At 72.1% G+C, this 56,628-nt stretch carries 50 protein-coding genes, 1 tRNA gene, 1 rRNA gene and 1 other RNA gene (1 of these 53 only partly in view); 26 read left to right on the top strand and 27 right to left on the bottom strand.

Annotated features, from left to right (window positions below; genetic code table 11):
• Both AC4BGE_RS16510 and AC4BGE_RS16505 read left to right on the top strand, forming a co-directional pair.
• Positions 1 to 149 carry the 3' end of an ABC transporter ATP-binding protein gene (locus AC4BGE_RS16510; protein ID WP_489966296.1) on the top strand. 493 nt of this gene lie to the left of the window's left edge, so only the last 149 of its 642 coding nucleotides appear in the window; its start codon lies off the left edge, out of view; it ends in the stop codon at positions 147 to 149.
• On the top strand, positions 146 to 1,273 hold the full coding sequence (locus AC4BGE_RS16505) for an FtsX-like permease family protein (RefSeq protein WP_489966297.1): 1,128 nt from the start codon (positions 146 to 148) through the stop codon (positions 1,271 to 1,273). The genes AC4BGE_RS16510 and AC4BGE_RS16505 overlap by 4 nt, the downstream gene beginning before the upstream one ends.
• A 74-nt stretch (positions 1,274 to 1,347) precedes the next feature.
• Here AC4BGE_RS16505 and AC4BGE_RS16500 read toward each other — a convergent pair whose 3' ends face one another.
• On the bottom strand, positions 1,348 to 3,777 hold the full coding sequence (locus tag AC4BGE_RS16500) for a phosphoketolase family protein (RefSeq protein ID WP_490575966.1): 2,430 nt from the start codon (positions 3,775 to 3,777) through the stop codon (positions 1,348 to 1,350).
• 42 nt (positions 3,778 to 3,819) lie between these two features.
• On the opposite strand from AC4BGE_RS16500, the gene AC4BGE_RS16495 reads away from it, so the two are divergent.
• Complete coding sequence (locus AC4BGE_RS16495; protein WP_490575965.1) at positions 3,820 to 6,690, top strand: cation-translocating P-type ATPase; 2,871 nt, start codon at positions 3,820 to 3,822, stop codon at positions 6,688 to 6,690.
• On the opposite strand, the gene AC4BGE_RS16490 is transcribed toward AC4BGE_RS16495, so the two are convergent.
• The 4 genes from AC4BGE_RS16490 to AC4BGE_RS16475 all read right to left on the bottom strand — a co-directional run bounded on the left by AC4BGE_RS16490 (position 6,677) and on the right by AC4BGE_RS16475 (position 9,451).
• Complete coding sequence (locus AC4BGE_RS16490) at positions 6,677 to 6,871, bottom strand: hypothetical protein (RefSeq protein WP_490572337.1); 195 nt, start codon at positions 6,869 to 6,871, stop codon at positions 6,677 to 6,679. The genes AC4BGE_RS16495 and AC4BGE_RS16490 overlap by 14 nt on opposite strands.
• A gap of 213 nt (positions 6,872 to 7,084) precedes the next feature.
• Complete coding sequence (locus tag AC4BGE_RS16485) at positions 7,085 to 7,555, bottom strand: Hsp20/alpha crystallin family protein (protein ID WP_490575964.1); 471 nt, start codon at positions 7,553 to 7,555, stop codon at positions 7,085 to 7,087.
• Positions 7,552 to 8,085, bottom strand: a complete 534-nt coding sequence (locus tag AC4BGE_RS16480) for a DUF1269 domain-containing protein (RefSeq protein ID WP_490575963.1) — start codon at positions 8,083 to 8,085, stop codon at positions 7,552 to 7,554. The genes AC4BGE_RS16485 and AC4BGE_RS16480 overlap by 4 nt, the downstream gene beginning before the upstream one ends.
• 10 nt (positions 8,086 to 8,095) lie before the next feature.
• On the bottom strand, positions 8,096 to 9,451 hold the full coding sequence (locus AC4BGE_RS16475; protein WP_490572334.1) for an amidohydrolase: 1,356 nt from the start codon (positions 9,449 to 9,451) through the stop codon (positions 8,096 to 8,098).
• Between the two features lie 309 nt (positions 9,452 to 9,760).
• On the opposite strand from AC4BGE_RS16475, the gene AC4BGE_RS16470 reads away from it, so the two are divergent.
• Both AC4BGE_RS16470 and AC4BGE_RS16465 read left to right on the top strand, forming a co-directional pair.
• Positions 9,761 to 10,441 (top strand): response regulator, encoded by a 681-nt coding sequence (locus tag AC4BGE_RS16470; protein WP_490572333.1) that lies wholly within the window; start codon positions 9,761 to 9,763, stop codon positions 10,439 to 10,441.
• Between the two features lie 96 nt (positions 10,442 to 10,537).
• Positions 10,538 to 12,274 carry a sensor histidine kinase gene (locus tag AC4BGE_RS16465; protein WP_490575962.1) on the top strand — a complete coding sequence of 579 codons (1,737 nt, stop codon included), beginning with the start codon at positions 10,538 to 10,540 and terminating at the stop codon, positions 12,272 to 12,274.
• A 15-nt stretch (positions 12,275 to 12,289) separates the two neighbouring features.
• On the opposite strand, the gene AC4BGE_RS16460 is transcribed toward AC4BGE_RS16465, so the two are convergent.
• Both AC4BGE_RS16460 and AC4BGE_RS16455 read right to left on the bottom strand, forming a co-directional pair.
• Entirely contained in the window at positions 12,290 to 13,204 is a 915-nt protein-coding gene (locus tag AC4BGE_RS16460; protein WP_490572331.1) for a universal stress protein, read from the bottom strand.
• A gap of 44 nt (positions 13,205 to 13,248) precedes the next feature.
• Complete coding sequence (locus tag AC4BGE_RS16455) at positions 13,249 to 14,778, bottom strand: YfcC family protein (protein ID WP_490575961.1); 1,530 nt, start codon at positions 14,776 to 14,778, stop codon at positions 13,249 to 13,251.
• Positions 14,779 to 14,942: 164 nt separating this feature from the next.
• On the opposite strand from AC4BGE_RS16455, the gene AC4BGE_RS16450 reads away from it, so the two are divergent.
• Genes AC4BGE_RS16450 through AC4BGE_RS16435 form a run of 4 tightly spaced genes read left to right on the top strand, consistent with a single transcriptional unit; the run spans position 14,943 to position 18,380 of the window.
• Positions 14,943 to 16,166, top strand: coding sequence for an arginine deiminase (locus tag AC4BGE_RS16450; protein WP_490572329.1), 1,224 nt, complete (start codon positions 14,943 to 14,945; stop codon positions 16,164 to 16,166).
• 3 nt (positions 16,167 to 16,169) lie between these two features.
• The gene (argF, locus tag AC4BGE_RS16445; RefSeq protein ID WP_490572328.1) at positions 16,170 to 17,171 is read left to right on the top strand and encodes an ornithine carbamoyltransferase; all 1,002 of its coding nucleotides are present in this window, start codon (positions 16,170 to 16,172) and stop codon (positions 17,169 to 17,171) included.
• A gap of 1 nt (position 17,172) precedes the next feature.
• On the top strand, positions 17,173 to 18,147 hold the full coding sequence (gene arcC, locus AC4BGE_RS16440) for a carbamate kinase (protein WP_490575960.1): 975 nt from the start codon (positions 17,173 to 17,175) through the stop codon (positions 18,145 to 18,147).
• Positions 18,144 to 18,380 carry a hypothetical protein gene (locus tag AC4BGE_RS16435; protein WP_490575959.1) on the top strand — a complete coding sequence of 79 codons (237 nt, stop codon included), beginning with the start codon at positions 18,144 to 18,146 and terminating at the stop codon, positions 18,378 to 18,380. The genes arcC and AC4BGE_RS16435 overlap by 4 nt, the downstream gene beginning before the upstream one ends.
• Before the next feature lie 18 nt (positions 18,381 to 18,398).
• Here AC4BGE_RS16435 and AC4BGE_RS16430 read toward each other — a convergent pair whose 3' ends face one another.
• Positions 18,399 to 19,616 (bottom strand): lipase family protein, encoded by a 1,218-nt coding sequence (locus tag AC4BGE_RS16430; protein ID WP_490575958.1) that lies wholly within the window; start codon positions 19,614 to 19,616, stop codon positions 18,399 to 18,401.
• Positions 19,617 to 19,799: 183 nt separating this feature from the next.
• Here AC4BGE_RS16430 and AC4BGE_RS16425 point away from each other — a divergent pair, with 183 nt between their 5' ends.
• Together AC4BGE_RS16425 and AC4BGE_RS16420 are read left to right on the top strand one after the other, a co-directional pair.
• Complete coding sequence (locus AC4BGE_RS16425) at positions 19,800 to 21,008, top strand: TerC family protein (protein WP_490575957.1); 1,209 nt, start codon at positions 19,800 to 19,802, stop codon at positions 21,006 to 21,008.
• Between the two features lie 142 nt (positions 21,009 to 21,150).
• Positions 21,151 to 21,549: a DoxX family protein gene (locus tag AC4BGE_RS16420; protein ID WP_490576019.1), complete on the top strand. Its 399-nt coding sequence runs from the start codon at positions 21,151 to 21,153 to the stop codon at positions 21,547 to 21,549.
• Here AC4BGE_RS16420 and AC4BGE_RS16415 read toward each other — a convergent pair.
• The 4 genes from AC4BGE_RS16415 to AC4BGE_RS16400 all read right to left on the bottom strand — a co-directional run bounded on the left by AC4BGE_RS16415 (position 21,546) and on the right by AC4BGE_RS16400 (position 28,741).
• Positions 21,546 to 24,518, bottom strand: coding sequence for a bifunctional [glutamine synthetase] adenylyltransferase/[glutamine synthetase]-adenylyl-L-tyrosine phosphorylase (locus AC4BGE_RS16415; RefSeq protein WP_490575956.1), 2,973 nt, complete (start codon positions 24,516 to 24,518; stop codon positions 21,546 to 21,548). The two genes, AC4BGE_RS16420 and AC4BGE_RS16415, sit on opposite strands and share 4 nt — an antisense overlap.
• Positions 24,508 to 25,221, bottom strand: a complete 714-nt coding sequence (locus tag AC4BGE_RS16410) for a hypothetical protein (RefSeq protein ID WP_490572322.1) — start codon at positions 25,219 to 25,221, stop codon at positions 24,508 to 24,510. The genes AC4BGE_RS16415 and AC4BGE_RS16410 overlap by 11 nt, the downstream gene beginning before the upstream one ends.
• An 82-nt stretch (positions 25,222 to 25,303) precedes the next feature.
• Positions 25,304 to 26,641 (bottom strand): type I glutamate--ammonia ligase, encoded by a 1,338-nt coding sequence (glnA, locus tag AC4BGE_RS16405; protein ID WP_490572321.1) that lies wholly within the window; start codon positions 26,639 to 26,641, stop codon positions 25,304 to 25,306.
• Between the two features lie 60 nt (positions 26,642 to 26,701).
• Positions 26,702 to 28,741, bottom strand: coding sequence for an NAD(+) synthase (locus AC4BGE_RS16400; protein ID WP_490575955.1), 2,040 nt, complete (start codon positions 28,739 to 28,741; stop codon positions 26,702 to 26,704).
• Positions 28,742 to 28,872: 131 nt separating this feature from the next.
• Here AC4BGE_RS16400 and panB point away from each other — a divergent pair, with 131 nt between their 5' ends.
• Positions 28,873 to 29,742 carry a 3-methyl-2-oxobutanoate hydroxymethyltransferase gene (gene panB, locus AC4BGE_RS16395; protein WP_490575954.1) on the top strand — a complete coding sequence of 290 codons (870 nt, stop codon included), beginning with the start codon at positions 28,873 to 28,875 and terminating at the stop codon, positions 29,740 to 29,742.
• Positions 29,743 to 29,791: 49 nt separating this feature from the next.
• On the top strand, positions 29,792 to 31,042 hold the full coding sequence (locus tag AC4BGE_RS16390; RefSeq protein WP_490575953.1) for a PQQ-dependent sugar dehydrogenase: 1,251 nt from the start codon (positions 29,792 to 29,794) through the stop codon (positions 31,040 to 31,042).
• 20 nt (positions 31,043 to 31,062) lie between these two features.
• Here AC4BGE_RS16390 and AC4BGE_RS16385 read toward each other — a convergent pair whose 3' ends face one another.
• The gene (locus AC4BGE_RS16385) at positions 31,063 to 31,290 is read right to left on the bottom strand and encodes a hypothetical protein (protein WP_490572317.1); all 228 of its coding nucleotides are present in this window, start codon (positions 31,288 to 31,290) and stop codon (positions 31,063 to 31,065) included.
• A 115-nt stretch (positions 31,291 to 31,405) separates the two neighbouring features.
• Here AC4BGE_RS16385 and map point away from each other — a divergent pair, with 115 nt between their 5' ends.
• Positions 31,406 to 32,254: a type I methionyl aminopeptidase gene (gene map, locus AC4BGE_RS16380; protein WP_490572316.1), complete on the top strand. Its 849-nt coding sequence runs from the start codon at positions 31,406 to 31,408 to the stop codon at positions 32,252 to 32,254.
• Between the two features lie 40 nt (positions 32,255 to 32,294).
• Here the strand turns inward: map and AC4BGE_RS16375 are convergent, their stop codons facing one another.
• Entirely contained in the window at positions 32,295 to 33,389 is a 1,095-nt protein-coding gene (locus tag AC4BGE_RS16375; RefSeq protein WP_490575952.1) for a hypothetical protein, read from the bottom strand.
• A 24-nt stretch (positions 33,390 to 33,413) separates the two neighbouring features.
• On the bottom strand, positions 33,414 to 33,827 hold the full coding sequence (locus tag AC4BGE_RS16370; RefSeq protein WP_490575951.1) for a tetratricopeptide repeat protein: 414 nt from the start codon (positions 33,825 to 33,827) through the stop codon (positions 33,414 to 33,416).
• 53 nt (positions 33,828 to 33,880) lie between these two features.
• On the opposite strand from AC4BGE_RS16370, the gene rnpB reads away from it, so the two are divergent.
• The 4 genes from rnpB (at position 33,881) to AC4BGE_RS16350 (ending at position 36,256) form a co-directional block, all read left to right on the top strand.
• Positions 33,881 to 34,272, top strand: an RNA gene (gene rnpB, locus AC4BGE_RS16365) — RNase P RNA component class A.
• 179 nt (positions 34,273 to 34,451) lie between these two features.
• A complete protein-coding gene (locus tag AC4BGE_RS16360; protein ID WP_490575950.1) occupies positions 34,452 to 34,880 on the top strand; it encodes a PPOX class F420-dependent oxidoreductase in 429 nt (142 codons plus the stop codon).
• A gap of 95 nt (positions 34,881 to 34,975) precedes the next feature.
• On the top strand, positions 34,976 to 35,731 hold the full coding sequence (locus tag AC4BGE_RS16355) for an MFS transporter (RefSeq protein WP_490575949.1): 756 nt from the start codon (positions 34,976 to 34,978) through the stop codon (positions 35,729 to 35,731).
• Between the two features lie 36 nt (positions 35,732 to 35,767).
• Entirely contained in the window at positions 35,768 to 36,256 is a 489-nt protein-coding gene (locus AC4BGE_RS16350) for a hypothetical protein (RefSeq protein WP_490575948.1), read from the top strand.
• Here the strand turns inward: AC4BGE_RS16350 and AC4BGE_RS16345 are convergent.
• Positions 36,171 to 37,310, bottom strand: coding sequence for a DUF4082 domain-containing protein (locus tag AC4BGE_RS16345; protein ID WP_490575947.1), 1,140 nt, complete (start codon positions 37,308 to 37,310; stop codon positions 36,171 to 36,173). The genes AC4BGE_RS16350 and AC4BGE_RS16345 overlap by 86 nt on opposite strands.
• A 265-nt stretch (positions 37,311 to 37,575) precedes the next feature.
• Entirely contained in the window at positions 37,576 to 38,253 is a 678-nt protein-coding gene (locus AC4BGE_RS16340; RefSeq protein ID WP_490575946.1) for a hypothetical protein, read from the bottom strand.
• A 125-nt stretch (positions 38,254 to 38,378) separates the two neighbouring features.
• On the opposite strand from AC4BGE_RS16340, the gene yaaA reads away from it, so the two are divergent.
• Positions 38,379 to 39,158, top strand: coding sequence for a peroxide stress protein YaaA (gene yaaA / locus AC4BGE_RS16335; protein WP_490575945.1), 780 nt, complete (start codon positions 38,379 to 38,381; stop codon positions 39,156 to 39,158).
• Here the strand turns inward: yaaA and AC4BGE_RS16330 are convergent.
• The 6 genes from AC4BGE_RS16330 to AC4BGE_RS16305 form a co-directional block, all read right to left on the bottom strand.
• Positions 39,155 to 39,886, bottom strand: a complete 732-nt coding sequence (locus tag AC4BGE_RS16330) for a zinc ribbon domain-containing protein (RefSeq protein ID WP_490572308.1) — start codon at positions 39,884 to 39,886, stop codon at positions 39,155 to 39,157. The two genes, yaaA and AC4BGE_RS16330, sit on opposite strands and share 4 nt — an antisense overlap.
• Positions 39,887 to 39,912: 26 nt before the next feature.
• Positions 39,913 to 41,064: a Nif3-like dinuclear metal center hexameric protein gene (locus tag AC4BGE_RS16325; protein ID WP_490572307.1), complete on the bottom strand. Its 1,152-nt coding sequence runs from the start codon at positions 41,062 to 41,064 to the stop codon at positions 39,913 to 39,915.
• A gap of 22 nt (positions 41,065 to 41,086) precedes the next feature.
• Positions 41,087 to 41,158, bottom strand: a tRNA-Val gene (locus AC4BGE_RS16320).
• Between the two features lie 144 nt (positions 41,159 to 41,302).
• Positions 41,303 to 41,773, bottom strand: coding sequence for a peroxiredoxin (locus AC4BGE_RS16315; RefSeq protein WP_490572306.1), 471 nt, complete (start codon positions 41,771 to 41,773; stop codon positions 41,303 to 41,305).
• Between the two features lie 75 nt (positions 41,774 to 41,848).
• Positions 41,849 to 43,429 carry an AMP-binding protein gene (locus tag AC4BGE_RS16310; RefSeq protein WP_490572305.1) on the bottom strand — a complete coding sequence of 527 codons (1,581 nt, stop codon included), beginning with the start codon at positions 43,427 to 43,429 and terminating at the stop codon, positions 41,849 to 41,851.
• Positions 43,430 to 43,478: 49 nt separating this feature from the next.
• Positions 43,479 to 43,916 carry a DUF3052 domain-containing protein gene (locus tag AC4BGE_RS16305; RefSeq protein WP_490572304.1) on the bottom strand — a complete coding sequence of 146 codons (438 nt, stop codon included), beginning with the start codon at positions 43,914 to 43,916 and terminating at the stop codon, positions 43,479 to 43,481.
• A gap of 146 nt (positions 43,917 to 44,062) precedes the next feature.
• Here AC4BGE_RS16305 and aceE point away from each other — a divergent pair, with 146 nt between their 5' ends.
• Positions 44,063 to 46,825: a pyruvate dehydrogenase (acetyl-transferring), homodimeric type gene (gene aceE, locus AC4BGE_RS16300; RefSeq protein WP_490575944.1), complete on the top strand. Its 2,763-nt coding sequence runs from the start codon at positions 44,063 to 44,065 to the stop codon at positions 46,823 to 46,825.
• 20 nt (positions 46,826 to 46,845) lie between these two features.
• Here the strand turns inward: aceE and AC4BGE_RS16295 are convergent, their stop codons facing one another.
• Positions 46,846 to 47,829 carry an alpha/beta fold hydrolase gene (locus AC4BGE_RS16295; protein WP_490572302.1) on the bottom strand — a complete coding sequence of 328 codons (984 nt, stop codon included), beginning with the start codon at positions 47,827 to 47,829 and terminating at the stop codon, positions 46,846 to 46,848.
• A 118-nt stretch (positions 47,830 to 47,947) separates the two neighbouring features.
• Here AC4BGE_RS16295 and AC4BGE_RS16290 point away from each other — a divergent pair, with 118 nt between their 5' ends.
• From AC4BGE_RS16290 to AC4BGE_RS16265, 6 genes are all read left to right on the top strand, one after another.
• Positions 47,948 to 49,168, top strand: coding sequence for a PucR family transcriptional regulator (locus AC4BGE_RS16290; RefSeq protein WP_490572301.1), 1,221 nt, complete (start codon positions 47,948 to 47,950; stop codon positions 49,166 to 49,168).
• Positions 49,169 to 49,247: 79 nt separating this feature from the next.
• Positions 49,248 to 50,432 (top strand): acyltransferase domain-containing protein, encoded by a 1,185-nt coding sequence (locus AC4BGE_RS16285; RefSeq protein ID WP_490575943.1) that lies wholly within the window; start codon positions 49,248 to 49,250, stop codon positions 50,430 to 50,432.
• Positions 50,429 to 51,451 carry a beta-ketoacyl-ACP synthase III gene (locus AC4BGE_RS16280; RefSeq protein WP_490575942.1) on the top strand — a complete coding sequence of 341 codons (1,023 nt, stop codon included), beginning with the start codon at positions 50,429 to 50,431 and terminating at the stop codon, positions 51,449 to 51,451. Before AC4BGE_RS16285 ends, AC4BGE_RS16280 begins: the two co-directional genes overlap by 4 nt.
• Positions 51,452 to 51,555: 104 nt before the next feature.
• On the top strand, positions 51,556 to 51,801 hold the full coding sequence (locus tag AC4BGE_RS16275; RefSeq protein WP_490572298.1) for an acyl carrier protein: 246 nt from the start codon (positions 51,556 to 51,558) through the stop codon (positions 51,799 to 51,801).
• 73 nt (positions 51,802 to 51,874) lie between these two features.
• Positions 51,875 to 53,122, top strand: coding sequence for a beta-ketoacyl-ACP synthase II (gene fabF / locus AC4BGE_RS16270; RefSeq protein WP_490575941.1), 1,248 nt, complete (start codon positions 51,875 to 51,877; stop codon positions 53,120 to 53,122).
• Complete coding sequence (locus AC4BGE_RS16265; RefSeq protein ID WP_490575940.1) at positions 53,119 to 54,576, top strand: acyl-CoA carboxylase subunit beta; 1,458 nt, start codon at positions 53,119 to 53,121, stop codon at positions 54,574 to 54,576. The genes fabF and AC4BGE_RS16265 overlap by 4 nt, the downstream gene beginning before the upstream one ends.
• A 33-nt stretch (positions 54,577 to 54,609) precedes the next feature.
• Here AC4BGE_RS16265 and AC4BGE_RS16260 read toward each other — a convergent pair whose 3' ends face one another.
• From AC4BGE_RS16260 to rrf, 3 genes are all read right to left on the bottom strand, one after another.
• The gene (locus AC4BGE_RS16260; protein ID WP_490575939.1) at positions 54,610 to 55,137 is read right to left on the bottom strand and encodes a DUF3145 domain-containing protein; all 528 of its coding nucleotides are present in this window, start codon (positions 55,135 to 55,137) and stop codon (positions 54,610 to 54,612) included.
• A gap of 167 nt (positions 55,138 to 55,304) precedes the next feature.
• A complete protein-coding gene (locus tag AC4BGE_RS16255; protein ID WP_490575938.1) occupies positions 55,305 to 56,294 on the bottom strand; it encodes a tetratricopeptide repeat protein in 990 nt (329 codons plus the stop codon).
• Between the two features lie 93 nt (positions 56,295 to 56,387).
• Positions 56,388 to 56,504, bottom strand: a 5S ribosomal RNA gene (gene rrf, locus AC4BGE_RS16250).
• Positions 56,505 to 56,628: the final 124 nt, after the last annotated feature.

The following is a 56,628-nucleotide window of genomic DNA, read 5'->3' as shown; positions in this document are numbered from 1 at the left end:
AGCCGACCGGCAACCTCGACGCGGACACCACCGTCGTCGTCTGGCAGGCCTTCATCGACGCTGCTGCGGAGGGCGCGACCGTCATCGTCGCCACGCACGATGATGCGCTCGCGGAACGCGCCGACGCACGACTGACGGTCGGCGCATGAGGGGAGCCGACGTGCCGCCTGGCCGGCCAGGCACCCGCGCGCTGCTCGGGGAGGGGTGGCAGATCTTCCGTGCCCAACCCCTGGTCTCGGTCGTCACCGCATTCATCACAGCCGCGGTCTGCCTCTCGGTCTTCGTCACCGCCGGCCGTGCCGCCGCTGCCGAGGCCGCCGTGGTCAGTCAAGTCGACGGAGCCGGCGCCCGCACGATCCGGTTCTCTGATCCGTCCGGGGAGGCGGGTCTGACCGCCATGGGTGTGCAGCACGTTGCCGAGCTTCCCGGCGTCGACTGGATGCTGGCCATCGGGGACACCGTCGACGTGCGCAACAGCGCCATGCCACAGGTCGGCCGACCCGTTCCCAGCGCAGCGCTCTTCAGCGAGCTTCCACCCTCGGTCCGGCTCACCGCGGGCCGCGCGCCTCGCCTCGAGGAGGCGATCGCGGGCACCGAGGCCATGATCGCCCTCGGTCTGGCCGATCGGACCGGCGGTGTGCGCGGCCCACTTTTCGACGGCCCCGTCGTCGGCACCTTCGACGCGGCTTCCCCGGTGACAGAGCTCCAGCAGAGCGTCCTGATCCGCACCGTCCCAAGCGACGACCGCCTGATGCGAGAGGTCTACGTCGTTGCTGAGACCGTCGCTGACGTACGCACCCTCGAACGGGCGATCCCCACCATGCTCCACATGACCGACCCCAGCCAGCTGCGCATCGACTCTCCCGCGGTGCTCGTCGACCTCCAGGAGGTGCTCCGCGGCGAGCTCGGCGACAGTGGCCGACAGCTCATGCTCCTTGCCTTGGCCAGCGGCCTGGTCCTCATCGCGGTCAGCCTCTACGGCGCGACCGCAGCGCGCAAACGCGACTTCGGCCGCCGCCGCGCGCTCGGAGCGACCCGGTCCGCTCTAGTCGTACTGGTGCTGCTCCCTACCGGGCTCGGCGCCCTCGCAGGCGTCACGCTGGGCACCGGGTTCGGGGTGGCCATGGTGAACGCCACCCAAGGCACCGTCCCAGGAATCCCGTTCATCCTCGGGGTCCCCACCCTGACGCTGCTCACCGCCCTCCTGGCCGCAGTCCCGCCTGCAACCATCGCCGCAGCACAAGACCCGGTACGCATCCTCCGAGTGCCATAGCCTCGGATCCACCGATCAGCTAGGTGGATCCGGGCTTAGGAGACACGCCCTAGCGCCGGAACGGGTCCACGCGCTCAGCCCTCCGGCGCGGTGCGCTCGGGATCCGGGGTGACGGCGTGGGGGCCGGACCCCGGCTGCCACTGCCAGTCCCGGATCTCGGGGAGGTCCTCGCCGTGGGTGCGGATGTGGATCCGGTGCTCGACCAGCTTGTTCGTCAGCAGCTCGCGAACCGGTCCGCCCACGGCCTGGAGGCGCGGGACCCGGTCGATCACGTCCATCGCCAGGTCGAAGCGGTCGACCTGGTTGAGGACGGTCATGTCGAACGGGGTGGTCGTGGTGCCCTCCTCCTTGTAGCCGCGGACGTGCAGGTTCGGGTGGTTGTGCCGCCGGTAGGTGAGGCGGTGGATGAGGGTGGGGTACCCGTGGTAGGCGAAGATGACCGGCTTGTCCCTGGTGAACAGGGAGTCGAAGGCGTTGTCGGAGAGGCCGTGGGCGTGCTCGCGCTCATCCTGGAGGCGCATCAGGTCCACCACGTTGACGAACCTGACGGCCAGGTCGGGGAAGAAGCCCCGCAGCAGCTGGACCGCGGCCAACGCCTCCATCGTCGGCACCTCGCCGGCACAGCCGAGCACCACGTCCGGCTCCTCCCCCGTGTGCGTGCCGGCCCACTCCCAGATGCCGATGCCCTTCGTGCAGTGCGCCACCGCCTCGTCCATCGTGAGGTACTGCAGGGCCGGCTGCTTGCCCGCGACGATCACGTTGACGTACTGGCGGGTCCGCAGGCAGTGGTCAGCCACCGAGAGCAGCGTGTTGGCGTCCGGCGGGAAGTAGACGCGGATCACGTCCGCCGTCTTGTTGACCACGTGGTCGACGAACCCCGGGTCCTGGTGGGAGAAGCCGTTGTGGTCCTGGCGCCACACGTGCGAGGTCAGCAGGTAGTTGAGCGAGGCGATGGGACGGCGCCAGGCGAGGTCGTTGGTCACCTTCAGCCACTTGGCGTGCTGGTTGAACATCGAGTCCACCACGTGGATGAACGCCTCGTAGCACGAGAACAACCCGTGGCGGCCGGTCAGCAGATATCCCTCGAGCCACCCTTCGCAGGTGTGCTCGGAGAGGATCTCCATCACCCGTCCGTCGACGGCGAGGGCGTCGTCGTCCGGCAGGAGCTCGGCGTTCCAGGTGCGGGACGTCACCTCGAGCACGTCCTGGAGCCGGTTGGAGTTGTTCTCGTCCGGGGAGAAGAGGCGGAAGCGGTCCATGTTGGCGGCCATCACGTCACGCAGGAACCCGCCCAGCACCTTCGTCGCCTCGACCGCGCCGGTGCCCGGCGCCGTTACCTCGACCCCGTGGTCCCGGAAGTCGGGCATCCTCAGGTCCCGGAGCAGCAGGCCGCCGTTCGCATGCCGGTTGGCGCTCATCCGCCGCTCCCCCGGCGGGTGCAGCTCGGCGATCTCGGGCACCGGAGCCCCGTCGTCGGTGAACAGCTCCTCGGGGCGGTAGCTGCGCAGCCACCGCTCGAGGACGGCACGGTGCGAGTCGTCCTCCCGGGCCCGCGCGAACGGCACCTGGTGGGAGCGCCACGACCCCTCGACCCGGTGACCGTCCACCTCCGCCGGCCCGGTCCACCCCTTCGGGGAGCGCAGCACGATCATCGGCCACGGCCGCCGGGGCACCGGAGCGCCCACAGCCGCCCGGGCCTCGTGCTGGATGTCGGCGATCTCGTCCAGGCACAGGTCCAAGGTGGCGGCGAAGGCCTGGTGCATCTCCTCGGGGTCGGAGCCGGCCACCACGTGGGGGGCGTGCCCGTAGCCGCGCAGCAGCGATTCGAGCTCGTCGTCGCTGATCCGGGCCAGCACGGTCGGGTTGGCGATCTTGTAGCCGTTGAGGTGCAGGATCGGCAGCACCGCTCCGTCGCGACGCGGGTCGACGAACTTGTTGGAGTGCCAGCTCGTGGCCAGCGGGCCCGTCTCGGCCTCGCCGTCCCCCACCACCGCCGCGACCACCAGGTCGGGGTTGTCGAAGGCGGCCCCGTAGGCGTGGGAGAGCGAGTACCCCAGCTCTCCACCCTCGTGGATGGAGCCGGGGGTCTCCGGCGCCACGTGGCTCGGTATCCCGCCGGGGAAGGAGAACTGGCGGAAGAGCCGGCGCATCCCGGCCAGGTCGAGGCCGACGTCGGGGTAGACGTCGCTGTAGGTCCCCTCCAGCCAGCCGGCGGCCACCAGACCCGGCCCGCCGTGCCCCGGGCCGATGACGTACATCATGTCCAGCTCGCGGGCGGTGATCGCCCGGTTGAGGTGCGCGTAGACGAAGTTGAGGCCGGGCGTGGTGCCCCAGTGCCCCAGCAGCCGCGACTTCACGTGCTCGGGCCGCAGCGGCTCGCGCAGCAGCGGGTTGTCCATCAGGTAGATCTGGCCGACCGAGAGATAGTTCGCGGCCCGCCACCAGGCGTCGATCCGCCGGAGCTCGGCGGGGCCGAGGGGCGGCCCACCGCCGGAGCCGCTCATGACCTCGGGTGTACCCATGCACTGCGACGCTAGCCTGGAGTCATGGCCGCGTCGAGAGCGCGGCGTCTCGGGAGGCCCACCATGGTGCTCGACCCATCCGCTCACGAGCTGCCGGACGACCCGTCCCTGCTCACGGCCGAGGCCGTGGCGCGCGCACTCGAGGTCGACCCCGCCCGCGGGCTCTCCGAGGAGGAGGCGAGCGCCCGGCTGGCCGCCGACGGCCCCAACGAGCTCCGCGCCAGCCGACGGGTCCCGGCCTGGCGACAGGTGCTGGCCCAGTTCCAGGACCCGCTGGTCTACCTGCTGCTCGCGGCCGTGGCGATCTCACTGGTCGCCTGGACCCTCGAGGGCGCCTCCGGCACCCCCGTCGACGCCCTGGTGATCACCGCCATCGTGGTGCTCAACGCCGTCCTCGGCTACAGCCAGGAGTCCCGCGCCGAGGAGGCGGTCGCCGCCCTGGGCAGCATGACCGCCGCCACCTCCACCGTGCTGCGCGACGGCCTGCTGCGCACCCTCCCGTCCGCGGAGCTGGTGAGGGGCGACGTGCTCGTCCTCGACGAGGGTGCCGCGGTAGGGGCCGATGCCCGCCTGCTGAGCGCGAGCTCGCTCCGCATCCAGGAAGCCTCCCTGACCGGTGAGAGCGAGGCCGTCACGAAGGACCCGACGCCGCTGGAGCACCAGGCCCCCCTCGGCGACCGGCTCGACATGGTCTACAAGGGCACCGCCGTGTCGCAGGGCACCGGCCGCGCGATCGTCACCGGGGTCGGCATGGACACCGAGATCGGGGCCATCGCGGACCTGCTCGACGCCACCGTCGAGGAGCCCACTCCCCTGCAGCGCGAGGTGGCCGACATCAGCCGGATGCTGGGCAGGGGGGTCGTGGTCATCGCGATCGTCGTGATGCTCACCATCATCGTGGTCGACGGCATCACCGACCCCGACGACCTGGTGGAGGTGCTGCTCCTCGGCGTCTCCCTCGCCGTCGCGGCGGTGCCGGAGGGACTCCCGGCCATCCTGTCGGTCGTGCTGGCCATCGGCGTGCAGCGGATGGCCAAGCGCAACGCCGTGGTCAAGAGCCTCAGCTCGGTGGAGGCGCTCGGCTCGGCCTCGGTCATCTGCACCGACAAGACCGGCACCCTGACCCGCAACGAGATGACGATCGGCCGCGTCGTCACCGCGGCGGGCCGGGCGGAGGTCAGCGGGGTCGGCTACCGGCCCCAGGGCGAGGTGCGCAGCGACGGCGGACCGCTGACCGGCGCGCAGCTGCACGAGGTGCGACTCGTGCTCGGCGCGGGCTCGTTGGCCAACGATGCCCAGCTCGGTGAGCGCGACGGTGCGTGGGAGGTCGTGGGCGACCCCACCGAGGCCGCCTTCCTGGTCGCGAGCCGCAAGCTCGAGGGGACCACCGAGTGGACGAGCCGTTTCGCGCGCCGGGCGGAGATCCCGTTCACCTCCGACCGCAAGATGATGTCCACCCTGGACCAGGACACGCGCGACGGCACCCGGGTGGTCTTCAGCAAGGGCGCTCCCGACGTGCTGCTGGCCCGCTGCACCCGGCAGCAGGTGGGGCGCGAGACGGTGGCGCTCACCGAGCAGGACCGCACCATGCGTCTGGCCGAGATCGAGGAGCTCTCCGCCGACGCCTACCGCACCCTGGGTGTCGCGTGTCGTCGCGTGGACGAGCCGCCTTCGACGCGGCCCGAGGACGACGCCGGGATGGACGAGTCCTTCGAGCAGGACCTCGTCTGGCTCGGCGTCGTCGGCATCATCGACCCCCCGCGTGCGGAGGTGGCGCCGGCCATCGACGAGGCACACCGGGCCGGCATCCGCGTCATCATGATCACCGGCGACCACCCGACCACCGCCCTGCGCATCGCCCAGGACCTCGGCATCGTCGGGCCGGGAGATCGCGCCGCCACCGGCGCGGAGCTGGACACCCTGGACGAGGCGGGGCTGCGCGAGCTCACCCGCGAGGTCTCCGTCTATGCCCGGGTGTCCCCCCAGCACAAGCTGTTGCTGGTCGACGCGCTGCAGGCCGACGGGCAGATCGTCTCCATGACCGGCGACGGGGTCAACGACGCGCCGGCGCTCAAGTCGGCCGACATCGGCGTCGCGATGGGCATCACCGGGACGGAGGTCACCAAGGAGGCCGCGCGGATGATCCTGGCCGACGACAACTTCACCACGATCGTCGCCGCCGTCCGGCAGGGGCGGGTCATCTTCGACAACATCAAGAAGTTCCTGCGCTACCTGCTCTCCTCCAACATGGGCGAGGTCCTCACCGTCTTCCTCGGTGTCGTGGCGGCCGGGGCGATCGGCCTCGACGACGCCGCCCAGGGGTCGGCGATCGTGCTGCCGCTGCTCGCGACCCAGATCCTGTGGATCAACCTGGTCACCGACTCCACCCCCGCCCTGGCGATGGGCATCGACCCGGAGATCGACGACGTGATGGCGCGGCCACCGCGTCGGATGACGGACCGGGCGATCGACGCCCGCATGTGGCGCGGCATCTTCACGATCGGGCTGGTGATGGCCCTGGTGACCCTGCTCGCGATCGACCTGTTCCTGCCGGGCGGTCTGGTGGAGGGGGACGACACCCTCGAGGTCGCTCGCACGGCCGGATTCACCACCTTGGTGCTGGCCCAGCTGTTCAACTCCCTCAACGCCCGCTCGGAGACGTCGAGCGCCTTCCGGGGCCTCTTCACCAACGGGTGGCTGTGGGGCGCGATCGGGCTCGGGGTGGTGCTCCAGGTCGCGGTCGTGGAGGTTCCGTTCCTCCAGGTGGCCTTCGGCACCGAGTCCCTGGACCTGGCTCACTGGGCGGCGTGCGTGGCCCTCGCCTCGGTCGTGCTCTGGTACGACGAGGTCCGCAAGGTGCTGCTGCGGATGAGCGACGACCTCACGAACCGCTGAGGAACGACGCGAGGAGCCACTGGACGCTGCGCGAGAGCGCCAGGCCGATGGCACTGCCTCCCACCACCCCGACCAGCACGAGCACCAGCAACGTCAGGCTCATCCCGAGCCGGGGCTTGCGCTCGAGGAAGCCCATGTCGACGGACGGGCGGGGGACCGACGGACGCTGGTTCGTGCTCATGTCCCGACGATGCGCCGGGCCGCCCACCACCGGGCAGTGCTTGTCGGCACCCACTCCCGAGACCAAGGACTCCCCCGCCCCGGCCGCCCGGCCCCTCCCCCACGGCCCGGGGCACGGCACGGGCACGGCACGGGCACGGACACGGACACGGCAGAGCCGTGGCGTCCTCCTCGGGTGGAGGACGCCACGGACGGACGCCGGTCGCTGGTCCGGCTAGCCCTGCTTGTCCTGGTTCTCCCGGTTCTCCTGGTTCTCCTGCCTGTCCCGCTCGCCCGACCCGCCCGCCCCGGAGCGGACACTCACCGGGATGCTCTTGGCGCTCGACGCCGTGCCGTCCGGCATGGAGACGGTCAGCACCCCGTCGGCGTACTCGGCCGAGATGTCCTCGGCGCGCGTCCCGGGCGGGAGCGGGATCACTCGCGAGAAGGTGCCGTAGCGGATCTCGGTCCGGTGCCGCTCGCGGGTCTCGGAACGGCGTTCGCCCCGCAGGTGGAGCAGCCCGCCGTCGACGGTCAGCTCGATGTCTCGCTGCGGGTCGACGCCGGGGATGTCCGCCCGGACGAACCGACGGTCCCCCTCGACCCACTCCTCCAGCCGCACCTGCGGGTCGACCCCGTGCGGTCCCAGCCAGCTCATCAGCTCACCCAGCAGGGGCTGGGTCTCCCGCCGGCTCTGGATGCTCACGACGTCGCCTCGTGTCGCGGCTGGTCGGCGTCGGCGTCGCCGTCGTCGAGGATCTCCCGGAGCTTGGCCTCCTGGTCCGCCGACAGGTTCGTCTCGATGAGCTCGCCCCGGATCCCCTGCTCGCGCAGGGAGGAGTGCACCCGGTCGACCACTGCGCTGGCGCTGAGGACGAAGAGGGCCGACGTCCCCGGGGTCACCTTCTCGCGCACCGACCGGATGAAGTCGTCGTCGATGCCGACGTCGGCCATCGAGCTGAACAACGCCCCGGCCGCGGCACCGACCACGAGGCCGATGAGGGGGATGAAGAAGATCAGCCCGAACAGCAGTCCCCAGAACATGCCGCCGACCAGACCGGTGACGACCAGGTCGTTGGCCTGACGGGTCTTGGGCTTCTTCTTCCCCTCCGGCCAGGAGACCGTGGCCGCGTCGAGCACCTTGATGAGCTCCTTCTTCTGCAGCTCGGCCAGCGCCTTCTCCGCCTTCTCGGCCCCGTCGGGACTGTCGAACTTCCACACTGTCAGTGTCGCCACGCCTGCTCCTTCATCGTCGCGGTCCGGAAAGCCGGCCCACGGTTGTGCTCGCCACCGGGTGGTGGTGATCCTGGTTGCCCGCGTCGGGCCGTCCCGGTCCGGAGACCCGCTGCCCACCCGCTGCGGCGCGGGTGCGCAGCCAGGACCTCGCAGCGGTCACGAGTGCCTGCACCCCCATCGGCAGGGCCACCTCGATCGCCGGCGCGTACCTGGGAGAGTGGTTGCTCGGCACCTTGAGCAGGGCCGGGTCGTCGAGACCGCCCGTGGTGAAGAGCGAGGGATCGCTGCCCCCGAGCAACCAGAAGGAGAGCGGGGCGCCGGCGTTGGTGGCGAGGATCCCGACGTCCTCGCTGCCGGCGCCGGCGCCCGGATCGAGGATGTGCTCCTCGCCGACCCAGGCGGCGAGGCCACGCAGCGTCCTGTCCAGGGCACGCGCGTCGTTGACCACCGGGAAGCCCTCGGTCCGGATGACCTCGGGCGGCTGGGGAGCTCCGGCGGTCGCGGCCACGCCCCGGACGATCCGCTCGACGCTGTCGAGGATCCGGCTGCGCACCGCCTCGTCGTAGCTGCGGATGTTGAGCAGCAGCTCGGCCTCGCCCGGGATGACGTTGGCGGTGCTTCCGGCGTGGACCGCGCCGACCGTCAGCACCGCCACGTCGGTGCTGGGGATCTCCCGGGAGATGATCGTCTGCAGCCGCAGCACGGTCTCGGCCGCCATCACCACGGGGTCGATCGAGTTCTGGGGCATCGAGCCGTGCGCACCCTTGCCGACCAGCCGCACGCGCAACGAGTCCGATGCCGCGTAGGCGGGACCGGCGTGGGCGGCGATGGTCCCGGCCGGCAGCGGGGAGACGTGCTGGCCCAGCACCACGTCGGGCACGGGGAAGCGCCCGAAGAGCATGTCGTCGACCATGGCCTGGGCGCCGGCGCCGAGCTCCTCGGCCGGCTGGAAGACCAGCACAAGCGCGCCCGACCAGCTGTCCCGGTCCCGGGCCAGGATCTCGGCCGCGCCCAGCAGGCAAGTCGTGTGGAGGTCGTGGCCGCACGCATGGCTGACCGGCACCCGGACGCCCTGGGCGTCGACCGCGGTCTCGGTGCTCGCGTAGTCGAGTCCCGTCTCCTCCTTGACCGGCAGGCCGTCCATGTCGGCGCGGAGCAGGACCGTCGATCCCGGTCCGTTGGTCATCACCCCCACGACACCGGTGCGCCCGATCCCGGTGGTCACCTGGTAGCCCAGCGCCTCGAGCCGCTGCGAGACGACCCTCGCGGTGCGGTGCTCCTGGAAGCCGAGCTCGGGATGACGGTGGAGGTCGCGGTAGAGGTCGCGGAGCGCGGGGTCGAGCCGGAGGTTGTCGAGCACTGTCATCTGTCACGCCTCTCGGGTAAGCCAGCAGGGCGGGTGGTCCTGACCGAGTGCCGTCCCCCGACCGAGCGACGGCGCACCACCAGCGTGGGGCGGGCGCCGCGTCGCCGCGCAGGGCCAAACGACACCCCTCGGTGAGGACCTCTGGACACTTCCTCACCGCCACCGGCCGGGCCGCCCCCGGTCACGGCACGGGCGGGTGGCGGACCGCTCCTTGCCCTATTCCGGCGAAATCCGCAAGAGGCCAAGGGCCCGAGAGATCGCTGCCTCAGGTCTAGGTTGTGGTGGCGGGGCTGACCGTAGATTGGGCCCATGCATGAGCAGGGGACGGGCTCGGCCACCGGGCCGCAGCGCCCGGTCACGGTCTTCCTACTCGACGACCACGAGCTTGTCCGCCACGGGATCCGCAGCGTGCTGGAACGGGACGGGGACATCGTCGTCATCGGCGAGTCCGGGTCGGCCCAGCAGGCGGCGCACCTCATCCCCGCGCTCCGCCCCGACGTCGCGGTCCTCGACGTCCGGCTGCCGGACGGCACCGGTGTGGAGGTCTGCCGTCAGGTGCGCTCGGTGGACCCCCAGATCGCCGCCCTCATGCTCACCTCCTACGAGGAGGACGAGGCGCTCTTCGCCGCCATCATGGCCGGGGCCTCCGGCTACGTGCTCAAGCAGGTCAAGGCCGCGGACCTGGCCGACACGGTACGTCGCGTCGCGGCCGGTCAGTCGATGCTCGACCCGGCCCTCACCGCCCGTGTGCTGGCGCGACTGCGCGACGGGCCGCCGGTCAACCCGCTCACCCGGCACCTCACCCCCAAGGAGCGCCAGGTGCTCGCCCTGGTCGGGCAGGGCCTGACCAACCGGCAGATCGCCTCGCAGCTCCACCTGAGCGAGAAGACCACCAAGAACTACGTCTCCACCATGCTGGGCAAGCTCGGGGTCAGCTCGCGGACCCAGGCCGCCATCATCGCCACGCACGGTCACCCCGAGCCCCGCTGAGCGGGTTCATGGGCCCATCCCCCGGAATGGGGATGCTCCAACACAAATGGGGTACGTGAACCCGTCGGTCAAGACAGCGGCCGCGGAGGAGTGAGCATGCATGACATCTCGGGTGACCGCGAGGCACAGGCCTCGCCGCACGACGCCCAGGCCAGTTTCGACGAGCTGATGCTTCGAGCGGGCGCGTCGGCCGGCACGGTGGCGAACCAGGAGTGGCGGCTGCTGCTCGGCACACTGGCCAGTCTCTCCTCGGGGCTCCCCCTCGACGGGAAGCTTGCTCGGATCGTCCAGGTGGGGATGGACCTCACCGGCGCCCGCTACGGGACGCTCAAGCTCTTGGACCACGACCAGCGCCCGCCCGCGCCCCGGGGCTTCGTCACCACCCAGGAGGCCGGGCTGGCGGCGGAAGCCCCCGGGCTGCCGGCGGAGGCACTCGGGGTGCCCACCCAGCGGAAGCCGGCCGCCGACGACCCTGCCGTCCTGGCCGGCGACGGGCCCGGCGACGAGACGGACGGCACGCTGGCGTGGCGCCAGCTGCGCCAGCCGGGCGCGCAGCAGCCGACCACGCTGGCCCTCGAGGCCGGCATCCAGGTCGGCGACCAGGTGTTCGGCACCCTCCACCTGGGCGACAAGCGCTCCGGGGCGGGGTTCACCGAGCAGGACGAGCAGATCGCCTCGGCCCTGGCGGGTGCGGCCGGGGTCGCGATCGAGGGGTCCCGGCTGCGCGCGCAGGTCACCCAGCGCGAGCACTGGCTCTCGGCCGCCTCCGAGCTCTTCCACGGCGAGCCCGACGACGTCGCGCTCCAGCACGTCTGCGACTGGGCTCGGGACCTCTCCGGAGCCGATCTGGCATGGGTGGTCACCGGCTCCGACCCGGCGGACCTGAGGCTGCGTGTCGTCTCGGGGTTCGAGGCCACTGCCGAGGAGATGGCCGCCCTGGAGTTCACCACCTCCCTGGCCCGCGCCGTCGCGACCACCGGACGGGCGATGACGGTCAAGAGCATCGCGGACCACCGCCACGCGGTCGACGTCCCGGCTGCGCTCGGCCTGGCTCCCACGGGGCCGGGACTGGTCGTCCCCATCTCGAGCTCCGCGGGACTGGAGGCGGTCATCACCCTGGCCTGGAGGAGGGACGGCGTCCCCGACCGCCAGCGGCCCCGGACCGCCCTGGCCGCCACGCTCGCCGAACAGGCCCCCCTGGTCCTCAGCGAGGCGCGCCACGGACAGGCCGACCAGCGGCGTGCGGTACTGCAGGACCGCGACCGGATCGCCCGCGACCTGCACGACCTGGTCATCCAGAAGCTCTTCGCGCTGGGTCTGGAGATGCAGGGGATCTCGTGGCTCCGGGACCCCGACGAGATCTCACGCCGTCTCGCCCGCACCTCCGACGAGATCGACACCACGATCCGCGACATCCGACGCACCATCTTCCGGCTCGGACCGGTGGACGACGACCTGGATCCCCGGTCCGCCATCGTGGAGCTGGTCGACCGGGCGACCCGGACGATGAAGCTGAGGCCCACCCTGGAGTTCCGGGGCGCGATCAGGACCGTCCTGGACCAGGACCTCCTCTCCGACGTCCTCGCCGTCCTGAGCGAAGCCCTCTCGAACGCCGTCCGTCACTCGGGGGCGACCACGTGCTCGGTCCAGGTCAGCGTCGTGGAGGAGGTCGTGGTCGCGGTCATCGACGACGGCACCGGGATCCCTGAGTCGGCCGTCGAGAGCGGGCTCGCCAACGTCCGCCGGCGCGCCGAGCGACGCGGCGGGCGGCTCCGCGTCCGCTCGTCCCCCAGGCACGGGACGAGCCTGGTCTGGACCGTGCCCATCCCCTGACCGCGGCCGGACTCCTCAGGTCACCAGGCCGCCCGACCGCTCGAGCACCAGAGCGGGCTGGCCGGGGGGCCGCGAGGGCGGGAGCACCCGTACGGGGCACTCGGCGCCGCGCAGCACGGCTCGGGCCGTGCCGCCGAGGCTTCCTTGCTTGGGCCCGTGGGGCCGGCGCACCAGGATCAGCAGGTCCGCCACCCTGGACGCCGCCACGAGGGCACGCACCGGCTCGTCGTGGACCACCCGGAGCTCGACCTCGACACCGGGATAGCTGGTGCGCCACTCCTGGAGAAGCTGCTCGAGCACCGCGGACGAGCGGCGGGCCGGCTCCATGGGGCCCGCCTGCGAGACCACGAGGTCGTCGTACATGGCGGGCAGGCCCCACGAGTGCAGCACCACGACCCTGTCCCCGCGCGTGCCGGCCTCGGCGAAGGCGTCGGCGAAGAGCTCCGAGGCGTCGGCGCCCATCTTCAGTGCCACGACCACCTTGCCCCGCTTCGGCCGGGGCTGCCAGTCCGCGGGGACGCTCACCACCGGGCAGGGCGCGCGAGCCGCTGTCCCGGCTGCCGCGTTGCCCTTCAGGACGTGCCCCAGCTGCGGGCCCTCGCGGCCCACGTAGAGCGCGGCGGCGTCCTCACCGGCGGCGGCGAGCTGGGTCGCCACGCCGCCGCGACGCAGCTGGGTCTCCACCTCGAGGTCGGGGGCCAGGGCCGCGACGCTGGCCGCCGCGCTCGCCAGGAGGTCTGCTCCCCTGCTGACCAGCTCGCGGCCCACCAGCGCGTCGACCGGGACCAGGGGAAGGTGGTCCGGCACGACGTGCACCAGCCTCAGCGACGCGCCCAGCTCCCGCGCCTCGGCCACCGCGGCGCGCACGGCCCCGTGGATGGCCGGTGACCCGACGACGCCGACGAGCAGTGGCTGGAGAAGGGTGTTCACTCGCTCTCGTTCCTTCCACGGGTCGGTGAGGGCAAGTGGGGTGCTCAGAAGGACGCGGCCACGGCGATGATCACCGTGGAAAGGACCAGCAGGATCCCCAGCAGGGGAGCCACGAAGCGCACGTACTGGTCGTAGCGCACCTTGGCCAGCGCGAGGCCACCCATGACCACCGCCGACGTCGGGGTGATCAGGTTCACCACTCCGGACGCGGACTGGTAGGCCGTCACCACGATGGCGCGGCTGACGCCGGCGAAGTCGGCCAGCGGGGCCAGGATCGGCATGGCGAGGGCAGCGTGCCCCGACGACGACGGCACCAGGAACGCCAAGGGCAGGTTGATCAGGAACATCACGGCTCCGAAGAGCCCGGAGTTGGTGTCGCTCACCAGCTCCTCCATCGAGTGCAGGATGGTACCGGTGATCTCAGCGTTGTTCATGATCACGGTGACGCCGCGCGCCAGGACGATGATCAGGCCGACTCCGATGAAGTCGCCGGCGCCACTGACCAGGGTGTCGGTCAACCCTTTCTCCCCCAGACCGCCGATCAGGCCGACGACGAGGGACATGGCCAGGAACAGCGCCGCCAGCTCGGGGAAGTACCAGTCGAGCTGCCAGCTGTAGCTCTCCGCGTTCGGCCCGTCGATGACCTGGGCCCACGGCACGATCGCGAAGATCATGAAGACGAACGTGAGCCCCACCAGCGTCAGCACCAGCTTCTGCTTGCCGGTGAGCACCGGGGGCTCGCCGAGTCCGCTGGAGCGGATCTCCTCGTCGCCCGGGACCACACCGGTGTAGGAGACGGCCGGATCGGCCTTGACCCGGCGCGCGTAGCGCAGCACCCACCAGATGCCCACGGGCACCAGCAGCACGTACATCAGGAAACGCAGCCCGATGCCGTCGCCGATCGAGATCCCGGCTGCGTCCGAGGCCACGCCGGTCGCGAACGGGTTGACGGTCGAGGCGAGGACGCCGACGCCCGCGCCGACCATGATCACCCCGGTGGCGACCATCCGGTCGTAGCCGAGGGCCAGGATCAGCGGGATGACCAGGGCGTAGAACCCGAGGGTCTCCTCGGCCATGCCCTCGGTCGTGCCCCCCACGGAGAAGAGCACCATCAGCACGGCGATCAGCACCGGTCCGCGGTGGCTCATCCGGTGGGCGATCCGGGCGACCCCGTTGTCGATGGCCCCGGTGGTCATCGACATCGTGATGAAGATGCCGATGGCGATGACGAACAGGAAGACGCCCGCCGCGCCGTAGAGCTCCCCGGCCTCGTAGGGCCCGATGAAGCCGTCGGCGTTCTGCACGCCGTACAGGCCGTTGACCGGGGCCAGGAAGATCTGCATCAGCCGGCCACCGAAGGTCAGGGGGTCGTCGGTGCGCTCATAGCTCCCGGGGATGGGGGCGCCGGTCTCGGCGTCGTTCTGGTAGCTGCCCGTCGGGATGATGAAGGCCAGCAGCCACACCACGACGGTCACCACGAAGAGCACGGTGAACGCGCTCGGGAACCTCAGCTCCCTCGACTTCTTCGGCTCGTCTGTCGACGAGTCGGATCCTTGTGCCGCGTGTCTGGCCACGGAGATACCTCTGCTCGGTCCGACGAAGTGGGCGCCTCCATGCAACCGCGCGGGCGTCCCCCCCACACCGGCCGGTTGGCATCGGGGCTCGTGACCTTCGGCCCCTCCCCCAGGCGCCGGAGAAGACGCAGGGTGAAAGACAAGACAACCGGAAGGAACAGGACATGACCCTGCACGTGGACTCCGAGGTCGGCCGACTGAAGCAAGTGATCCTCCACCGTCCGGACCTGGAACTGAAGCGGCTGACGCCGAGCAACCACGACGAGTTCCTGTTCGACGACGTCTTGTGGGTCAAGAACGCGAAGCTCGAGCACGACGCCTTCGCCGAGGTGCTGCGGGAGCAGGGCGTGCAGGTCTACCTGCTCGACCAGCTCCTGACCGAGACCCTGGCGATCCCCGAGGCGAAGAAGTTCATCCTGGAGCAGTCGCTCAACGAGCTCGTCTACGGGCCGATGGCCATGGCGAGCCTGCACAGCGCCTTCGGGTCGATGGAGAATGCGGAGCTGACGACCCACCTGATCGGTGGGATGACCAAGCGCGAGCTGCTCGAGCGCGTCGAGGAGCCCGCCTCCCTGGTGGTGCATGCCCTCGACCTCGACGACCTGCTGCTGCCCCCGCTGCCCAACCATCTCTTCACCCGCGACACCTCCGCCTGGATCTTCGACGGCGTCTCGATCAATGCGATGCGCAAGCGGGCCCGCGCCCGCGAGACGATCCACTACGAGGCGATCTACCGCTGGCACCCCCGCTTCGCCGACGCCTCCTACCAGGTGTGGTCCGAAGGCACCGTGAACGGCACCGCGACCACCGAGGGCGGCGACATCCTCGTCCTGGGCCGGGGCGTGGTGCTGATCGGGATGAGCGAGCGCACCACGCCCCAAGGCGTGGAGCGGCTGGCCCGCCGACTCTTCAAGAAGGGGAGCGCGAGCAAGGTCGTCGCACTGTCGATGCCGATGGCCCGGGCGTTCATGCACCTCGACACGGTGATGACGATGGTCAACGAGGACACCTTCACCAAGTACGTCGGGCTGGGGATGCTGCCGGCCTACACCATCGAGCCGGGCGACAGCGAGACGGAGCTCAAGATCACCCCGCACCCCGCCGAGGACATGCACCTGGCGATCGCGAAGGCGCTCGGCCTGGACTCGATCAACGTCCTCACCGCCACCCAGGACGTGCACGCCGCGGAGCGCGAGCAGTGGGACGACGGCTGCAACGTGCTGGCCTTGAGGCCGGGCGTGGTCGTCGCCTACGAGCGCAACGTCACCACCAACACCTACCTGCGCAAGAAGGGCGTCGAGGTGATCACGATCCGGGGCAACGAGCTCGGGCGTGGCCGCGGCGGCCCGCGCTGCATGTCGTGCCCCGTCGAGCGGGAAGGGATCTGAGTCATGGCCTTCAACCTGAGGAACCGCAGCTTCATCCGCGAGCTGGACTTCACCCCCCAGGAGTGGCGCTTCCTGCTCGACCTCGCCGCCGAGCTCAAGCACGCGAAGTACGTCGGCTCGGAGCAGCCGCGACTGGCTCGCAAGAACATCGCGCTGATCTTCGAGAAGACCTCCACCCGCACCCGCTGCTCCTTCGAGGTCGCCGCGTTCGACCAGGGTGCCCGCGTGACCTACCTCGACCCGACCGGGTCGCAGATCGGGCACAAGGAGTCGATGGAGGACACCGCCCGGGTGCTGGGCCGGATGTACGACGGCATCGAGTACCGGGGCTCGGCCCAGACCAACGTCGAGACGCTGGCCGCCTACGCGGGGGTCCCGGTCTGGAACGGGCTGACGGACGAGTGGCACCCCACCCAGATGCTCTGCGACATGCTCACCATGCGCGAGCACAGCGCCAAGCACGACGAGGAGATCGCCTTCGCCTACCTCGGCGACGCCCGCAACAACATGGGCAACTCGCTGCTCGTCACCGGCGCGATGATGGGCATGGACGTGCGGATCGTGGCGCCGGAGTCACTGTGGAACGACGAGGCGATCATCGCCGAGGCCACCCGCATCGCCGACGACACGGGAGCCCGCATCACCCACACGGCCGACGTCTCCGCCGGCGTCGCCGGGGTGGACTTCCTCTACACCGACGTGTGGGTCTCGATGGGCGAGCCGAAGGAGCTGTGGGCCCAGCGCATCGACCAGCTCAAGGACTACCAGGTCAGCATGAGCGTGGTGGAGGCCACCGGCAACCCGAGGGTCAAGTTCATGCACTGCCTGCCCGCCTTCCACGACCGCCACACCAAGGTGGGCGAGGAGCTCTTCCAGGAGACCGGCATGGAGTCGCTGGAGGTCACCGACGAGGTGTTCGAGTCCAAGCACTCGATCGTCTTCGACCAGGCGGAGAACCGCATGCACACCATCAAGGCCGTGCTCGTGGCCACCCTGGGAGGTTGAGGTGCGTATCGTCGCCACCCTGGGTGGCAACGCGCTCCTGCAACGCGGTCAGAAGCCGGACGCCGACGTGCAGGAGGAGAACGTCCGGCGGGCGGTCGGCTCGCTGGCGCCGCTGGCCACCGACCACGAGCTGGTCCTCACCCACGGCAACGGTCCCCAGGTGGGCGTGCTGGCCCTCCAGAGCGCCTCGGACCCTCGCCTGACCACGCCGTACCCCTTCGACGTGCTCGGCGCCCAGACACAGGGGATGATCGGCTACTGGCTGCTCCAGGCGATGCAGAACGAGCTGCCCGGGCGGCAGGTGGCGGCGATCATCAACCAGACGCTGGTCGAGGCGGCCGACCCCGCCTTCGCGAACCCGACCAAGTTCGTCGGTGAGATGTACACCGAGGAGGAGGCGCGACAGCTCTCCGCGGACCGCGGCTGGGTCGTCAAGCCCGACGGCACCGGCTGGCGCCGCGTGGTCGGCTCTCCCCGCCCGCACCGGGTGGTGGAGACGCGCCTGATCCGGCAGCTGCTGCAGAGCGGGGCCGTGGTGGTCTGCGCCGGCGGTGGCGGGGTCCCGGTGATCCGCAACGAGCACGGCCAGCTGACCGGCGTCGAGGCCGTCGTCGACAAGGACCTCACCAGCTCGGTGCTGGCCGAGGCGCTCGACGCCGACATCCTCCTGGTGCTGACCGACGTCTCGAGCGTGATGCGCGGCTTCGGCACCCCGGAGCAGGAGCCGGTGCGCCAGGCCACGCCCAAGAGCCTGCGTGAGATGGACTTCGCGGCCGGGTCGATGGGGCCCAAGGTCGAGGCGGTCTGCCGGTTCGTGGAGCTGACCGGGGGCATCGCTGCCATCGGCCGGCTCGAGGAGGCCCAGCAGATCCTCAGCGGCGAGTCCGGCACCGTGGTGACCCCCAACGGGTCCTACGAGGGTCTCCCGGCCGTGGCGCCCAGCAACCCTGACACGTTGCGGGTCGCGATGTCGTGACCGGCTACGGGGAGGGCCGGCGCAAGCCGTTGCGCCGGCTCCACCGCGGCAGGCTCGTCCCGGCCCGGTGCCGCCACTGCGCCGAGGACCTCGTCCACACCGAGAGCGTCGGCTGGTTCGACCCGAACCCGACCCACAGCTACGACATGTGTCCTGGGGACCACTACGGGAACCACGACACCTCGGTGCCCAAGCCCAACCCCCTGCTGGGGCCGCACGACGACCCGGCCTGAGCCGCGTCCTCCCGCGCCTCAGAGCCGCCAGCAGGACGACGCGGCGGGGATGCCGGCGAACCGTGCCTCGAGGAAGCCGTAGACCTCGGTGGCGTTGTTGAGCATGCCGCCCACGTGCAGCGGGGTGGCGTTGGTGCTCAGCCGCACGTTGGCCCCCCGGTCGCACCAGTCCCTGGCGAGCTGCTTGCCCACCCGGTAGGGCACCACGTCGTCGAGCAGGCTGTGGGTCAGCAGCACCGGGGCGCTGGGCCGGATCCGCCCGATCCGCTGGTCGTCGATCATGGTGCGGAACGGCTCCCGCTCGATGAGCTGGCCCAGGCTGGCCCCGTCGGCGGTGTAGTCCGACGACTTGGTGAACGCCGACCCGAAGAGGTCGAAGACGCAGTTGTCCTGCATCCCGGCGAACATCTCCTTGCCCGCCGCGTTGAGGTAGGTGGTGATGTCCAGGTCGTAGCTGGCCGAGAGACCGGCGATGGCGTACCAGGTGAACTCGGAGTAGAGCGTCCCGTCGATGGCTCCCGGCAGGGCCCGCAGGTCTGCGGGCGCGGCCCCGGCCACGGTGCCCTTGACCTTCAGCTCCGGCGCGTAGGAGGCGGCGAGCTCGGCCGCGGAGGCGGCCGCGGCGCCGCCCTGGGAGTAGCCGTAGAACGCGACCGGGTGCTGGGCGGAGAGGCCGCTGCCGGGGAGCCGCTGCGCGGTGCGGACCATGTCGAGGACCGCCTGGCCCTGGGAGCGGCGGTCCATGTAGGTGTGCTCCCCCGCGGTCCCCAGTCCCTCGTAGTCGGTCATCGCGATCGCGTAGCCGCGGGCCAGCAGGCCCGACATGAAGATCGACTCGTACTCCAGCAGCTCGCTGAAGAGGCGGGAGGGGGCGCAGGTGTCACCGATGCCCTGGGTGCCGACGGCGTAGCCGATGACGGGTCGCCGACCCGGACCGACCCAGGCGCGTTCGGGCACGATCACCGACCCCGAGACCGCGATCGGGGCGCCGGTGCGGTCGGTCGAGCGGTAGAGCACCCGGGTGGCGCGGGAGCGCACCCCGAAGAGCTTCGAGGGGTCGACCAGGATGTTCAGGGGCTCGCTACGGATCAGGTCCCCGTTCGCCGCCGGCAGCGAGGCGGGCGCCTGGTAGAAGGGCGGCAGCGGCTCCGCGGCCTGGGCCGGCACCGGAGCCAGCCCGAGCGCGACCCCGGCCGTCCAGGCGGCCAGCACGGTGATGATGCGTCGAATCTTCACGATCTCTCCTCTTGCCCCCGAGCTGTGGTAGCCGCAGCAGAGCATGTGGCCCACCTCACACGCAAGAGTCATCACGCCACCATGAGACACCTGTCTCACCTTGCTGGCGGGTGCGGGCCACGGGGACTCACCGGGCGTCTGCGAGACTTTCCGGGTCATCGGGTCGAGCAAGGAGCAGAACACATGGACGTGAGCCCAGCAGTCTGGGGTCTGACGATCGTCGGCATCATCGCCCTGTTGGCGTTCGACTTCTTCTTCCACGTCCGCAAGGCCCACGTCCCCACGCTGCGCGAGGCCGCGCTCTGGTCGGCGCTCTACGTGGGCATCGCGATCCTCTTCGGCTTCGGCGTCCTCCTCTTCGGGGGCGGCCAGGCCGGCTCGGAGTACTTCGCCGGCTACATCACGGAGAAGGCGCTCTCGGTCGACAACCTCTTCGTCTTCCTCATCATCATGTCCAGCTTCCGCGTGCCTCGCGAGGACCAGCAGAAGGTCCTGCTCTTCGGCATCGTCTTCGCGCTGATCGCCCGCACCGGGTTCATCCTGCTGGGCGCGGCGCTGATCAACTCGTTCGCCTGGATCTTCTACCTCTTCGGCCTGATCCTGCTGATCACCGCCGGCAACCTCCTCAAGCCCGAGGACGAGGAGGACGAGGAGGCCAACAACTTCATCATCCGCATGGCCCGCAAGGTCTTCCACACCACCGACTACTACGACGGCGACAAGCTCTTCACCATCGAGAACGGCAAGCGGGTGATGACCCCGATGCTGCTGGTGATGGTCGCCATCGGCGGCACCGACATCCTCTTCGCGCTCGACTCGATCCCCGCGATCTTCGGCCTCACCCAGGACGTCTTCATCGTCTTCACCGCCACGGCGTTCTCGCTGCTGGGCCTGCGCCAGCTCTACTTCCTCATCGACGGCCTTCTCGACCGCCTGATCTACCTCTCCTACGGGCTGGCGGCGATCCTCGCCTTCATCGGCGTCAAGCTGATCCTGCACGCCCTGCACGAGAACAACCTGCCGTTCATCAACGACGGCGAGCACGTCCCGGTGGTCGAGGTCGGGATCGGTCTCTCCCTCACCGTCATCGTCGGCACCCTGATCCTGACCGTCATCGCCTCCCTGGTCAGCCCCGCGGGCAAGGCCCAGAACGCCATCGCCAACGCCCGCCGGCACGCCAAGGCCTACCTGGACTCCGAGTACACCCACGACGCGGCCGAGCGGGAGCGGATCTACCAGGCGCTGCTGGCCGAGCGGGAGCAGATCCGTGCCCTCGGCCCCAAGTACCAGGAGAAGGCGCGGCAGGAGAAGCCCCTGATGGAGCTGCTCGACCAGGTGCAGGCCAGCCACGACGGCGCTGTCGGGCGGGGCGAGACCACCCCGAACGCCTGAGGCCCGAACGCCTGAGGCCCGAACGCCTGAGGCCGCCCAGCAGGGGCCCGAACCACCCCGACCAGCTCCGGAGGACGACGTGCTCGATCTCGTACGCCGCGCGACCACCCGTCCCGCTCCCGCGACGTCGGTGCCGCAACGGCTGGCCCGCTGGGTGCTGGGAGGCGTGCTCACCTTCGCCGGGGTCTCGCACCTGACCGTCGCCCGCCAGGAGTTCTCGGCGCAGGTGCCCGACTGGTTCCCGGTCGACACCGACGTCGTCGTGGTGGTCTCGGGAGTGGCCGAGATCGGGCTGGGCCTCGGGCTCCTGCTGCTGGAGCGGCCCCGGGTGAGCGTGGGGCTGGCCGCCGCCACCTTCTTCGTCGTGATCTTCCCGGGCAACATCGCCCAGTACGTCGAGGGCACCGACGCGTTCGGCCTCGACACCGACGGCAAGCGGTTCGGGCGGCTCTTCTTCCAGCCGCTCCTGGTCGCGTGGGCGCTGTGGTCCAGCGGCGCCTGGCAGGCGCTGCGCCAGGCCCGGCGCGAAGCCGGACGCTAGCCCCAGAAGATCCGTTCCACGACCGTGTGAGCCCGGCGGGTGATCCGCAGGTAGTCGTTGACCATCCGGTCCGACTCCCCCGGCCCGTAGCCCAGCACGCTGGCCACGGCCGCCTTCTCGCGGGCGTCCTGGGGCAGCTGGTCGACCGGACGACCCCGCACCAGGGTGGCGGCGTTGCGGACCCGGCTGACCATCCGCCACGCCTCGACGAGGGTGCGGGCGTCCTCCTGGGGCAGGAGCTCGTAGTCGGCGGCGGCCTGCAGGGCCTGGAGCGTCTGCGGCGTGCGCAGGCCCTCCAGGTCGCCGGCGAAGCGCAGCTGCAGCAGCTGCACGGTCCACTCGACGTCGGCGAGCCCGCCGCGCCCCAGCTTGAGGTGGGTGCGCGGGTCGGCGCCCCGCGGCAGCCGCTCGTCGTCGACCCGGGCCTTGATACGGCGGATCTCGACCACCTCGTCCGCGCTGATTCCCCCGCGCGGGAAGCGGAGCGGGTCGATCATCTCGGTGAAGCGGTCCCGCAGGCCCTGGTCGCCCACCACGGCGTCGGCCCGCAGCAGGGCCTGGGCCTCCCAGACGTGGGACCACTTGGCGTAGTAGGCCGCATAGGAGTCGAGGGTGCGCACCAGGGGCCCCTGCTTGCCCTCGGGCCGCAGGTCGGCGTCCACCTCCAGCGCGGGATCGCTGCCCGGCAGCGCCAGCAGCCGGCGGATCTCGTTGGCCACCGCCTGGGACCACCCGGCCGCGGTCTGCCCGTCGACCCCGTCGACCGGCTCGTAGACGAACATGACGTCCGCGTCGCTGCTGTAGGAGAGCTCGAAGCCGCCGTACCTGCCCATCGCCACGATGGCCAGGCGGGCGGGCGGCTCGGCCAGCCCACGCTGCGCGCAGGCCTGCCGGACGGCCACGTCCAAGGTGGCCTCGAGGGTGGCGTCGGTGAGCCGGCCGAGGGCACGGCCCACGTCGGCCACGTCGATCTCGCCGAAGAGGTCCCCCACCGCGATCCGGAAGAGCTCGCGGCGCCGGATCGCGCGCACCGAGCGCACGGCGTCCTCCGGGCCCTCCTGGCGCCGGGCGGTGGCGAGCATCTCGGTGCTCAGCACCCCGGGCCCCAAGGGGGTCAGGTCGGCTCCCAGCATGCGCACGCCCTGGGGCTCGCGCTCGAGCAGGTCGGTGGCGAAGGCCGAGGTGGACAGCAGCCGCGCCAGGCGCTGCGCCACCTGCCCCTCGTCGCGCAGGTGGCGCAGGTACCAGTGGCTGTCCCCCAGCGCCTCGCTGATCCGCCGGAAGCGGAAGAGCCCCGCGTCCGGGTCCGGGGAGTCGGCGAACCACTCCAGCATCACCGGGAGGAGGGTGCGCTGGATCGCCGCCGACCGGGAGACACCGCTGGTCAGGGCCTCGAGGTGCCGCAGCGCGGCCTTCGGGTCGGCGTAGCCGAGCGCCGCGAGGCGCGCCTGCGCCTGGTCGATGGTCAGGCGGGCGTCCGGGCCGGGGATGCGCGCCACCGCGTCGAGCAGCGGCCGGTAGAAGAGCTTCTCGTGGAGGCGTCGCACCTCGCGCCGGTGGTGGTGCCACGTCTCCTCGAGCCGCTGCACCGGCTCCTTGGCGAACCCCAGCGAGCGGCCCAGCCGGCGCAGGTCGCGTTCGTCGGAGGGCACCACGTGGGTGCGGCGGAGCCGGAAGAGCTGGATCCGGTGCTCGAGCGTGCGCAGGAACGCGTAGGCGCGGTGCAGGGTCTCCCCGTCCTCGCGCCCGACGTAGCCGCCGCGGGTCAGCTCCGCCAGCGCGCTCAGCGTCGTGGCGACCCTCAGCCGTTCGTCGGCCCGGCCGTGGACCAGCTGGAGCAGCTGTACGGCGAACTCCACGTCGCGCAGTCCGCCGGAGCCGAGCTTGAGCTGCCGCTGCGCCTCCTTGCTGGGGATGTGCTCCAGCACCCGTCGGCGCATCGCCTGCACGTCGGTGACGAACCCGTCCCGCTCGGCCACCGACCACACCAGCGGCGAGACCATCGCCACGAACCGCCGGCCGAGGTCGAGGTCGCCGGCGACCGGGCGCGCCTTGAGCAGCGCCTGGAACTCCCAGGTCCTCGCCCAGCGCTCGTAGTAGCCCTGGTGGCTCGCCAGGGTGCGGACCAGGGGCCCGGCGTTGCCCTCCGGGCGGAGCCCGGCGTCCACCGGCCAGATCGTGCCCTCGCGGGTCTGGTCGGAGCAGACCTGCATCAGCTGGGCGGCCAGCTGGGTGGCCACCCGGGTGGCCTTCTTCTCGTCGGCGCCCTCGACCGCCTCGTGCACGAAGATCACGTCGACGTCTGAGACGTAGTTGAGCTCGTGGGCCCCGCACTTGCCCATGGCGACCACGGCCAGCCGCGCGGTGGCGGCGTCCTCCCCCACCCGGGCCCGGGCCACGGCCAGCGCCGCCTCCAGGGTGCCGGCGGCCAGGTCCGAGAGCTCGGCGGCGAGGTCGTCCACTCCCTGGTGGTGGGCGAGGTCCCGGGCGGCGAGTCGGAGCAGCAGCCGGCGGTACTCGACCCGGAGTGCGTCGACCGCGGCGTGGTCCTCCACCGTGGCGACCGGCATCTCGTCGTCGGCGGAGGCTCCCACGCTGGCCAGCAGCTGGGCGCGCAACCACCAGGCGGCCGGACGGGTGCAGCCGAGCGAGGGGTCGGTGAGCTCGCGCCACTGCTCCGGGTGGCGCGCCAGGTGGTCCCCGAGCGACTCGCTCGCCCCGAGCACCGCCACCACCCGCATCGCCGAACCCTCGTCGGAGGCGAGGGACTCCAGCAGGTCGTCGGCCGGGTCGGCGGCCTCGGCGAGACGGACCAGCGAGGAGAGCGCGAGATCGGGGTCGGCCGCGCGGGAGAGCAGGTCCAGCAGCGCGGCGGCATGAGCACCCAGGGCCGCGAGTCCCGTGCGGGCCCGCTCCAGGTCCTGGAAGCCCGCCCTGATCAGCCGGGTGGTTCCCAGGTCAGCGCGCATGGTCTCGCGAGGGCAGCCGGAGCACGAGTCGTACGCCCGCGATCAGCACGACCAGCAGGCTCAGCAGCGGCAGCAGCTCGTCCCAGGCGTCACCGGTGCCCGGGCCCCGGCCCACGAGGCCTTCCTGGGCGCTCTCCCAGGCGAGCAGCGAGACGCAGCCGACGGCCACCACCAGGCTCAGCACCAGGGCCCTGGCCAGCGGGCCGCGGGGTCCGGGGTGGCGCGAGGCCTTGGTGGGCCACGGCACGGCGCAGACGGCCACGAGCAGGACGCCGACCGCGATGCAGGCCCAGGAGAGGCTCAGGAAGTCGGTGGTGTCCACCGGGTTGACCGCGGAGAAGAGCCACCCGGAGGCGAGCATCCCCAGACCGGCGAACGACGTGCGCGCCCGGGCGGCCGTCGTCGAGGTGGGCAGCCACATCAGCGCGGTCACCGTGGACACGACCAGCAGGGTGCCCACCAGGAGCGCCAACGGCAGGGTGTGACGGTAGACCGCGACGCCGGCGTCGGGGTCCCGGACCCCGGGGTCCACCGCCACCAGGAGCCACACGACCCCGCTGGCGAAGGCGACCCACAGCATCGGCTCGAGGACCAGCCGGATCGGGCCGGTGACGCGGGTGGGGTCCACCCGGTAGTCGCGGCCCACGACGGGTCGGCGCCTCGGCACGTGTCCGGAGCCCGCCACCGCGGACGAGTGGGGCACGGGCGTCGGGTCCAGGACCGGGCGCGCCGCCTTCCGAGCGCCGGCCCGGCGCTCCTCCCCCTCGCCGCGGTGACCCGGCACGTCAGATCACCGGCAGCATCTGGTCACGCTCGAAGGCCGACACCTGACCGCGGTACTGCTCCCACTCGGCGCGCTTGTTGCGCAGGAAGAAGTCGAAGACGTGCTCCCCGAGCGTCTCGGCGAGCAGCTCGCTGCTCTCCGCGATGTTGATGGCCTCGTAGAGGGTCCGCGGCAGCGCGGTCATCCCGAGGCTGCGTCGCTCGCGCTCGCTGAGCGACCACACGTCGTCCTCCGCCTCCCGGGGCAGCTCGTACTCCTCCTCGATGCCCTTCATGCCGGCCGCGAGGACCACCGCGAAGGCGAGGTAGGGGTTGCAGGCGGCGTCGAGCGAGCGCAGCTCGATCCGGGTGGACTGTCCCTTGCTGGGCTTGTACATCGGGACCCGGACCATCGCGGACCGGTTGTTGTGCCCCCAGGAGATGTAGGACGGCGCCTCGCCGCCGCCGATCAGCCGCTTGTAGCTGTTGACCCACTGGTTGGTGACCGCGGTGATCTCGGCGGCGTGGCGCATGAGACCGGCGATGAACTGCTTGCCGGTCTTGGAGAGCTGGTACTGGGCGCCCGCCTCGAAGAAGGCGTTGCGGTCGCCCTCGAAGAGCGACACGTGGGTGTGCATCCCGGAGCCGGGGTGCTCGGTGTACGGCTTGGGCATGAAGGTGGCCCAGATGCCCTGGGTCAGCGCCACCTCGCGGATCACCGTCCGGAAGGTCATCACGTTGTCGGCGGTCGAGAGCGCGTCGGCGTAGCGCAGGTCGATCTCCTGCTGGCCGGGGCCGCCCTCGTGGTGGCTGTACTCGACGGAGATGCCCATCGACTCCAGCATCGTGATGGCCTCGCGGCGGAAGTCGGCGCCCATCGACTGCGCCGTGTGGTCGAAGTAGCCGCTGCGGTCCACCGGCACCGGCTCGACACCGGGCTGCGGGACGTCCTTGAAGAGGTAGAACTCGATCTCGGGGTGGGTGTAGAAGGTGAACCCCTTGTCGGCGGCCTGCCCCAGGGTGCGCTTCAGCACGTGCCTCGGGTCGGCGTAGGAGGGGCTGCCGTCCGGCATCAGGATGTCGCAGAACATCCGCGCCGTGGCCGGGCCCTCGCCCCGCCAGGGGAGGATCTGGAAGGTCGAGGGATCGGGCTTGGCGAGCATGTCGCTCTCCTGCACCCGCGCGAAGCCCTCGATCGCGGACCCGTCGAAGCCGATGCCCTCACCGAAGGCGCTCTCCAGCTCGGCCGGCGCCACTGCCACTGACTTGAGGTAGCCCAGCACGTCGGTGAACCAGAGGCGGACGAACCGCACATCCCGTTCCTCGAGCGCCCGGAGAACGAAGTCTTCCTGCTTGCCCATGGCACCAAACTATGTCCTACCGGTGTGCCGTCCACGCGCGGATCACCCAAACGGACACGCTCAGCCTCGCGGCACCCTGTCCAGGTCGGCCAACCAGGCGGCCACGCGGGCGTCCGAGGGCATCCGCCAGTCCCCTCGCGGCGACATCGTCCCGCCGGCGCTCACCTTGGGTCCGTTGGGCAGGGCGCTGCGCTTGAACTGGGAGGCGAAGAACCTCCGGAGGAAGACCTCGAGCCACCGGCGGATCGCCGCCAGGTCGTACGACGGCCGGTCCTGCTCGGGGTAGCCGGGCGGCCACTCCCCCGTCCCCGCGTCCGCCCAGGCGTGCATCGCCAGGAAGGCGATCCGGGCCGGCGAGTGGCCCAGCCGCACCAGGTGGAACAGGGTGAAGTCCTGGAGCGCGTAGGGGCCGACCGAGTCCTCGGTCGCCTGCGGCTTCCCCCCCTCCGTCGTGGGGATGAGCTCGGGGGTGATCTCCTGCCGGAGGATCTCGGCCAGCACCTCGTCCGCCCCGGGGTCGAGCTCGTCGTGGCTGATCACCCAGCGGATCAGGTGCTGCACCAGGGTCTTGGGCACCCCGGCGTTGACGTTGTAGTGCGACATCTGGTCGCCCACCCCGTAGGTGCACCAGCCCAGGGCCAGCTCGGACAGGTCCCCGGTGCCGACCACGATCCCGCCACGCTGGTTGGCCAGCCGGAACAGGTAGTCGTAGCGCAGACCCGCCTGGATGTTCTCGAAGGTGACGTCGTAGACCTTCTCGCCGCGGGAGTAGGGGTGGTCCAGGTCGGCCAGCATCTGCTCGGCAGCGGGCCGGATGTCGATCTCCTCGAAGGTCACCCCCAGGGCGGTCGCGAGCCGGGTGGCGTACGACTTGCTGGCCTCGCCGGTGGCGAAGCCGGGCATCGTGAAGGCCAGGATGTCGCTGCGCGGGCGCCCGAGGCGATCCATCGCCTTCGCGGCGACGATGAGCGCGTGCGTGGAGTCCAGCCCGCCGCTGACCCCGATCACCGGCTTGGGGCTGCCGATCGAGACCAGGCGGTGCTCCAAGCCCGAGACCTGGATGTTGTAGGCCTCGTAGCAGTCCTGGGCGAGCCGCTCGGGGTCGTCGGGGACGAACGGGAAGCGGTCGACCTTGCGGTGCAGCCCCACGTCCCCGGCCGGGGGCTCGAGGGTGAGGTCCACGGTCCGGAACGACGTCTGGGCGGTGCCGAGGCTGCGGCGGTTGTCGTCGAAGGTGCCCTGCCGCAGCCGCTCGCTGCGCAGCCTGGCCAGGTCCACGTCGACGACCGTGCGCTGTGGGCCCTCGGGGAACCGCTGCCCCTCCCCCAGCAGGTCGCCCACCTCGTAGACCATCGTCTGGCCGTCCCAGCTCAGGTCGGTGGTCGACTCGCCCTGCCCCGCCGCGGCGTACACGTAGGCCGCCAGGCAGCGGGCGCTGGCGCTGCGCACCAGCAGGCGCCGCTCCTCGGCGCGCCCGACGGTGATCGGGCTGCCGGAGAGGTTGAGCAGCACCGTGGCGCCGGCCAGCGCGGCCCGGGCGCTGGGCGGCACCGGCACCCACAGGTCCTCGCAGACCTCGACGTGGACGGCCAGGCCCGGGACGTCGACCGCCCGGAAGATCAGGTCGGGGCCCAGCGGGGCACGCTGGCCGGCGACCATGACCTCGTGCCCGGCCAGGTCGTCGCCCGGGGCGAACCAGCGCCGCTCGTAGAACTCGCGGTAGGTCGGCAGGTGCGACTTCGGCGCAACCCCGAGGACCCGCCCACGGTGGATCACCACCGCGCAGTTGAGCACCCGCGACCCGTGCACGACCGGGGCGCCGACGACCAGCAGCGGCCGCAGCTCCCGGCTCGCGTCCACGACCGAGGCCAGGGCCTCGTCCACGGCCTGGAGCAGGGTGTCCTGGAGGAAGAGGTCGTCGACCGAGTAGCCGCTCAGGCACAGCTCGGGGAAGACCGCGACCGCGACCGCGTCGTCGTGGCACGCCCGCGCCTGCTCGACCACGCGGCGCGCGTTGGTCGCCGGGTCGGCGAGGGCGACCGGCAGGGTGCAGGCGGCCACGCGCGCGAACCCGTGCGCGTAGGCGGAGTAGAAGTCCACGCCCGGAGTCTAGGTCGGGCCGGGGCGACGTGGTGCCCACCACATCGTCAACCTGTCCGGCAGGAATAGCCTGTGCGGAGTCCGTGGACTCCAGCGGGGAGCCGCGAGACGAGCCAGAGGAGAGCAATCGCATGAGCGAGCAGCAGCACGGCGACGTCGGCGCGCCGTACGGATCCGGGGCCGCGTCCCCCGGCCCCGCCGCCCCCGTCAAGCGCGTGCGCACCCACCACCTGCGGGAGATGAAGGAGCGCGGGGAGCGCTTCACGATGCTCACCGCCTACGACATGTACACCGCCGCGACCTTCGACGAGGCGGGCATCGAGCTGCTGCTGGTGGGCGACTCGGCCTCCAACAACGTCCTGGGCAACGAGACCTCGCTGCCGATCACGGTCGACGAGCTGCTCCCGCTGACCCGCGCGGTCGCCCGCTCGGCGCGACGGGCGCTCGTGGTGGGCGACCTGCCGTTCGGCTCCTACCAGGCCTCGCCGGAGCAGGGCTACCTGACCGCGGTGCGGTTCATGAAGGAGGGGGGCGCCCACGCGGTCAAGCTCGAGGGGGGTGCCGAGATGGTGCCGGTGATCGAGCGGTGCACCCGCGGCGGCATCCCGGTGATGGCGCACATCGGCTTCACCCCGCAGAGCGAGCACACCCTCGGCGGCTACCGCGTGCAGGGCCGCGGCGAGACCGCCGACCGGGTGCTCGCCGACGCCCGCGCGGTCCAGGACGCCGGGGCGTTCGCCGTGGTGATGGAGATGGTCCCGGGCGACGTCGCCGCCGAGGTGACCCGGGAGCTGCGCATCCCCACCATCGGCATCGGCGCCGGGCCGGGCTGCGACGGGCAGGTGCTGGTCTGGCAGGACGCCTTCGGCCTGCGGACCGGGAGGATGGCCAGGTTCGTCAAGCAGTACGCCGACGTGCACACCGTGCTGCTGGAGGCGGCCAGGGCCTACGCCGACGACGTGCGCGGCGGGACGTTCCCCGGTCCTGAGCACACCTTCTAGCCGGGGACCCCTTCCGGGCCGGCCCGTGGTCCGCGTACCGTGCGCTGCCATGCGGACCCGGCGCACCACGACCCTGTCCCTCTCGGCCTTCGCCGCCTCCGGCCTGGTGCTGGCGCTGGGCGCCTCCTCGCTCGCGGCGCCCGCGCCGGCCCCGTCGGCCCCGTCGGCCCGGACTGTCGCCGCCGCCGGACCCACGGCCGCGACGACCAGCCCGGAGGCCGGCACGCAGGCCACCGGGGAGACCACCGCCGCCGGGGCGCGGATGCCCTCGTTCAAGGTGCGCACGCTCGCCCGCGGCCTCGACCTCCCCTGGGACGCCCAACCGGCCCCCGGCGGCCGGGTGCTGGTGACCGAGCGCGAGCGGGCCCGGATCAGCGTGGTGCGCAAGGGCGAGCGCCGCACCCTGGCCTCGCTGCGGGGGCTGGTGCACGTCAGCGGCGAGATCGGGCTGATGTCGATCGCCCTCGACGCGCCGTCGCGGACCCTGTGGGCCTGTCACGGCGCCCGCGGCCGTTCCGGGACCGAGGTGCGGGTCACCCGCTGGCGCGTGAACCGAGCCTGGACCGCCCTCAAGGACCGGCGGACGGTGCTCGGTGGGGTCCCGCTGAGCAGCGGCAAGCACGGCGGCTGCCGACTGCTCCTGGACCGCCGCGACGGCGCCCTCCTGGTCGGCACCGGCGACTCGGGGGTGAGCAGCCACCCGCGCGACCTGGACTCGTTGGCCGGCAAGGTGCTGCGCCTCGACGCGCGCACCGGCCGGGCCCTGCCCGACAACCCCTGGGCGCAGGCGAGCACGCCGCGCCGCTTCGTGCTGACCTACGGGCACCGCAACGTGCAGGGCCTGGCCCAGCGCGCCGACGGCAGCCTCTGGTCGGTCGAGCACGGCAGCGACCGCGACGACGAGGTCAACCTGCTCGTCCCCGGCGGCGACTACGGGTGGAACCCCGGTCCCGGCTACGACGAGTCGGTCCCGATGACCGACCACTCGCTGCCCGGGGAGCAGATCGACGCCCGCTGGAGCTCCGGCCGGCCCACCCTTGCCACCTCGGGGGCCGACTGGGTGCGCGGCGCCGGCTGGGGGCGCCTGGACGGGACCCTGGCGGTCGCCGCCCTCAAGGGCAGCCGGCTGGTCTTCCTGCGCTTCGACGCCGACGGCGCGTCGAGGTGGGAGCGCGCGCCGCGCTCGCTGCGCCGGTTCGGCCGGCTGCGCAGCGTGACCACCACGCCCGGGGGCAGCCTGCTGATCACCACCTCCAACGGCGACGGGCGCGACCGCGTGCTGCGGGTCTCCCCGCGCTGAGGCCCGGGGGCCGACGCGCGTCAGGGCCGGGTCGGCTCCGCGCCGTCGCCGTCCTCGTCGTCCTCGTCGTCGTCGTTCCAGGCCGGGTCGTTGTCCCAGCTCTCGTTGCGCTCCTCGACCCGCTCCAGCGCGCGCTCGGCCTCCCCCTGCGAGCCGTAGGGGCCGAGGCGGTCGGCGTTCTTGCAGCCGTCCCGTCCCTCCACCGCGTGGTGCTTGAGGCAGAACCAGTACTCCGGCGTGTCGCTCATAGTCGGAGAACGTACACGCGCCGGGGCGCAGCACCACCGACACGTGGCGTCCCACGCGCCCGCCCATGCACCCGCCCGGCCCAGGACCGCGGAGCGGGAAACTACACTCGGGGCCGTGACTTCCGTCGTGGCCGCCCGCATCTCACCCCGCCGACAGGTCCCCGCGGCGATCCAGCGGCCGGAGTACGTCGACCGGCCCGCCCCGGCCCGCTTCGAGGGATCGGAGGTCAAGGACGCCGAGACCATCGAGCGGATGCGGGTCGCCGGACGGCTGGCCGCGCAGGCCCGCGAGCTCGTCGGATCCCACGTGGCGCCCGGCGTCACCACCGACGAGCTGGACCGGATCGGCCACGAGTTCCTCTGCGACCACGGCGCCTACCCGTCCACCCTGGGCTACCGCGGCTTCCCGAAGTCGCTGTGCTCCAGCGTCAACGAGGTGATCTGCCACGGCATCCCCGACAGCCGGGTGGTGGAGGACGGCGACATCGTCAACATCGACATCACCGCCTACCTCGACGGCGTCCACGGCGACACCAACGCCACCTTCCTGGCCGGCGAGGTCGACGAGGAGACGCGGCTGCTGGTTGAGCGCACCCGGGAGGCACTGGAGCGCGGCATCCGCGCGGTGCGCCCCGGCCGCCGGATCAACGTGATCGGCCGGGTGATCGAGGCCTACGCGAAGAGGTACGGCTACGGCGTGGTCCGCGAGTTCACCGGGCACGGCATCGGCACCGCCTTCCACTCCGGGCTGGTCGTGCCCCACTACGACACCGACGCCTACGACGACCTGATCGAGGTCGGGATGACCTTCACCATCGAGCCGATGCTCAACCTCGGCACCCACGAGTGGGAGATGTGGGACGACGGCTGGACGGTCGTCACCAAGGACCGGCGGGCCAGCGCCCAGTTCGAGCACACCCTGCTGGTCACCGCCGACGGCGCCGAGGTGCTGACCAACCCGTGAGGCCCGTACCGCCGGGCAGCCCCGCTGGGCCGGCCCGGCCCTACCAGCGGCTCTCCCCCGGCGGCGGGTTCGGGCTCGTGCGGACGGCGAGTGCCTGCGGCCCGTCACCCACGAGGTGCCGGTTGAGCTGGAACAGGTAGCTGCCGGCCTTCTCGATCGTCCAGCCCGACGGGAGTCGGGTGCCGTCTGGGTTCTCGACCTCGAAGGCGATCAGGTCCCACCCGTCCCCGGCGCCGGTGGCGGAGTACAACGAGACCCAGGGGCGGGCACCCAGGACGGCGTGGGGCACGGCCGCACCCTCGACCCGCACCGCGGTCGGGCCAGGCACGTCCACGCGGACCAGCGTGGTCCCCGGGTCGGCGACCTCGACCGGCGAACCGTCGACCCGCGCCGGGACGACCCGCGCGAGCCGCACGGAGCTGCGCGTCGGGGCGGAGACGAGGGCCAGGCGGGAGACCCTGCCGGGTCCGCAGCTGAGCCCCGTGCCGGCGGTCAGGACGTGCACGTGGCAACCGATGAAGGGAGACCCGTCCGGGACGAGGCCGGTGGCGTAGACCCCGGCGGCGCTACCCACCTGCTCGAGGATGACCGGGCGCCCCGCCGGCAGCCGGACGACGGCGGACCGCATGAGGGTCCGCGTGAAGCGGGTCGGCAGGTCGTCCCCCACCTCCCGCGTCGGCCGCTGGTAGCGCCGCATCCGCAGCTGCAGCCGGTCGACGCAGAAGTCACCGAGGCGCAGCCGGTAGGTCCCGGTCCGTGGCAGGCGCCAGTCCCCGATCGCGCCCTTCTCCAGGGTGGCACCGCCGATGCGCAGCGACGCGTTGGCGTAGCAACCGTGGTACTCGTTCGGCCAGCCGTCGGGCATGAGGATGACCCGCTGCCCCTGCCGGCCCTTGAACCGGTAGCGGTTCGTCGCGGACGGCGCGAGCTCCTCGCCGATCCGCACCCGGGGAGCCCGGACGGCGGCCTTGCGGGCATGCACGTCGGCGGCGGGCTCGGCAGCCGACGCCGAGCCGGCGGGGTACGACGTCGGGGCCGCCCCCAGCAGGGTCACGGTCACCGCGCTCACCACCGCCACCGTCAGGGCGCTCGTGATCCGGGGGCGGGTGCGGGCGTGTGCGATCGTCGGCTTCACGCGCGACAGTCTGCCCCAGGAGCGTCAGGGTTGGCGCCGGGCGAGCGCCTGCTCGACCCGGAAGACCGCCGCCTCGTGGTCGTACTCCATCGACATCACCGCGGCAAGCCGCAGGTGGGGCAGCGCCTCCTCCAGCCGGCTCTGCCGCTCCAGCACGCGGCCCAGCGCGTGGCGGGACCAGTCGTCGCTCGGGTTGTCCTCGACCAGGGCACGCAGCTCCTGCTCGGCCGGGCCGAGCTGGGCGCGGATCATCAGCGCCCAGGCGCGCAGCGTCCGCAGCCCGGTGTTGCCGGGCTCCTCGGCCAGCGCGGGCTGGAGCAGCCTGAGCGCCTCCTCCGGGAGGCGCCGGACCAGCAGGTCGTACGCCGCGGCGTACGCCTGCTCGTGGCGCCACATCCCCGACGGGGTGATCGGCGGGACCTGGTACTCCTGCTCCATGCCTCCCCAACGCTGCGCCGGGTCGCGCGATTCCCTAGACTCGTCCTCGCGAATGGGCCAGCCGGGCGATCGCGTCGGGGCGGGAGACCGCCTCGCCGAGGAAAGTCCGGGCTCCACAGGGCGCGGTGGTGGGTAACACCCACCCGGGGTGACCCGCGGGATCAGTGCCACAGAGAACAGACCGCCTCTCCTCCGGGAGCGGCAAGGGTGAAACGGCGGTGCAAGAGACCACCAGCGCCCCGGGCGACCGGGGCGGCTAGGCAAACCCCACCGGGAGCAAGGTCAAGAAGCCGGACGTGAGAGCGGCCGGTGCGTGCACGTTCGAGGGCGGCCCGCCCGAGTGCACGGGTAGACCGCAGGAGGCGATCGGCAACGGTCGTCGTAGATGGATGATCGCCCCCGCCGCGAGGCGGGACAGAACCCGGCTTACAGGCTGGCCCATTCGCTTCACCCCCTCTGAGCTGCGAAGACGCGCTTCAGAGGGGTCTGCTGTACCCACCGTCTTCACCGCGGCGGGCGTGGTCGGGACCGCCGCAACTGCGGGGCGATGAGTTCACCGACTCACGGGTACACCACGAAGGCCCCTTCGGGCCGACTCACCACCCCCCGACGAACGGATCCCTCATGCCTCCCACGTCCCTCAACGAATCCGCTCGAGCGATGCTCGAGAAGCCGAACCCGGCGGTGATCGCGACCACCCGCTCCGACGGCCAGCCCGTCTCGGCCGCCACCTGGTACCTGCTTCGCGGGGACCGCGTCCTGGTCAACATGGACGAGGGCCGCAAGCGACTCGCCCATCTCAGGAGGGACCCGCGTGTCTCCCTCACCGTGCTCGACGAGGCGTCGTGGTACACCCACGTCACGCTCATCGGTCGCGTCGTGGAGATCTACGACGACGAGGGGCTCGCGGACATCGACGCCTTGTCCACCCACTACTCGGGCAACCCCTACCCCCAGCGTGACCGCGCCCGCGTGAGCGCGCTGATCGAGATCGAGCGCGTGCACGGCTGGGGCGCTCAGAAGAACAACGACCAGCCGGACGGCAGCGAGTGACGGCGCGCCCCGCCTGCTCTGACCGCGCAGCGGGTCGGCGGCGAACCGTCCGATAGGCATCGACGGGGGCGCGCCCGCCCAGTACGGTGCCTCGCGTGCCGCCGCCCGCCCTCGCCCACCGGAACTTCCGGTGGCTGGTCGCCGGGACCACGACGAGCGCGCTCGGCAACGCGATCACGCCGGTGGCGCTCGCCTTCGCCGTCCTCGACCTCGGCGGCTCGGCGACCCAGCTCGGGCTGGTCGAGGCGGCGTACGCCCTGACCCACGTGCTGACCACGCTCTTCGGAGGCGTGATCGGCGACCGCGTGCCCCGCGCCCTGCTGCTGCAGGGGTCCGCCCTGGGCGCCTCGGCCACCCAGGCCCTGATCGGGGCCAGCCTGATCGGCGGCTGGTCCAGCATCCTGATGCTCGGCCTGGTCGGGATGGCCAACGGCTCGCTCTCCGCACTCAGCGGCCCGTCGTCCGCGGCGCTGACACGCCAGACGGTGCCGGAGGAGGTCCTGCCCTCCGCGGTGGCGCTGCGGCGCCTCCTGCAGAACACCGCCATGGTCGTCGGCTTCGCGGGAGCCGGAATCGTCGTCGCCGCCGCGGGATCGGGGTGGGCCATCACGCTGGACGCGGTGTCCTTCGCCGCGGCGGCGTACTGCTTCCACCAGCTGGACGTGGCTCCTCTGCCGGCCACCTCCGCCCACGGGCAGGTGCGCTCGCTGGTCGGCGACCTCGGCGAGGGCGCGCGCGAGGTGCTGAGCCACACCTGGCTGTGGATGCTCATCCTCCAGGCCACGCTCTACCACCTCTTCTACGGCGGCGTGCAGGGCGTGCTCGGGCCCATCGCCGTCCGCGACGCGTAGGACGTCGCGGCCTGGGGCTGGGCCCTGGCGGCGCTGATGACCGGCTTCATGGCGGGTGGCGCCATCTCGCTGCTGATCCGTCCTCGGCGGGGGCTCCTCGTCGGCACCCTGCTGCTGTCGCTCACCGCGTGCTTCCCCGCCGCGATCGCGCTGGGCGACAGCCTCACCGTCCTGCTGGTCGGCGCGTTCCTGCACGGTCTCGGGCTGGAGATCTTCTCGGTCAACTGGGACCTCGCCATCCAGCAGAACATCGCCCCGGACAAGCTCGCGCGGGTCTACTCCTTCGACCTGGTGGGGTCCTACCTGGCCCGCCCGCTGGGCCTGGCCCTGGTCGGACCCGTCAGCGCGGCCACCGGGGTGACAGCCTGGCTCTGGGTCTGCGCCGCCGTGATGGCCGCGGGCTCCCTGGCCGCAGCCGCCCTGCCCTCGGTACGCCGGCTCACCGCGTCCGGAAGGACCACACAGCCTCCTGGCGCCCCGCCTTCCGCGGCTGCTGGTCGAGCCGGGCACCGCCCACGTCCTTGATCGCCGGGGCGACGGAGACCCGGTAGCTCGTCCGGCGCTTCAGCGCGGACCTCGCGGTCACCACCAGCCGGGTGGCGTCCTCCGAGAGCCTGAGCCGCACGGGCACGCTCCTGCCGCCGGGCCGGGACAGGCGTACGGCGGCCTTGGTGACGCTGTTCCGCCGGAGCGGCTCGGAGAAGCGGATGCGCACCGCGACCCGCCCGGAGCGGGGCTTGGCCCGCCACCCGACCACCCGGGGGGCCGCCTCCTTCGCCCCTGGCCCCTGGGTGGGCTCCTGCCCCGGACCGTTCGGCCCGCCCGGGGGCCGCGTCGGGGCCGGTGACTTCGTGGGGTCCTGTCCCGGGGTGCGCGTCGGGGACGCCGACGGGCCAGGCCCTCCGGCGGGCTGCCACAACGGAGAGATCCAGTAGTTGGACTGCCGGTGGCCGCGCGACGGGTAGGAGCCGCAGGGGGCCTCGTCGTAGCAGTGCGCACCGTTCGGGCTGCTCTCGGTGTCGGCCAGCGCAGTGACCGGCCCCTCGGTCAGCGAGCGTCCGGCGAAGAACCCGTACTCGAACGCGTACATGGTGCGAGGAGTGAAGTAGGACGCGGTGTAGGTGACGTCGGGGCCGACCTCGACCGGGGTGTCGAAGGCGAGGTCGGTCCAGCCGTCCGCCGTCCCGGCGGCCACCTCGCCCGCGGCGATCCGGTTGCCCTGCTCGTCCCACAAGGAGATCCGCAGCCGCGACGGGTCGACCCGGTAGACACGGAGCCCGGTGACCAGCACCGGGCTCGAGGTCCGGAACCGCACGCCCAGCTCCAGCCCGTTGCGTCGGTCGTCGGCCACGCAGTAGCCGCGGGCGTCCACCACCCACCGACCGCAGTCGGCCGAGCGCTGGCGACCCGGCCGGTCCGCGGGCCACCAGGCCCCCGCGTCCTGCTGCTGGGCGGCCGCGCTCACTCCCGCGGGCGAGGACCAACCGCCGGCCAGCAGCGCGAGTGGGACGACGAGCGCCGCCGCCGTCAGCAGCGTGCTCAGCACGGCGGTCAGGGTGCGTGCGGGTCGGACCGTCATGTCGGGCTCCCTCGTCCTCGGAGCCACGTCGTGGAGCTCCTGGGATCGCGCGCTCGCGCGCGACTTTCCTCACCGTAGACCCGAATGAGATCTGCGTCACACCCTGCTCGGCGCGGCGGTCTCCAAGGCGCTCGACCGGGCCGGCTTCGCGATCGTGGCCACCGGTCTCCAGCAGTGCCTCGTCGACGGCGGCGGTGTCGACAGCGTGGACGTCAAGAAGATGGAGAAGCTCTTCCTCTCCCTGGCGTGAGCCCCGCGTCGCGGCTCACCGGCAGATGTTGACGTCCTGGGAGCCCAGGACGCCGTCCCAGACCTCCCGCATGGGCGGCAGCCACGACTGGGTGGTCGGCACGAACGCGATGCTGCCCGGCACCCGCCCGCGCACGCCGTCCACCTCCATCCGCTCGACCACCAGCGGCAGGGTGAGGTGACGTTGCCGGGTGCCCTCCCAGCACGCGGAGGCGCGTCGCTTCCCCACCGCCTCCTTGAGCGAGATCGGGTCGCCGACCGACTTGCCGCCGTAGCGCCACGCGACGGTCGTGGCGTAGCCGGTCTGGCCCTCCCACGGGGCGTGGACGGTCGCCGCCATGCCGCGGGTCCGGCGGCTCGCCACGTAGAAGACCACCCGGCCGTCCTGCACCGTGCGCTCCCGCGACGACCACTCGCGCAGCACCCGGGCGTCGCGGGTGCGACGAGCCTGGTGCAGCCTGACCAGGCAGCCCTCGCAGTCCTCCACGGTGAAGGCGAGCCGGGTCCGGGCCGGCGCCGAGGCGAGCTCGGCCGCCGCGCTCGCCCCGGTGCGGCTCCCGGACCCGGCGAAGGCGTGGCCGGCCCCGGGCAGGACGAGCGCGCTCGCGGTGACCGCGGCGAGCAGGGCGCCGGTCAGCCACCGGGCGCGTGCGGGCCTGCGGAACCGGTCTCGAGACAGGTGGTCGGCGGTCATGGTGTCCTCCCGGAGGGTGCGTGTCCCCTCATGACGCACCAGGGGCCAGCCCAGGTTGCACCCGCGCCCGGACCGTCGGCAAGGCGGCTGTCCGGCCGCCGGCAGGCGCGTCCTAGGGTTGCCCGGTGCTCATCCTGCTGCCTCCCAGTGAGGGGAAGACCGCCCCGCTCCGCGGCAAGCCCCTCGACCTGACGACCCTGTCCTTCCCCTCGCTCACCCCGACCAGGTCGCTGCTGCTGGACGCGCTCGTCCGGCTCTGCGCCGACGACCCGGCCGACGCCGCGCGGGTGCTGGGGCTCGGCCCCACCCAGGCCGCGCTGGTGGCCCGCAACGCCGAGCTGACCACCGCCCCCACCGCACGGGCCGACGCGGTCTACACCGGCGTCCTGTACGACGCCCTCTCCCCGGCCACGCTCTCGCCGGCGGCCAAGCGGCGCGCGACCCGCCAGCTGGCCGTCGCCTCGGCCCTCTTCGGGCTCGTCTCCCCCGCCGACCGCATTCCCGCCTACCGCCTCTCCGGCGACGCCGCGCTCCCGGACCTGGGCCCGGTCGCCGCCCACTGGCGCGAGCGCCTCGGGCCCGCGGTCACCGACCGCGTGGGCCGTGGGCTCCTGGTGGACCTGCGCTCGGGCACCTACGCCGCCTTCTGGCGCCCGGGCCCCGACCTGGCCGGGCGCACGGTCGGGATCCGGGTGCTGCACGAGCACCGGGGCGTCCGCAAGGTCGTCAGCCACTTCAACAAGGCCACCAAGGGGCGCCTCGTCCGCGCCCTCCTGGAGGAGGGGGTGACGGCCCGCAGCGCCGGCGGCCTCGCCGGGGCCCTGCGGGACCTGGGCTGGCAGGTCGAGCAGGGGCACCCGGGTGCCCACGGCACCCGCCTCGACGTGGTGGTCGCGGACGTCTAGGCCGGGGCCTGGCCGCCCAGCCCGGAGTCGGCCGTGCGGACCAGGATCCGCTGGCACTCCTCGCAGCGGATCACGTCGTCGGCGGGAGCGGCCTTGATCCGGGCGAGCTCCTGGGCGTCGACCCCGAGGCGGCACCCGCTGCACTGCCGCGCCCGCAGCAGCGCCGCCCCGATGCCGTCCTTGGCCTGCCGGAGCCGGTCGTAGAGAGCGAGCAGGTCTGCGGGCAGGTCGGTGACGGCCGGACCGCGGCGGGCCACCAGCGACTGGAGCTCGGCGTCGATCTCCGCCTCCTTCTCGGCCCGCGCGGCAGCGAGGTCGGCAAGCCTGGCGTCGCTGGCGGCCAGCTCCTCCTCGTGGCGCGACAACGTCGCCTGCGCTTCCTCGAGGCGCTCCATGATCTCCAGCTCGGCGTCCTCGAGGGTGCTGACGCGGCGCTCGAGCGACTCCAGCTCGTGAGTCATCCGCTGCAGGTCCTTGGGGTTGCTGACGAGCCCCTGGTCCATGCGGTCGCGGTCGCGCGTCCGGCGCGTGCGCACCTGCTCCACGTCGGCCTCCGCCTTCCGCAGCTCGACGGTCAGGTCGTCGACCACGATGCGGGCATCGCGGGCGCGGTCGGCCACCTCGGCGCGGCTGGCCTCCAGCTTCTCGATCTCGGCCGCCTCCGGCAGGTGGGCGCGGCGGTGGCGCAGCTGGTCGACGGCGGAGTCGAGCTCCTGGACGTCGAGCAACCTGGCCTGGTCGGCGGGATCGGCTTTCAGGGTCGTGCTCCTTCGGTGGGTGGGCCTGCGGGGATCTGGAACGTCCACGGGTCCGTGCGGATGGTGCTGACGCGGGTCTCCACGGTATCGCCCCACGTCGCCAGCACCCGAGTGGCCACCACCGGGAGCCACGTCCACTCCGCCGCCCAGTGCGCCACGTCGATGAGCGCGGGCCCCTGCTTCTCGACGAACTCCGCGGCGGGATGGTGGCGCAGGTCGCTGGTGAGGTAGGCGTCGACGTCGAGCGAGGCGACGTGGTCGAGGAACGAGTCGCCGGCTCCGCCGACGACCGCGACACGGCGGATCGGACGGTCCGGGCGGCCCGCGACCCGGACCCCCTGCGCGGTCGCCGGGAGCCGGTCACCGACGAGGCGGGCGAACTCCTCCAGGGTCGTCGGGTCGACGGACCCGATCCGGCCGGTGCCGGTGACCGCCTGGCCGGGGTCGGCCACCTCCAGCACGTGGTAGGCCGGCTCCTCGTAGGGGTGGGCGGCGAGCATCTCCCGCACCACCTGCCGACGCAGCGCCCGAGGCAGCACCACCTCGATCCGCTCCTCCGCGACGACCTCGAGCTCGCCCGGGCGGCCGATCGCGGGGTCCGCGCCCTCCTGGGGACGGAACCGCCCCTCTCCCGCGCCGGTGAAGCTGCACAGGTCGTAGTCGCCGAGAGCACCTGCCCCCGCCTCGCCGAGCACGTGGCGCAGCCGCTCGGCGTCCTCCCGGGGCACGTAGACCACGAGGGTGTCCAGCGCCTCCTGCGGGGTCGGCAGCAGCGGCTCGAGCCCGGTCAGCCCGAGGGTGCGCGCCAGCGCCTCGGAGACGCCGTCGACCGCCTGGTCGGCGTTGGTGTGGGCGGTGAGCAACGCGCAGCCCGCCCCCGCCAACGTGGCCAGGGTCCGCCCCTTGGGGGTGGTGGCCGCGAAGCCGTGGACCGGCTTGAGGAAGAGCGGGTGGTGGACCACGAGCAGGTCCGCGCCCCAGCCGGCGGCCTCCCGGGCCACCTCCAGGGTGGGATCCACCGCGAACATGACCCGCCGCACCGGAGCGTCCGGGTCGCCCAGGACGAGGCCCACGGCATCCCACTGCTCGGCGGTGCCGGGCGGGTACCACGTGTGCAGACGCGCGACGACTTCCTGCAGGGTGGGCATGGAGGTGAATCCTAGTGCGGCGTGCGTCGGGACGGTTTCGAACCGCCGACCGCTCGGGTGTAAACCGAGTGCTCTACCGCTGAGCTACCGACGCGAGGCGGGCCAAGACTACGGCACGGGAAATGAGTTGAGCCGCTGGCGTCTCGGGTCACCAGCGGCTCAACAAGGATGATGCTATGCCCTGGGAACCACCGGTGTCCGGCAGTTCGGGCTCTGCGAAGGTAAAGAATTCTCCGCGTCAGGCCTCGGCCGCGGCACGGAGCTGGACGAGGTGCTCGTCGAGGTCCCGACCCTGCGGCATCGGGTTGTGCACCGACCAGCAGACGGTGCCCGCCCGGTCGACGACGTAGGAGGAGCGCCGCGGGATGCCCTTGGCCTCGTCGAAGACCTCGTAGGCCCGGGAGACCTCGCCGTGGGGCCAGAAGTCGGAGAGCAGGGGGAAGTTGAGCCCGTCCTGGTCGGCGAAGGCACGCAACGAGAACACCGGGTCGCAGGAGATCGCGACGACCTCGGTGTCGAAGGTCATGAACTCGTCGAGGCGGTCCCTGACCACCGCCATCTCCCCGGTGCACACCCCCGAGAAGGCCCACGGGTAGAAGAGGATCGCCACCGCCTTCCGCCCGCGGTACGACGAGAGGGTGACGTCCTGCCCGAACTGGTCGCGCAGGGTGAAGTCGGGGGCGGGGCCCCCGGGGATGAGTCCGCTCATGATGGCGCCATCATCGCACCGACCGGTTGCCTGGCCGGAGCAGGGTGAGGCTCGCCCACCCTGCTCGCGAGCGGGTCAGCTGTTGGCCAGGACGCGCTTGAGGATCTTGCCGGTGGCGTTGCGCGGCAGCTCGTCGAGGAAGACGATCTCGCGCGGCACCTTGTAGCGCGCCAGGTTGCCGCGCACCCAGTCCTTGAGGACGGTCTCGTCGGCCGCGGCCGGGTCCGAGACCACGACGAAGGCGCGCAGCCGGTAGCCGAACTCCTCGTCCTCGATGCCCACCGCGGCCGCCTCCACCACGCTGTCGTGACGGCACAGGCAGTCCTCGACCTCACGGGGGAAGACGTTCTCGCCGCCGCTGACGATCATCTCGTCGTCGCGGCCCTCGACGTAGAGGCGACCGTTCTCGTCGAACCGGCCGACGTCACCGGTCGACATCAGGCCGTCGATCATCTCCTTGCCCCCGCCCCCGGTGTAGCCCTCGAAGAGCATCGAGTTGCCGACGAAGATGCGCCCGGTCTCCCCCTGCGGCACCTCCTTGCCGGCCGGGTCGAAGATCTTCACGGTGGTGGCGTACGGCGGCTTCCCGGCCGAGGTGGGCGCCTCGCGCAGGTCGACGGGGTTGGCGATGGAGGCGTAGGCCACCTCGGTCGACCCGTAGATGTTGTAGAGGTTGTCCCCGAACCGGTTCATCCAGGACAGGGCCAGGTCGCCGGGGAGCGCCGAGCCCGAGGCGGCGACCATCTTCAGGGACGGCATCGTGATGCCCGCCAGGGTCTCCTCGGGCAGGTTGAGGATGCGCTGGAGCATCACCGGGATGACGATGAAGGAGTCGCAGCGCTCGTCGCGGACCACCTTGAGCGACTCCTCGGGGTCGAACCTGCGCCGCAGCACGATGGTCGAGCCGAGCAGCATCCCGAGGAAGAGGTGGGCGAAGCCCCAGGTGTGGAAGAGGGGCGCGGCGATGTGCGTGCGCCACCCGGACTTGAGCGGCAGCCGCGACATCAGGGCGACCGCGTTGCTGATGCCGGCCTCCTTGCGCGGAGCCCCCTTGGGGGTGCCGGTGGTGCCGGAGGTGAGGATGACGATCCGCGCGTGGTGCTCGGGCGGGGTGAGGTCGGTGGTCGGGTGGGCCGCGATCAGCGACTCCAGGGAGTCCGGTGCCCCGGGGGCGTCGGTCCAGGCGAGGATCTTGTCCTTGACCTCGGCGGCGGCGAGCAGAGCGGTGAACTCCTCGTCGTGGATGACCAGGACGGGCTTCTCCCGCGCGATCACGTCGACGAGCTGCGGCCCGGCGAAGGCGGTGTTGAGGTAGAGCAGGTCGGCGCCGAGCTTGGCGACCCCGATGGTGGCGTCGACGAAGCCGCGGTGGTTGCGGCACATGATCCCCACCTGGTCGCCCTCCTTCACCCCGCGGGCGGCGAGGGCGTTGGCCAGGGCGTTGGAACGCTCGTGGATCTGCTTGAAGGTCAGGGAGCCGAGCTCGTCGATCAGGCCGACCTCGTCGGGACGCGAGATCGCGAGCTGGCTGAAGCCGCCCGCGGGGCCGGTCCCCCACGCCTTGACGGTCTTGACGATCCCGCGCAGGACACGAGGGGACATGGGGTGGACCACCCCGGCGCTGGACAGCACGGACAGGGTCTTGACGATGCTCATGTGAACCTCGGGCTCGTGGAGGGCCGTGTCCGTAGTGCTGGACGACGGCTCAGGCGGGTGTCTTCGGCGTGACCAGCCGGGTGGCCTGCCAGTCCTTGCTGACGGCAGCGGTGGTGGTCTGGGCCAGACCCGCGATCGGCGCGGCCTCGGCGATGTCGGCGGCGTCGACGCTGTTGGGCCGGCCCACCTTCGGAGTCAGGAGCCAGATGGCGCCGCCACCGACCACGTCGGTCTTGGCGTCGACCAGGCCGTCCGCCAGGTCGCCGTCCTCGTCGCGCCACCACAGCACCACTGCGTCGACCACGTTGCCGTAGTCCCCGTCGACCATGTCGGCGTCGATGGCGTCCTCGATCGCGATCCGCAGGTCGTCGTCGGTGTCTTGGTCCCAGCCGAGCTCCTGCACGACCAGTCCGGGCTTCAGCCCCAGCCTGCTCGCGACGCCGTCGCCCGATCCTTGGGTGGACTCCCCGCCCACGCTCGCAGTCAACGGACCCTCCTTCGTCACGTATACCCCCGCGGATGCGCGGAGTGATGAGTAGTCCAGCGGAGTCCGGCCCTGAGCGCAAGCCTGAGCCCAACAGGCGTACCAGCCGGTAGATTCTTCCTGCCGCGCCGACGTGCGACGATGCACCCGTGAGTGACCAGCCGACCGATCGCCCGTACACCCCGTCCGTCATCCATGAAGGGCTGCCCACGCAGCTGCCGGACATCGATCCGGAGGAGACTCAGGAGTGGCTGGCGAGCTTCGACTCGCTGGTCGACGACCGCGGCCGGGCCAGGGCCCGCTACCTCATGCTCCGCCTGCTCGAGAGGGCGCGCGAGAAGCAGGTGGGGGTCCCCGCGCTGCGCTCCACCGACTACATCAACACCATCCCCTCCGAGCGTGAGCCGTGGTTCCCCGGTGACGAGCAGATGGAGCGGCGCATCCGTGCCTTCATCCGCTGGAACGCCGCGGTGATGGTCTCCAGCGCCAACCGCAAGGGCCTGGAGGTCGGCGGCCACATCGCCACCTACCAGTCCGCGGCCAGCCTCTACGAGGTCGGCTTCAACCACTTCTTCCGGGGCAAGGACCACCCCGGCGGCGGCGACCAGATCTACATCCAGGGGCACGGCTCGCCGGGCATCTACGCCCGGGCCTTCCTCGAGGGCCGGCTGACCGAGGGGCAGCTCTACCGGTTCCGGCAGGAGGTGCAGCACGGCGTCGGCCAGGGCCTCCCGTCCTACCCCCACCCCCGGCTGATGCCCGACTTCTGGGAGTTCCCCACGGTCTCCATGGGCCTGACCGGCATCAACTCGATCTACCAGGCGCGCTTCAACCGCTACCTGGCCAACCGGGGCATCAAGGACACCCGGGACCAGCGCGTGTGGGCCTTCCTCGGCGACGGCGAGATGGCCGAGCCCGAGTCGCTCGGCGCGATCCGGGTCGCCGCCCGCGAGGAGCTCGACAACCTCACCTGGGTGATCAACTGCAACCTCCAGCAGCTCGACGGCCCGGTCACCGGCAACGGGAAGATCATCCAGGAGCTCGAGGCCAACTTCCGCGGCGCCGGGTGGAACGTGATCAAGGTGATCTGGGGCCGCGAGTGGGACGCCCTGCTCGCCCGCGACGTCGACGGCGTCCTGGTCAACCGGATGAACACCACGCCCGACGGGCAGTTCCAGACCTACTCCACCGAGGACGGCGCGTTCGTCCGCGAGGACTTCTTCGGCAGCGACCCCCGCCTGCGCGCGATGGTCGAGCACATGAGCGACTCGCAGATCGAGAAGCTGCCCCGCGGCGGGCACGACTACCGCAAGGTCTACGCCGCCTTCGACGCCGCCACCAAGCACGTCGGTCAGCCGACGGTGATCCTGGCGCACACCATCAAGGGCTGGACGATCGACGCCCTGGAGGGCAAGAACGCCACCCACCAGATGAAGAAGCTGACGCCGGCCGACCTGAAGAAGTACCGGGACCGGCTCTACCTGCCGATCAGCGACCGGGAGCTCGAGGAGTCCTACGACCAGACCGGCGGGGCGCCCTTCTTCCACCCCGGCAAGAACGCCCCCGAGATCGAGTACATGCTCGAGCGCCGTCGCGCGCTGGGCGGCTCCGTCCCCCGGCGGGTCGAGCGGGCGACCCCGCTGACGCTGCCTGGCAAGGACACCTACACCGAGCTGCGGCAGGGGTCGGGCAAGAACAAGATCGCCACCACGATGGCGCTGGTCCGCCTGCTGCGCGACTGGATGAAGGACAAGGGGATCGGCGACCGGATCGTGCCGATCGCGCCCGACGAGTACCGCACCTTCGGCATGGACTCGATGTTCCCGCAGGCCAAGGTCTACAACCCGGGCGGCCAGCAGTACGACGCCGTGGACCGCAAGCTGCTGCTGGCCTACAAGGAGTCGGCTCAGGGCCAGATGCTCCACGAGGGCATCTCGGAGGCGGGCGCGATGGCCTCGGCCACGGCGGCGGGCTCGGCGTACTCCACGCACGGCGAGCACATGATCCCGTTCTACATCTTCTACTCGATGTTCGGCTTCCAGCGCACCGGCGACTCCGTCTGGGCCATGGCCGACCAGCTGGCGCGCGGCTTCCTCATCGGCGCCACCGCCGGGCGCACCACGCTGACCGGGGAGGGCCTCCAGCACGCGGACGGCCACTCCCCCCTGCTGGCCAGCACCAACCCGGCCGTCGTGCACTACGACCCGGCGCTCGCCTACGAGGTCAGCCACATCATGGAGTCCGGCCTCACCCGGATGTACGGCGACCAGGCCGAGAACGTCATCTTCTACCTGACCGTCTACAACGAGCCGGTCAGCCAGCCGGCCGAGCCCGCCGACGTCGACGTCGACGGCATCCTGCGCGGCCTGCACCGGGTCAGCGTGGGCGAGGGCGACGGACCCCGCGTCCAGCTCCTCGCCTCGGGGGTGGCCTGGCCCTGGGCCGAGAAGGCCGCCACGATGCTGCGCGAGGACTGGGGCGTCGTCGCGGACGGCTGGTCGGTGACCTCCTGGAACGAGCTGGCCCGCGACGCCGTGGCCGCCGAGGAGTGGAACCTGCTGCACCCCGACCAGGAGCGCCGGACGCCCTACGTCACCGACAAGCTGCGTGAGTCCTCGGGTCCCGTGGTGGCCGTCTCCGACTTCATGGCGGCCGTCCCCCTCCAGATCGCCCGGTGGGTGCCGAACGACTACCGGGTGCTGGGGACCGACGGCTTCGGCTTCGCCGACACCCGGCCGGCGGCCAGGCGGTTCTTCCACGTGGACGCGGAGTCGATCGTCGTCCAGGCGCTCCAGGCGCTCGCGGACGCCGGCGAGTTCCCGGTCGACAAGGTCGCCGAGGCGGCCAGGCGCTACCGGATCGACGACCCGACCGCGGTCTCGGACGTGGCGCAGGAGGGCGGCGACGCCTGAGGCGCGGCGCCCGGCGCGGCTCAGCCCGCCGGGCGTCTGTGCAGGTCCGGCACCGGTGAGACGGGCGACCGCCCGGCCTCGCTCTGGCGCACCGGGCGGTCCTGGCCCTGCTCCAGCAGTCGGCGCCAGGTCGCGCGGGAGTGGCGCTGGGGCTCGGTCCCCGCGATGAACTCGCGCAGGATGGCCGCGAACTCCTCCGGGTGGTCCTTGTGCGGGAAGTGGCCGCTGTCGGGCAGCACCACCACCCGCGCCGACGGCGCCAGGGCGGCTGCGTGGGCGGCGTGGGTCGCCGGGATGACGTGGTCGTCGGCCCCCCACACCACGCACATCGGCATCTCCCGGGTGAGGTAGGCGCGATCCGCCATCGTCACCACCTGTCCCTTCCAGTCCACGACGGCGCGCACCACGTGACGGATCGCGGCCCGCTGCCGCGGGTCGGTGAACTGCTCGTAGACCGCCGCGACCTCGTCCAGGTCGCGGGTGCGCGGCAGGCCGGTCGAGGCGAGCACCCGCAGCGTGGTGGACGCGACGTGCCGGACGACCGGCAGCGTCAGCACCCCCATCACCTGGTGGAAGCCGGGGCTCGTGATGGCGCGGATGGCGGGACTCACCTCGGGCCCCAGACCTCCGGAGGAGACCAGCACGATGCGCCCGGTGCGCTCCGGGTACTGGTAGGCGAACTGCATCGCCACGCCGCCGCCGAAGCTGTGCCCCACCACCGTGACCTTGTCGATGCCCAGCACCGTGAGCAGGTCGCGCATGCCGTTGGCGTAGCCACCCAGGCTGTAGTCGGCGCGGGGCTTCTCCGACTGGCCGTGGCCGAGCAGGTCGGGGGCGATGACGGTGTGGTCCCGGGCCAGGTCGGCCAGCACCGGCGACCAGGTGCGGTGGTCGCAGCCGAGCCCGTGGAGCAGCAGCAGCACCGGCCCCGATCCGGCTCGCACGAATGCCCGCCGGTGACCGTGCAGGGTGAGGTGATCCACCTCGAAGGCCGGGTCGGACACGCGCTCCCCCCTTCGTCGCTGTGCTCGTATTCAAGCATCCGCCCTCCCTGGTGAGCCGCTCCGTGCGAAGGCTTTAACGTGATCGAGACCTTTGGCGGGTCTGCACTAACATGGGGATGTGACTTTCGCCACCGATGACCTGGTCCCGCAGGACCGTGCCGGCGTCGTCTCGGCCCTCGACCGCTCGTCGGGCGCCCTCAGCACCGCGGCCATGGCCCGGATGGAGGACCAGATGCCCTGGTTCGCTCAGCTGAGCGCGGAGGACCGGTCCTGGGTCGGGCTGATCGTGCAGGCAGGCATCCGCGGCTTCACCGGGTGGCTGCGCAGCCCGCCCGAGTCGGGGGCCGAGGGATCGTGGGGGCACGCGCTGGCCGGCCAGATCTTCGGTGCGGCTCCCCGCGAGCTCACCGGGGTGATCAACCTGCAGCAGACGGTGGACCTGATCCGGCTCAGCATCGACGTCGTGGAGTCCAACATCGAGTCGCTGGTCGAGCCCACGGAGATCCCGGCGGTCCGCGCGGCGGTGATGCGCTACGCCCGCGAGGTCGCCTTCGCCACGGCCGAGGTCTACGCCCGAGCCGCGGAGTCCCGGGGGGCCTGGGACGCCCGGCTGGAGGCCCTGGTCGTCGACGCGGTGCTCAGGTCTGAGGGCGACGAGACCCTGCTCTCCCGCGCCAGCGCGCTCGGCTGGGCGGCCCGCGACGGCGTCACCGTGGTCCTGGGCAGCGCTCCGCTGTCCCGCACCGACACCGACGTCTTCGGGGAGGTACGCCGCCTCGCCCGGCTCGCCGGCATGGACGCCCTCTGCGCCACCCAGGGTGAGCGCCTGGTGGTGGTGCTGGGCGGGGTCCGCGACCCGCGCGCGGCGGCGGGCGCAGTGGCCGACCTCTTCGGCGAGGGGCAGGTGGCCGTGGGCCCGGTGGTCCCCGGCCTGGACCGGGCCCACGTCTCGGCGCGGGCCGCGGCGGCCGCGCTGCGCGCCGCCCCGGGGTGGCCCGAGGCCCCCCGTCCGGTCAGCAGCGACGACCTGCTCCCCGAGCGCGCCCTCGCCGGGGACGGTCACGCACGCAGGCACCTGGTCGAGGAGGTCTACGGCCCGCTGGCCGCCTCCCGCGGGGCGCTGGTCGCCACCGTCTCGGCCTACCTCGCCGCCGGCGGCTCCACGGAGGCGGCCGGTCGCGCGCTCTACGTGCACCCCAACACGGTCCGCTACCGGTTGCGCCAGGTGGCGGCCCTCACCGGCCTGGACCCGACCGCGCCGCGGGAGGGCTTCACCCTCCAGCTCGCCCTCGTGCTGGGGCGCCAGGCGCACCGCTCCAGCGCGGCCGACCCTTTGTAGGAACCCCACAAACTTCGCCGCGACCTTTCGTGTGCGTCCCCGATGGGTTCGGTGGGCCGGGACCGGCACAGTTGGCTCCGTGCTCGTCATCGTCGCACCCGGCCAGGGTGCCCAGTCCCCCGGTTTCCTCTCCCCCTGGGTCCAGGACCCGGTCTTCAGGTCCCGCATGAACTGGCTCTCCGCCGTCGCCGGTCTCGATCTCGTCACGCACGGGACCGAGTCCGACGCGGAGACCATCCGCGACACCCGCATCGCCCAGCCGCTGCTGGTGGCGACCGGGCTGGTCGCGGCCCTGGAGCTCTTCCCCCACCCCGCCGACGCGTTCGGCAAGATCGGGGCGGTGGCCGGGCACAGCGTCGGCGAGCTGACCGCGGCCGCCGGCGCCCGGGCGATCACCGCGGAGCAGGCCATGGTGCTGGTCCGCGAGCGCGGCGCGGCGATGGCCCGGGCCGCCGCGACCGAGCCCACCGGCATGACCGCGGTGCTCGGCGGCGACCGTCAGGAGGTGCTCGAGACGCTGGCCTCCCACGGTCTCGTGGCGGCCAACGACAACGGGCGCGGCCAGCTCGTGGCCGCCGGCACGGCCGCCCAGCTGCGTGCCCTCGCCGACGCGCCCCCGGCCCGGGCCCGGCTGGTCCCGCTGAGCGTCGCCGGCGCCTTCCACACCGTCCACATGGAGCCCGCGGTCGCCCATCTGGCCGCCCTGGCGCGCTCCGTGTCGACCCACGACCCCCGGACCCGCGTGATCTCCAACCGCGACGGCCAGATCGTCCACGACGGCCCGGAGCTGCTGGCCCGGCTGGTCGGCCAGATCGCGACGCCCGTGCGCTGGGACCTGTGCCTGGAGACCATGCAGGACCTAGGCGTCACCGGCATCTTGGAGATGCCGCCCGCCGGCACCCTGACCGGCATCGCGAAGCGCGCGCTCAAGGGCGTGGAGACCTTCGCCCTCAAGCACCCCGACCAGCTCGACGAGGCCCGGGCCTTCTGCGACCGGCACGGCGAGGCCTCGCCCATGGACATCTCCCCCACCTGGCGGATGGTCGTCGCCCCGGCCAAGGGGACCTTCCACCAGGCCAGCGGCGTGGACGCCACCGAATCCCTGCCCCCGGGGAGCGTCATCGGGGACGTCGCCAGCCTGCGCGAGCGCACCCCGGTCTCCGCCCGGCACGGTGGCCAGGTGATGGAGTGGCTCGTCGAGGACGGCGACCCCGTCTCGCCGGGCCAGCCGCTGCTGCGCCTGCATCCCGAGGGGGCGGCGTGACCGCGCTCCGGCCGCTCGCCGCCACCACCGGCTCCCCGGGCGCCCGGATCCTGGGAGTCGGGGCCTACCGGCCGAGCCGGGTGGTGCGCAACGCCGACCTGGTCGCCGCCATCGAGTCCTCCGACGAGTGGATCCAGCAGCGGTCCGGGATCAAGGAGCGCCGGTTCGCCACCGCCGATGAGACCGTGCAGCTGATGGGGGTGCGCGCGGCCGCCGCGGCCCTGGAGCGAGCGGGGATCGAGGCCCGCCAGGTCGACTGCGTGGTAGTGGCCACCGTGAGCCACCTGATGCAGACCCCGGCGGTCGCCACCATGATCGCCCACGAGCTCGGCACCGAGCAGGCCGCTGCCTTCGACATCTCGGCGGCCTGTGCCGGCTTCTGCCACGGGCTGGCCCTGGCCAACGACCTGGTCCGCGGCGGCACCGCCCGCCACGTGCTCGTCATCGGGGTCGAGAGGCTCAGCGACATCACCGACCTGAACGACCGGGGCACCGCCTTCATCTTCGCCGACGGCGCGGGCGCCGCAGTGGTGGGGCCCAGCGAGGAGCCCGGCCTCTCCCCCGTCGTCTGGGGCTCGGACGGCGAGCAGTCCGACCTGATCCGGCAGCGCGAGGACTGGCGCGACGTCGTGGGCACCGCGGACGCACCCGGCAGCGGCGTGATGCCCCACCTGACCATGCAGGGCAACGCGGTCTTCCGCTGGGCCTCCTTCGCGATGGCGAAGGTGGCGCGACAGGCCCTCGACCAGGCGGGCGTGCGGCTGGAGGACCTCGACGTCTTCGTCCCCCACCAGGCCAACATGCGCATCATCGACGCGATGGCCCGTTCCATGGGTCTCCCGGCCCACGTCCGCGTCGCCCGCGACGTCGCCGAGCAGGGCAACACCTCGGCCGCCTCCATCCCGATGGCCCTGGAGCGGATGATCTCCGAGGGTGAGGCACGCTCGGGCGACACGGCCCTGCTCATCGCCTTCGGCGCCGGCCTGGCCTACGCCGCACAGGTCGTGATCGTCCCCTGAGCCCGCACCCCGAGGCCCGCCCGCACCACCCGGCCCGCCGCTGCGGTCCAACCCCCCGGTTCACCACCCACCAGTTCACCGCCACCCAAGGAGAAGGAAGCAACATGACCACCGAAGAGATCCGCACCGACCTGGCCGAGATCGTCAACGAGGTCGCCGGCATCGAGACCGGCGACGTGCAGCTGGACAAGTCGTTCGTCGATGACCTGGACGTCGACTCGCTGTCGATGGTCGAGGTCGTCGTCGCCGCCGAGGAGAAGTTCGGCGTCACCATCCCCGACGACGAGGTGAAGAACCTGCGCACCGTGGGCGACGCGGTCGCCTTCATCGAGCGCGCGCAAGCCGCCTGAGCACCCGGCCGGTGGTCCGCGAGGACCACCGGCCAGCGGCCCCCATCGACCACGCAAGGAACGGAAGACCCACATGAGCACCCGAGTCGTCGTCACCGGTCTCGGCACCACCAGCCCGCTCGGCGGGGACGTCACGTCCACCTGGGAGGCCATGCTGGCCGGCCGGTCCGGCGTACGCCGCCTCGAGGACCCCTGGGCGGCCGACATGCCGGTCAAGATCGCCGGCCGCGTCGCCGTGGAGCCCAGTGAGGTGCTCGAGCGCGTCAAGGCGCGGCGCCTGGACCGGTCGAGCCAGTTCGCCATGGTCGCCGCCCAGCAGGCGTGGGCGGACGCGGGCCTCGCCGAGGCGGCCGTCGACGGGGACCGCCTCGCGGTGTCGATCGCCTCGGGCATCGGGGGCGTCACCACGCTCCTGGACAACTACGACGCGCTGCGCGACAAGGGTCCGCGCCGGGTCTCGCCGCTCGCGGTGCCGATGCTGATGCCCAACGCGCCGGCCGCCAACGTGTCGCTGGCACTCGGCGCCAGGGCAGCCGTCCACGCCCCCACCTCGGCCTGCGCCTCGGGCAACGAGGCCCTCGCGATGGCGCTCGACCTCATCTCGCTCGGCCGCGCCGACGTCGTCGTGGCGGGGGGCACCGAGGCAGCCATCCATCCACTGCCGATGGCGGCGTTCGCCAACATGATGGCCCTGTCGAAGAACGACGGCGACCCCACCACCGTCTCACGCCCCTGGGACACCGCACGCGACGGCTTCGTCCTCGGCGAGGGCGCCGGCATCCTGGTGCTGGAGTCCGAGGAGCACGCACGTGCTCGTGGCGCAAAGATCTACGCGGTCGTGCTCGGCGCGGGGATCAGCAACGACGCCCACGACATCGCCCAGCCCGACCCCGAGGGACGCGGTGGGACACGCGCGATCCGCCAGGCCGTGCAGGCCGCGGGCATCAGCGCCTCCGACGTCAAGCACGTCAACGCCCACGCCACCTCCACCCCTCTGGGAGACGTCGCCGAGGGGCTGATGCTGCACGCCGTCCTGGGCAGCGCCGTCAACGACGTGGTGGTCACCAGCACCAAGTCGATGACCGGACACCTCCTCGGCGGCGCCGGGGCCCTGGAGGCCGTGGCCACGGTGATGGCGCTGCACGAGCGCACCAGCCCGCCGACCATCAACCTCGACGACCTCGACGAGCGGGTGGAGCTCGACATCGCCACCAAGGCCCGTCCCCTGCCCGACGGCGAGATCGCCGCCCTCAACAACTCGTTCGGCTTCGGTGGCGCCAACGTCGCGGTCGCCTTCGGCTCGGCCGGGAGCGCCCGATGACCGCCATCCCCGCTGCCGCCGCAGCGTCCTCCCAGACCCGGGTCGCACTCAAGGTCCCCCGCCACGAGGACCCGCGCCACCCCGCCACCCGCCTCGCGGCCCTCTTCGACGAGGGCACGCTCGAGCTGATCAGCCCCGACGACGACTCCGGGATGATGGCCGGCACCGGCAGGATCCACGGCGCGCCCGCCGTGGCCTTCTGCTCCGACGCCACGGTGATGGGCGGTGCGATGGGGGACACCGGCTGCCGCGTCGTGGTCGACGCCTACCACCGGGCGATGGCCGACGGCGTCCCCGTCATCGGGCTGTGGCACTCCGGCGGCGCCCGGCTCGCCGAGGGAGTGCTCTCGCTCCACGCCGTGGGGCGGATCTTCCACGTGATGACGCAGGCGTCCGGCAAGGTGCCGCAGATCTCGGTGGTGCTCGGTCCCGCCGCCGGCGGCGCCGCCTACGGGCCCGCCCTCACCGACGTCGTCATCCTGGGCCCCGAGGGACGCATCTTCGTCACCGGGCCGGACGTCGTCCGGTCGGTGACCGGCGAGGACGTCGACATGCTCCGCCTCGGCGGCCCCGAGCCGCACGGCCGGCGGTCCGGCGTGGTGCACGTGCTGACCGACTCCGAGGAGGAGGCTCTCTCACGAGCCCGCAGCCTCACCTCGCTGCTCGGCTCGCAGGGCAGCCTGGACCCCGACTCCGTCGAGGACGTCGACCTCGAGGCGTTGCTGCCGGCGGCGCGCAAGCGTGCCTACGACGTGCACCCGCTCGTGGAGGCGGTGCTCGAGCCCGGAACCACCGAGGAGCTCCACGCCCGGTGGGCGCCCAACGTGGTCACCGCCCTCGGCCGGCTCGGCGGCCGCACCGTGGGCGTGGTGGCCAACAACCCGCTGCGCCTGGGCGGCTGCCTGGACTCCTTCTCCGCGGAGAAGGCCGCCCGCTTCGTCCGGATGTGCGACGCCTTCGGCATCCCCCTGCTGGTCCTCGTGGACGTGCCGGGCTACCTGCCGGGTGTCGGCCAGGAGTGGGACGGCGTGGTCCGCCGTGGCGCCAAACTGCTGCACGCGTTCTCCGAGTGCGTGGTCCCCCGCGTCACCCTGGTGACCCGCAAGACCTACGGGGGCGCCTACATCGCCATGAACGCCCGCTCGCTCGGCGCCACCCGTGTCTTCGCCTGGCCCGGTGCCGAGGTCGCGGTGATGGGGGCGGTGGCCGCGATCCGGGTGCTGCACCGTCGCCGCCTCGCGGAGGTCTCCCCCGACATCAGGCCCCAGGTCGAGGCCGAGCTCGCGGTCGAGCACGAGAGGATGGCCGGCGGCGTGGAGCGGGCGGTCGAGATCGGCGTGGTCGACGAGGTCGTCGAGCCCCGCCGTACCCGGACTGCTCTTGCCCGGGCGATCGCGGACGCCGTCGAGATCCACGGGGTCCCCCGCGGCCAGCACAGCAACATCCCCCTCTGACCGGCGCGGGTCCGAGCCGGACCCGCGTCAGCGTCAGACGACCTGGTGTAGCCAGCGGACCGGTGCGCCGTCGCCCGCGTGGCGGAAGGTCTCCAGCTCGTCGTCCCAGGCCTTGCCGAGCAGCTTGTCGATCTCGAGGAGCACCGTGGTGTCGCCCATGGCGGCCTTCACCACGGCGGCCTTCAGCCTGTCCTCGGGGATCATGATGTCCCCGTGCAGGCCGGTGACGGCGTGGAAGACCCCGAGCTCGGGCGTGTAGGAGTAGCGGCTGCCCTCGGTCGAGGCGGTGGGCTCCTCGGTCATCTCGAACCGCAGGTGGTTCCAGCCGCGGAGCGCGGACGCCACAGCAGCCGCCGTCCCCGCGGGTCCGGTCCAGGACAGCTCGGAACGGTAGGTGCCGGGCTGCGCGGGCTGAGAGGTCCAGTCCATGCTGACGGCAGCGCCGATCACACCGCCCACTGCCCACTCGATATGCGGGCACAGCGCGGACGGCGCTGAATGCACGAACAGGATCCCCCTGGTCGCAGGTCCGTTCGGACGGGGGGCAGTACGTGTGGTCACCGTGACCTCCTTCGTTCCGGCGCGAGCTACGCCTTCCCCAGCGGTCTCGTCATGGAACAAGGAGCAAGATGACACATATGTGGTTTGTGCGACCATTGTGACTCACTCGAGACCACAATGCCAGCGTTGACGACCCGGACACGCCGACGCGCGCCCGGGCCTGGCACTCAGGCCTTGCGCTCCAGCATCTCGGCCCGCTCCGCGGCGTCCGTGATCTGCTCGCCGTCGATCGCGTTGGTGCGGTGGAACCATGCCAGCGCATCGCCGTCGCGGCCGGCGGCCTCGAGGATGTCCGCGTAGGCGTAGCGCAGCCGGACCACCCACGAGGCGCGGCTCTTCGACATCAGCGGCGCCAGCTCGAGCGTGCGCAAGGCGGCGTCGAGCTGCCCCATGTCCCGCCGGGCACCGGCTTCCACCAGTGTCATCTCCGCCTTGGCCTCGGGGCTGAAGTTGGCCACCGACGGGCTCTTGGCGAGCTTGAGCGCCTGCTCGGGCTGACCGAGTGCCCGGTGGCAGTCCGCCATGATCGGCAGGTAGTCCGTGGCACCGTTCATCCGCTTGGCGGCCCGCAGCTCGGCCAGCGCCTCGGCGTAGTGGCCTGCCGCATACGCCGTCTCCCCCGTCGCCTCGCGGACCACGGCAAGCCGCTGCGCCCGCGAACGCGCCGCCAGCGCGTGCTGGTAGGCGGTCTCCGGGTCGTCCTCGATGAGCTCGCCTGCCGCAGCCAGGTGACGGGCCACCCGGGCGGCCAGCTTCTCGGGCAGGCCCTTCAGCTGCGCGATGATCCCGCGGTCCAGCTCCTTGCCGGTGATGTGCGCGGGGATCTCCGGACCGTCGTACCGGGCCTGGTCGACCGTGCGAGGAGTGCGATCCTCCGCGTCCCGAGGACGACGGGGGCCGCCACGGCCCTGGGGGCCTCCGGCCCGCTCGGTCCGCCGCCCACCGCGCTCGCCGGCGCCGGCGCGCTCACTCGGGCGTCCGCTCCGCTCCGCGGGCCTTCCGCTGCGGCCCTCGGACCGTCCGCCGGACGAGCCACCGGTCGAGCCACCGGAACGCGGCGGCTTGCCGCCACGGGCGTCGGAGCCACCGGGGCCACGACCGACCCTCTTGTCTCCACCGCCACTACGTCCCCCTTGACTGCGACGCTGCTCAGCCACGACTCCACCTTCTCGTTGTCTTCGCGTGCACGACCCGAAGGGCCGTGAAATGGCGCAGAGGCCACCCTAGTGGGTGGCCTCTGCGGAGTGTATGTCCGGCGGCGTCCTACTCTCCCACAACCTCTCGGTTGCAGTACCATCGGCGCTGAAAGGCTTAACTTCCGGGTTCGGTATGGGACCGGGTGTTTCCCTTTCGCTATGGCCGCCGTAACTCTTGTGGCATCCCATCCCCTCGGGCGTGGACCTGGACACTCCCCATGCAGGGGGGTCCGGCCATGCACCCGTATCGGGGTGGGGCCAAGCTCGTTGTTGTGTTGTGTGTGTTCGCAGACCA

Source organism: Nocardioides sp. Z50_6 (genome assembly GCF_058215755.1).
This window is presented reverse-complemented; position numbering and strand designations above follow the sequence as displayed.

What these genes read in the sequence shown, in the direction of transcription:
- AC4BGE_RS16370 (WP_490575951.1), bottom strand. Translation starts at nt 33,827, where the DNA reads ATGGAGCAGGAGTACCAGGTCCCGCCGATCACCCCGTCGGGGATGTGG.
- AC4BGE_RS16425 (WP_490575957.1), top strand. Translation starts at nt 19,800, where the DNA reads ATGGACGTGAGCCCAGCAGTCTGGGGTCTGACGATCGTCGGCATCATC.
- AC4BGE_RS16450 (WP_490572329.1), top strand. Translation starts at nt 14,943, where the DNA reads ATGACCCTGCACGTGGACTCCGAGGTCGGCCGACTGAAGCAAGTGATC.
- panB (WP_490575954.1), top strand. Translation starts at nt 28,873, where the DNA reads ATGAGCGAGCAGCAGCACGGCGACGTCGGCGCGCCGTACGGATCCGGG.
- AC4BGE_RS16500 (WP_490575966.1), bottom strand. Translation starts at nt 3,777, where the DNA reads ATGAGCGGCTCCGGCGGTGGGCCGCCCCTCGGCCCCGCCGAGCTCCGG.
- AC4BGE_RS16350 (WP_490575948.1), top strand. Translation starts at nt 35,768, where the DNA reads ATGACCGGCTTCATGGCGGGTGGCGCCATCTCGCTGCTGATCCGTCCT.
- AC4BGE_RS16465 (WP_490575962.1), top strand. Translation starts at nt 10,538, where the DNA reads ATGCATGACATCTCGGGTGACCGCGAGGCACAGGCCTCGCCGCACGAC.
- AC4BGE_RS16475 (WP_490572334.1), bottom strand. Translation starts at nt 9,451, where the DNA reads ATGACAGTGCTCGACAACCTCCGGCTCGACCCCGCGCTCCGCGACCTC.
- fabF (WP_490575941.1), top strand. Translation starts at nt 51,875, where the DNA reads ATGAGCACCCGAGTCGTCGTCACCGGTCTCGGCACCACCAGCCCGCTC.
- AC4BGE_RS16415 (WP_490575956.1), bottom strand. Translation starts at nt 24,518, where the DNA reads ATGCGCGCTGACCTGGGAACCACCCGGCTGATCAGGGCGGGCTTCCAG.
- AC4BGE_RS16340 (WP_490575946.1), bottom strand. Translation starts at nt 38,253, where the DNA reads ATGACCGCCGACCACCTGTCTCGAGACCGGTTCCGCAGGCCCGCACGC.
- AC4BGE_RS16265 (WP_490575940.1), top strand. Translation starts at nt 53,119, where the DNA reads ATGACCGCCATCCCCGCTGCCGCCGCAGCGTCCTCCCAGACCCGGGTC.
- AC4BGE_RS16325 (WP_490572307.1), bottom strand. Translation starts at nt 41,064, where the DNA reads ATGCCCACCCTGCAGGAAGTCGTCGCGCGTCTGCACACGTGGTACCCG.
- AC4BGE_RS16495 (WP_490575965.1), top strand. Translation starts at nt 3,820, where the DNA reads ATGGCCGCGTCGAGAGCGCGGCGTCTCGGGAGGCCCACCATGGTGCTC.
- AC4BGE_RS16490 (WP_490572337.1), bottom strand. Translation starts at nt 6,871, where the DNA reads ATGAGCACGAACCAGCGTCCGTCGGTCCCCCGCCCGTCCGTCGACATG.
- AC4BGE_RS16390 (WP_490575953.1), top strand. Translation starts at nt 29,792, where the DNA reads ATGCGGACCCGGCGCACCACGACCCTGTCCCTCTCGGCCTTCGCCGCC.
- AC4BGE_RS16310 (WP_490572305.1), bottom strand. Translation starts at nt 43,429, where the DNA reads ATGAGCATCGTCAAGACCCTGTCCGTGCTGTCCAGCGCCGGGGTGGTC.
- AC4BGE_RS16470 (WP_490572333.1), top strand. Translation starts at nt 9,761, where the DNA reads ATGCATGAGCAGGGGACGGGCTCGGCCACCGGGCCGCAGCGCCCGGTC.
- AC4BGE_RS16360 (WP_490575950.1), top strand. Translation starts at nt 34,452, where the DNA reads ATGCCTCCCACGTCCCTCAACGAATCCGCTCGAGCGATGCTCGAGAAG.
- AC4BGE_RS16275 (WP_490572298.1), top strand. Translation starts at nt 51,556, where the DNA reads ATGACCACCGAAGAGATCCGCACCGACCTGGCCGAGATCGTCAACGAG.
- AC4BGE_RS16385 (WP_490572317.1), bottom strand. Translation starts at nt 31,290, where the DNA reads ATGAGCGACACGCCGGAGTACTGGTTCTGCCTCAAGCACCACGCGGTG.
- glnA (WP_490572321.1), bottom strand. Translation starts at nt 26,641, where the DNA reads ATGGGCAAGCAGGAAGACTTCGTTCTCCGGGCGCTCGAGGAACGGGAT.
- AC4BGE_RS16315 (WP_490572306.1), bottom strand. Translation starts at nt 41,773, where the DNA reads ATGAGCGGACTCATCCCCGGGGGCCCCGCCCCCGACTTCACCCTGCGC.
- AC4BGE_RS16505 (WP_489966297.1), top strand. Translation starts at nt 146, where the DNA reads ATGAGGGGAGCCGACGTGCCGCCTGGCCGGCCAGGCACCCGCGCGCTG.
- argF (WP_490572328.1), top strand. Translation starts at nt 16,170, where the DNA reads ATGGCCTTCAACCTGAGGAACCGCAGCTTCATCCGCGAGCTGGACTTC.
- AC4BGE_RS16345 (WP_490575947.1), bottom strand. Translation starts at nt 37,310, where the DNA reads ATGACGGTCCGACCCGCACGCACCCTGACCGCCGTGCTGAGCACGCTG.